Annotated in this window: 58 protein-coding genes, 1 tRNA gene and 2 pseudogenes (2 of these 61 only partly in view); 10 read left to right on the forward strand and 51 right to left on the reverse strand. The window is 58.8% G+C overall.

Going from position 1 to position 56,577, the window contains the following annotated elements; translation table 11 throughout:
* Positions 1-112, reverse strand: partial view of an arginine decarboxylase, pyruvoyl-dependent gene (locus HPY58_06090; GenBank protein ID NPV29225.1) — the 5' portion only. 347 nt of this gene lie to the left of the window's left edge; the window shows 112 of its 459 coding nt (coding positions 1-112); it begins with the start codon at positions 110-112; the stop codon falls past the left edge of the window.
* 155 nt (positions 113-267) lie between these two features.
* On the opposite strand from HPY58_06090, the gene HPY58_06095 reads away from it, so the two are divergent.
* The 3 genes from HPY58_06095 to HPY58_06105 all read left to right on the forward strand — a co-directional run bounded on the left by HPY58_06095 (position 268) and on the right by HPY58_06105 (position 3,414).
* Positions 268-825, forward strand: a complete 558-nt coding sequence (locus tag HPY58_06095) for a hypothetical protein (GenBank protein ID NPV29226.1) — start codon at positions 268-270, stop codon at positions 823-825.
* Positions 810-1,571 (forward strand): F420-0:Gamma-glutamyl ligase, encoded by a 762-nt coding sequence (locus tag HPY58_06100; GenBank protein NPV29227.1) that lies wholly within the window; start codon positions 810-812, stop codon positions 1,569-1,571. Before HPY58_06095 ends, HPY58_06100 begins: the two co-directional genes overlap by 16 nt.
* Before the next feature lie 277 nt (positions 1,572-1,848).
* Positions 1,849-3,414 (forward strand): AMP-binding protein, encoded by a 1,566-nt coding sequence (locus HPY58_06105; protein NPV29228.1) that lies wholly within the window; start codon positions 1,849-1,851, stop codon positions 3,412-3,414.
* 91 nt (positions 3,415-3,505) lie between these two features.
* On the opposite strand, the gene HPY58_06110 is transcribed toward HPY58_06105, so the two are convergent.
* A complete protein-coding gene (locus HPY58_06110) occupies positions 3,506-3,784 on the reverse strand; it encodes a hypothetical protein (protein ID NPV29229.1) in 279 nt (92 codons plus the stop codon).
* Here HPY58_06110 and HPY58_06115 point away from each other — a divergent pair.
* Positions 3,772-4,311: an NTPase gene (locus tag HPY58_06115; GenBank protein ID NPV29230.1), complete on the forward strand. Its 540-nt coding sequence runs from the start codon at positions 3,772-3,774 to the stop codon at positions 4,309-4,311. The genes HPY58_06110 and HPY58_06115 overlap by 13 nt on opposite strands.
* 37 nt (positions 4,312-4,348) lie before the next feature.
* On the opposite strand, the gene HPY58_06120 is transcribed toward HPY58_06115, so the two are convergent.
* The 15 genes from HPY58_06120 to HPY58_06190 all read right to left on the reverse strand — a co-directional run bounded on the left by HPY58_06120 (position 4,349) and on the right by HPY58_06190 (position 20,630).
* Positions 4,349-5,050, reverse strand: coding sequence for an endonuclease III domain-containing protein (locus tag HPY58_06120; protein NPV29231.1), 702 nt, complete (start codon positions 5,048-5,050; stop codon positions 4,349-4,351).
* A 94-nt stretch (positions 5,051-5,144) separates the two neighbouring features.
* Entirely contained in the window at positions 5,145-5,489 is a 345-nt protein-coding gene (locus HPY58_06125) for a histidine triad nucleotide-binding protein (GenBank protein NPV29232.1), read from the reverse strand.
* A gap of 72 nt (positions 5,490-5,561) precedes the next feature.
* Entirely contained in the window at positions 5,562-6,914 is a 1,353-nt protein-coding gene (gene mtaB / locus HPY58_06130; protein ID NPV29233.1) for a tRNA (N(6)-L-threonylcarbamoyladenosine(37)-C(2))-methylthiotransferase MtaB, read from the reverse strand.
* Positions 6,907-7,650, reverse strand: coding sequence for a 16S rRNA (uracil(1498)-N(3))-methyltransferase (locus HPY58_06135; protein NPV29234.1), 744 nt, complete (start codon positions 7,648-7,650; stop codon positions 6,907-6,909). Before HPY58_06135 ends, mtaB begins: the two co-directional genes overlap by 8 nt.
* Positions 7,651-7,667: 17 nt before the next feature.
* Positions 7,668-8,798, reverse strand: coding sequence for a molecular chaperone DnaJ (gene dnaJ / locus HPY58_06140; protein NPV29235.1), 1,131 nt, complete (start codon positions 8,796-8,798; stop codon positions 7,668-7,670).
* Positions 8,799-8,923: 125 nt separating this feature from the next.
* Entirely contained in the window at positions 8,924-10,759 is a 1,836-nt protein-coding gene (dnaK, locus tag HPY58_06145) for a molecular chaperone DnaK (GenBank protein ID NPV29236.1), read from the reverse strand.
* Positions 10,752-11,408 (reverse strand): nucleotide exchange factor GrpE, encoded by a 657-nt coding sequence (gene grpE, locus HPY58_06150; GenBank protein NPV29237.1) that lies wholly within the window; start codon positions 11,406-11,408, stop codon positions 10,752-10,754. The genes dnaK and grpE overlap by 8 nt, the downstream gene beginning before the upstream one ends.
* Complete coding sequence (locus tag HPY58_06155; GenBank protein ID NPV29238.1) at positions 11,405-12,922, reverse strand: chaperonin; 1,518 nt, start codon at positions 12,920-12,922, stop codon at positions 11,405-11,407. The genes grpE and HPY58_06155 overlap by 4 nt, the downstream gene beginning before the upstream one ends.
* Before the next feature lie 155 nt (positions 12,923-13,077).
* Positions 13,078-14,112 carry a heat-inducible transcription repressor HrcA gene (hrcA, locus tag HPY58_06160; protein ID NPV29239.1) on the reverse strand — a complete coding sequence of 345 codons (1,035 nt, stop codon included), beginning with the start codon at positions 14,110-14,112 and terminating at the stop codon, positions 13,078-13,080.
* Between the two features lie 134 nt (positions 14,113-14,246).
* On the reverse strand, positions 14,247-15,392 hold the full coding sequence (hemW, locus tag HPY58_06165; GenBank protein NPV29240.1) for a radical SAM family heme chaperone HemW: 1,146 nt from the start codon (positions 15,390-15,392) through the stop codon (positions 14,247-14,249).
* 6 nt (positions 15,393-15,398) lie between these two features.
* On the reverse strand, positions 15,399-17,201 hold the full coding sequence (lepA, locus tag HPY58_06170) for an elongation factor 4 (GenBank protein NPV29241.1): 1,803 nt from the start codon (positions 17,199-17,201) through the stop codon (positions 15,399-15,401).
* 4 nt (positions 17,202-17,205) lie between these two features.
* The gene (murJ, locus tag HPY58_06175) at positions 17,206-18,795 is read right to left on the reverse strand and encodes a murein biosynthesis integral membrane protein MurJ (GenBank protein ID NPV29242.1); all 1,590 of its coding nucleotides are present in this window, start codon (positions 18,793-18,795) and stop codon (positions 17,206-17,208) included.
* A gap of 89 nt (positions 18,796-18,884) precedes the next feature.
* Positions 18,885-19,130, reverse strand: a complete 246-nt coding sequence (locus HPY58_06180) for a hypothetical protein (GenBank protein NPV29243.1) — start codon at positions 19,128-19,130, stop codon at positions 18,885-18,887.
* 26 nt (positions 19,131-19,156) lie between these two features.
* Entirely contained in the window at positions 19,157-20,179 is a 1,023-nt protein-coding gene (locus HPY58_06185; GenBank protein ID NPV29244.1) for a stage II sporulation protein P, read from the reverse strand.
* A gap of 115 nt (positions 20,180-20,294) precedes the next feature.
* Positions 20,295-20,630, reverse strand: a complete 336-nt coding sequence (locus HPY58_06190) for a phage holin family protein (protein ID NPV29245.1) — start codon at positions 20,628-20,630, stop codon at positions 20,295-20,297.
* 167 nt (positions 20,631-20,797) lie between these two features.
* Between HPY58_06190 and rpsT the strand changes: the two genes are divergently transcribed.
* The gene (gene rpsT / locus HPY58_06195) at positions 20,798-21,088 is read left to right on the forward strand and encodes a 30S ribosomal protein S20 (protein ID NPV29246.1); all 291 of its coding nucleotides are present in this window, start codon (positions 20,798-20,800) and stop codon (positions 21,086-21,088) included.
* Between the two features lie 10 nt (positions 21,089-21,098).
* Here rpsT and holA read toward each other — a convergent pair whose 3' ends face one another.
* The 4 genes from holA to HPY58_06215 form a co-directional block, all read right to left on the reverse strand.
* Positions 21,099-22,106 (reverse strand): DNA polymerase III subunit delta, encoded by a 1,008-nt coding sequence (gene holA, locus HPY58_06200; protein ID NPV29247.1) that lies wholly within the window; start codon positions 22,104-22,106, stop codon positions 21,099-21,101.
* A gap of 4 nt (positions 22,107-22,110) precedes the next feature.
* The gene (locus HPY58_06205) at positions 22,111-22,986 is read right to left on the reverse strand and encodes a DUF89 family protein (GenBank protein ID NPV29248.1); all 876 of its coding nucleotides are present in this window, start codon (positions 22,984-22,986) and stop codon (positions 22,111-22,113) included.
* Between the two features lie 217 nt (positions 22,987-23,203).
* Positions 23,204-23,572 (reverse strand): hypothetical protein, encoded by a 369-nt coding sequence (locus HPY58_06210; GenBank protein ID NPV29249.1) that lies wholly within the window; start codon positions 23,570-23,572, stop codon positions 23,204-23,206.
* Positions 23,551-23,892: a hypothetical protein gene (locus tag HPY58_06215; GenBank protein NPV29250.1), complete on the reverse strand. Its 342-nt coding sequence runs from the start codon at positions 23,890-23,892 to the stop codon at positions 23,551-23,553. Before HPY58_06215 ends, HPY58_06210 begins: the two co-directional genes overlap by 22 nt.
* A gap of 183 nt (positions 23,893-24,075) precedes the next feature.
* Between HPY58_06215 and HPY58_06220 the strand changes: the two genes are divergently transcribed.
* Complete coding sequence (locus tag HPY58_06220; protein ID NPV29251.1) at positions 24,076-25,155, forward strand: ATP-dependent 6-phosphofructokinase; 1,080 nt, start codon at positions 24,076-24,078, stop codon at positions 25,153-25,155.
* A gap of 2,574 nt (positions 25,156-27,729) precedes the next feature.
* Here HPY58_06220 and HPY58_06225 read toward each other — a convergent pair.
* Positions 27,730-28,890, reverse strand: a complete 1,161-nt coding sequence (locus HPY58_06225) for a PDZ domain-containing protein (GenBank protein NPV29252.1) — start codon at positions 28,888-28,890, stop codon at positions 27,730-27,732.
* 31 nt (positions 28,891-28,921) lie between these two features.
* Positions 28,922-29,197: a twin-arginine translocase TatA/TatE family subunit gene (locus HPY58_06230; GenBank protein ID NPV29253.1), complete on the reverse strand. Its 276-nt coding sequence runs from the start codon at positions 29,195-29,197 to the stop codon at positions 28,922-28,924.
* Positions 29,198-29,444: 247 nt separating this feature from the next.
* Here HPY58_06230 and HPY58_06235 point away from each other — a divergent pair.
* Positions 29,445-29,662, forward strand: a pseudogene (locus HPY58_06235) (hypothetical protein).
* 1 nt (position 29,663) lies between these two features.
* Here the strand turns inward: HPY58_06235 and HPY58_06240 are convergent.
* From HPY58_06240 to HPY58_06300, 13 genes are all read right to left on the reverse strand, one after another.
* On the reverse strand, positions 29,664-30,080 hold the full coding sequence (locus tag HPY58_06240; protein NPV29254.1) for a transcriptional repressor: 417 nt from the start codon (positions 30,078-30,080) through the stop codon (positions 29,664-29,666).
* 265 nt (positions 30,081-30,345) lie between these two features.
* Positions 30,346-31,620, reverse strand: coding sequence for a group II intron reverse transcriptase/maturase (gene ltrA / locus HPY58_06245; protein NPV29255.1), 1,275 nt, complete (start codon positions 31,618-31,620; stop codon positions 30,346-30,348).
* A gap of 822 nt (positions 31,621-32,442) precedes the next feature.
* Positions 32,443-33,711, reverse strand: a complete 1,269-nt coding sequence (gene ltrA, locus HPY58_06250; GenBank protein NPV29256.1) for a group II intron reverse transcriptase/maturase — start codon at positions 33,709-33,711, stop codon at positions 32,443-32,445.
* Positions 33,712-34,498: 787 nt separating this feature from the next.
* Positions 34,499-34,849, reverse strand: coding sequence for a 4Fe-4S dicluster domain-containing protein (locus tag HPY58_06255; protein NPV29257.1), 351 nt, complete (start codon positions 34,847-34,849; stop codon positions 34,499-34,501).
* 33 nt (positions 34,850-34,882) lie between these two features.
* The gene (locus tag HPY58_06260; GenBank protein NPV29258.1) at positions 34,883-35,965 is read right to left on the reverse strand and encodes an NADH-quinone oxidoreductase subunit D; all 1,083 of its coding nucleotides are present in this window, start codon (positions 35,963-35,965) and stop codon (positions 34,883-34,885) included.
* The gene (locus HPY58_06265; GenBank protein NPV29259.1) at positions 35,966-36,349 is read right to left on the reverse strand and encodes an NADH-quinone oxidoreductase subunit C; all 384 of its coding nucleotides are present in this window, start codon (positions 36,347-36,349) and stop codon (positions 35,966-35,968) included.
* On the reverse strand, positions 36,346-36,783 hold the full coding sequence (locus HPY58_06270) for an NADH-quinone oxidoreductase subunit B family protein (GenBank protein NPV29260.1): 438 nt from the start codon (positions 36,781-36,783) through the stop codon (positions 36,346-36,348). The genes HPY58_06265 and HPY58_06270 overlap by 4 nt, the downstream gene beginning before the upstream one ends.
* Positions 36,784-37,644: an NADH-quinone oxidoreductase subunit H gene (locus HPY58_06275; GenBank protein NPV29261.1), complete on the reverse strand. Its 861-nt coding sequence runs from the start codon at positions 37,642-37,644 to the stop codon at positions 36,784-36,786. It lies immediately after the preceding gene.
* The gene (locus HPY58_06280; GenBank protein NPV29262.1) at positions 37,641-39,596 is read right to left on the reverse strand and encodes an NADH-quinone oxidoreductase subunit L; all 1,956 of its coding nucleotides are present in this window, start codon (positions 39,594-39,596) and stop codon (positions 37,641-37,643) included. Before HPY58_06280 ends, HPY58_06275 begins: the two co-directional genes overlap by 4 nt.
* A gap of 322 nt (positions 39,597-39,918) precedes the next feature.
* The gene (locus HPY58_06285) at positions 39,919-40,536 is read right to left on the reverse strand and encodes a ComEA family DNA-binding protein (protein NPV29263.1); all 618 of its coding nucleotides are present in this window, start codon (positions 40,534-40,536) and stop codon (positions 39,919-39,921) included.
* A gap of 6 nt (positions 40,537-40,542) precedes the next feature.
* Positions 40,543-41,091, reverse strand: coding sequence for a methylated-DNA--[protein]-cysteine S-methyltransferase (locus tag HPY58_06290; protein NPV29264.1), 549 nt, complete (start codon positions 41,089-41,091; stop codon positions 40,543-40,545).
* On the reverse strand, positions 41,088-43,598 hold the full coding sequence (locus HPY58_06295) for a leucine--tRNA ligase (protein ID NPV29265.1): 2,511 nt from the start codon (positions 43,596-43,598) through the stop codon (positions 41,088-41,090). Before HPY58_06295 ends, HPY58_06290 begins: the two co-directional genes overlap by 4 nt.
* A 110-nt stretch (positions 43,599-43,708) precedes the next feature.
* Positions 43,709-43,783, reverse strand: a tRNA-Ala gene (locus tag HPY58_06300).
* Between HPY58_06300 and HPY58_06305 the strand changes: the two genes are divergently transcribed.
* Complete coding sequence (locus HPY58_06305) at positions 43,747-43,908, forward strand: hypothetical protein (GenBank protein NPV29266.1); 162 nt, start codon at positions 43,747-43,749, stop codon at positions 43,906-43,908. The genes HPY58_06300 and HPY58_06305 overlap by 37 nt on opposite strands.
* Positions 43,909-44,038: 130 nt before the next feature.
* Here the strand turns inward: HPY58_06305 and HPY58_06310 are convergent, their stop codons facing one another.
* The 6 genes from HPY58_06310 to HPY58_06335 all read right to left on the reverse strand — a co-directional run bounded on the left by HPY58_06310 (position 44,039) and on the right by HPY58_06335 (position 47,398).
* Positions 44,039-44,215, reverse strand: coding sequence for a hypothetical protein (locus tag HPY58_06310; GenBank protein NPV29267.1), 177 nt, complete (start codon positions 44,213-44,215; stop codon positions 44,039-44,041).
* Between the two features lie 134 nt (positions 44,216-44,349).
* Positions 44,350-45,411, reverse strand: a complete 1,062-nt coding sequence (locus HPY58_06315) for an HD-GYP domain-containing protein (protein ID NPV29268.1) — start codon at positions 45,409-45,411, stop codon at positions 44,350-44,352.
* A 75-nt stretch (positions 45,412-45,486) separates the two neighbouring features.
* Positions 45,487-45,849 (reverse strand): ribosome silencing factor, encoded by a 363-nt coding sequence (rsfS, locus tag HPY58_06320; protein NPV29269.1) that lies wholly within the window; start codon positions 45,847-45,849, stop codon positions 45,487-45,489.
* Positions 45,839-46,432, reverse strand: a complete 594-nt coding sequence (locus HPY58_06325) for an HD domain-containing protein (GenBank protein ID NPV29270.1) — start codon at positions 46,430-46,432, stop codon at positions 45,839-45,841. Before HPY58_06325 ends, rsfS begins: the two co-directional genes overlap by 11 nt.
* The gene (locus tag HPY58_06330; GenBank protein ID NPV29271.1) at positions 46,432-46,704 is read right to left on the reverse strand and encodes an RNA-binding protein; all 273 of its coding nucleotides are present in this window, start codon (positions 46,702-46,704) and stop codon (positions 46,432-46,434) included. The genes HPY58_06325 and HPY58_06330 overlap by 1 nt, the downstream gene beginning before the upstream one ends.
* Before the next feature lie 70 nt (positions 46,705-46,774).
* Positions 46,775-47,398, reverse strand: coding sequence for a nicotinate-nucleotide adenylyltransferase (locus tag HPY58_06335; protein NPV29272.1), 624 nt, complete (start codon positions 47,396-47,398; stop codon positions 46,775-46,777).
* A gap of 109 nt (positions 47,399-47,507) precedes the next feature.
* On the opposite strand from HPY58_06335, the gene HPY58_06340 reads away from it, so the two are divergent.
* Positions 47,508-48,953 carry an amino acid permease gene (locus HPY58_06340; GenBank protein NPV29273.1) on the forward strand — a complete coding sequence of 482 codons (1,446 nt, stop codon included), beginning with the start codon at positions 47,508-47,510 and terminating at the stop codon, positions 48,951-48,953.
* Here HPY58_06340 and HPY58_06345 read toward each other — a convergent pair.
* The 8 genes from HPY58_06345 to rplU all read right to left on the reverse strand — a co-directional run bounded on the left by HPY58_06345 (position 48,950) and on the right by rplU (position 54,365).
* Positions 48,950-50,203 carry a glutamate-5-semialdehyde dehydrogenase gene (locus HPY58_06345; GenBank protein NPV29274.1) on the reverse strand — a complete coding sequence of 418 codons (1,254 nt, stop codon included), beginning with the start codon at positions 50,201-50,203 and terminating at the stop codon, positions 48,950-48,952. The genes HPY58_06340 and HPY58_06345 overlap by 4 nt on opposite strands.
* 29 nt (positions 50,204-50,232) lie before the next feature.
* Complete coding sequence (gene proB / locus HPY58_06350; protein NPV29275.1) at positions 50,233-51,390, reverse strand: glutamate 5-kinase; 1,158 nt, start codon at positions 51,388-51,390, stop codon at positions 50,233-50,235.
* Positions 51,391-51,414: 24 nt separating this feature from the next.
* Positions 51,415-51,702, reverse strand: a complete 288-nt coding sequence (gene yhbY, locus HPY58_06355; GenBank protein ID NPV29276.1) for a ribosome assembly RNA-binding protein YhbY — start codon at positions 51,700-51,702, stop codon at positions 51,415-51,417.
* A 32-nt stretch (positions 51,703-51,734) separates the two neighbouring features.
* Positions 51,735-51,923, reverse strand: a complete 189-nt coding sequence (locus HPY58_06360) for a hypothetical protein (GenBank protein ID NPV29277.1) — start codon at positions 51,921-51,923, stop codon at positions 51,735-51,737.
* Positions 51,924-51,968: 45 nt separating this feature from the next.
* On the reverse strand, positions 51,969-53,240 hold the full coding sequence (gene obgE / locus HPY58_06365; protein NPV29278.1) for a GTPase ObgE: 1,272 nt from the start codon (positions 53,238-53,240) through the stop codon (positions 51,969-51,971).
* Positions 53,241-53,324: 84 nt separating this feature from the next.
* On the reverse strand, positions 53,325-53,615 hold the full coding sequence (gene rpmA, locus HPY58_06370; protein NPV29279.1) for a 50S ribosomal protein L27: 291 nt from the start codon (positions 53,613-53,615) through the stop codon (positions 53,325-53,327).
* A complete protein-coding gene (locus HPY58_06375) occupies positions 53,602-54,030 on the reverse strand; it encodes a ribosomal-processing cysteine protease Prp (GenBank protein NPV29280.1) in 429 nt (142 codons plus the stop codon). The genes rpmA and HPY58_06375 overlap by 14 nt, the downstream gene beginning before the upstream one ends.
* Positions 54,027-54,365 carry a 50S ribosomal protein L21 gene (gene rplU / locus HPY58_06380; protein NPV29281.1) on the reverse strand — a complete coding sequence of 113 codons (339 nt, stop codon included), beginning with the start codon at positions 54,363-54,365 and terminating at the stop codon, positions 54,027-54,029. The genes HPY58_06375 and rplU overlap by 4 nt, the downstream gene beginning before the upstream one ends.
* A 384-nt stretch (positions 54,366-54,749) precedes the next feature.
* Here rplU and HPY58_06385 point away from each other — a divergent pair.
* A pseudogene (locus tag HPY58_06385) lies at positions 54,750-54,932 on the forward strand (DUF1640 domain-containing protein).
* Positions 54,933-55,448: 516 nt separating this feature from the next.
* On the opposite strand, the gene HPY58_06390 reads toward HPY58_06385, so the two are convergent.
* Positions 55,449-56,577, reverse strand: partial view of an Rne/Rng family ribonuclease gene (locus HPY58_06390; protein NPV29282.1) — the 3' portion only. It continues 578 nt past the right edge of the window; only the last 1,129 of its 1,707 coding nucleotides appear in the window; its start codon lies off the right edge, out of view; it ends in the stop codon at positions 55,449-55,451.

Consider the following 56,577-nt stretch of genomic DNA (forward strand, 5'->3'; position numbering starts at 1 on the left):
GATTCAAATTCCCCACTCCAGCGTCTAAAAGGGCGGCGTCAAAGGCATTTAGAGGAGTGTCTCCCTCGCCGTGGCCTGCCACTAAGGTAAATTTACCCGGAACTGGTAACACATGCTCCCCTCCCCACCTGTTTTTACGCTCTATATTATATGGAGAAGAGGAGCGATCGGTGCGGCGCGGATCGCGCCGGAGCCCCGGGAGGCGCCAGCCGGTTTCAGGTTTCAAGTCCGGCCCGCATATACATATTTAAAAAAGATTTGCGAAGGGTGGAGGTAAAAATTTTGCTCCTCCTTGCACTTTTTACCTTTGCCGGCAGCCTGACTGCCGCCCTGGCAATTTATTTCTGGCACCAGGGAGACAGCGACATCGTTTTTGAGGTAAAAGATGCCCACGCCTTTCAGGTGAAACACGAACCCTTTAACCGGGAAATTTACTGCCGCTGCCTGATTCCCCTCACCAACCGGGGGAGGCAGCACGGGATGGTGGTCAACGTTTTCTGCCAGCCCATGTACTGCGGGAAGGTGATGGAAAAGCTGGAGATCGTGCCGCGCCTCAGGCTCTGCCGGGAGCCCCTGCGCCAGAACGGATACTGGGAAGCAGTAATTATTAAAAAAAACACCACCCACCTCACCGAACTGGAGGTCAAGATCCGCGCCCGGATAGACTTAAGCTCCCTGGTCAGGGATGTTCCCCGCCTGACGATGCTGATCTACTACCAGACCGTGGGAAGAAACGGAATGCAGCTGCGCCTGGCCGAAATCCAGTTCGATCTCACCGGGGAGAAAGCAGGGGAGAAGGTGGGAGGCCCGTGCCCGTTGAGGTGATTCCCGTAAATACGAAGATTATCACCCCTGATGATGACCTGCTGGAGGTGATCGCCAGATATGCGGCGCCCTTTCTCAAACCGGGTGACACCCTGGTCGTGGCCGAAAGTGTTGTTGCGATCACCCAGGGGCGGATCATCCGCCCAGACCACGTGAAACCCGGGCTCTGGGCGCGGGTGCTGGCGCGCTTCATCCACCAGGACGGGAGCCTCTCCTCCCCCTACGCCATGCAGGTGATCATGCGGGAAGAAGGCACCCTGCGCACTCTTGCGGCTTTCTGCATTGCCGCCCTGACCCGCCTTTTGCTGGGCCGCCGGGGGGACTTTTACCGCCTGGCCGGGGAGCAGGCCTCGTTGATCGATGACATCACGGGGACGATGCCCCCCTTCGACAAGCACATTGTTCTCGGCCCCCGCGGCTCTGAAAAGGTCGTCGCCGAGATCAGGCGCCGGTTCGGTGTGGAGGCGGCAATTATTGACGCCAACGACCTGGGGAAGTCAAAGCTCCTGGCAGCTACTCCCGGCGCCGACCGGCCCCTCCTGATCAAGATCTTTCGAAAAAATCCCGCCGGCAACGCCGACCAGCAAACCCCCTTCGTGATCGTCAGGAAGGCCCGCCGGAAGGCCAGTTCGCCAGGCCCGGCTGCAGATCAGGCAGGCGATACCGGCTTGCCTGGAAGGGCAGCTCTGGGAACACGGCAAGACAAAAAAGGCTATATGCCGCGAGTGCATCAACATCGCAGGTGAAGTGAAAAAGGCGGTGCAGGGAGGAGAGGGAGCCACCGGCAGGAAATTATTGATCTGCGGCGAATATACTGTCAAACGGTCCGGGTATAGAAGTGATGCCTGAATGCCCGGCCTTTGACTAAAAGATTTGCATCTTCAAATTCAAAACAACTCAACAGATACCAGGAAGGGTGGTAGACGGTAGTATGGAAGGACGGTAGCTCTTATTTTTTTTGCATAAGAAAAATAAATTATAATTCTTTGACTCACGCAGCATGGAAGGAGTGCGCGACCCTTTATGCCGGTTACAGAAATGCTTTCCCGCAATGCGAGAATGTATCCCGACAAAGTCAGTTTAATAGAACGCGAGCCTGCCCTTAACAGGCGGAGAGAGATAACGTGGCTGGAATTTGAAAAAACGTCCAACAGGCTTGCCAACGCTTTGCTGGCACGAGGCATCACCCGGGGCGACAGGGTTGCCCTGATCATGACAAACTGCCTGGAATGGCTGCCTGTTTACTTTGGGATCCTGAAAACTGGAGCTCTGGCCGTCCCGCTGAACTTCCGTTTTACTGCCGAAGAAACCAGGAGGTGCGTCGAGACCGTAGGCGCAAAAGTGCTTATTTACGGCCCTGAGTTCACTCAGAGAATTGAAGAAATCAGGGATCAGATAAGCAGCGTTGAGTCTTTTATTTTTGTAGGAGAGCAATGTCCTGAAAAAGCCGAAAACTATTTTAACGTAATCGCGGATTCTCCCGACGGTGATCCCCAGGTGGCAATATGCGATCAGGATGATGCAGCTCTTTATTTTACATCTGGAACTACCGGCGCTCCCAAACCTATCCTTCTGACTCATGCAAACCTTGTTTCTGCGTGTATTACCGAAAACCGCCACCACCTCCAGCAGCACGAGGATAATTTTCTGTGCATTCCTCCTCTTTACCATACCGGGGCGAAAATGCACTGGTTTGGAAACCTGATCGTGGGCGCCAGGGCGGTTCTGCTGCGCGGTGTGGAGCCCCGCTGGATTCTGGAGGCAGTATCGGAGGAAAGGGTAACCATCGTCTGGCTTCTCGTCCCCTGGGCCCAGGATATCCTTGATGCCATTGAAAGCGGGGAAGTCAACCTGAAGGACTACCGGCTTGAGCAGTGGCGGTTGATGCACATCGGGGCCCAGCCTGTGCCTCCGAGCCTGATCATCAGGTGGAAGAAGTATTTCCCCCACCAGATGTACGACACCAACTACGGCCTCAGCGAGTCTACAGGCCCCGGCTGCGTGCACCTGGGAATAGAGAACATCCATAAAGTTGGGGCTATAGGGCGGCCTGGTTTCAACTGGGAGGCCAGGATCGTGGATGACGAGGGCAGACCTGTTCCAAGGGGCAGGGTCGGGGAGTTGATTATCAGAGGGCCAGGGGTAATGAAGGGTTACTACAACGACCCGGAGGCCACCAGCAAGGTCCTGAAGAACGGCTGGCTTTACACCGGCGACATGGCAAGGGAGGACGAGGACGGTTTTATTTACCTGGTGGACCGGAAGAAAGACATTATTATCACGGGTGGGGAGAATATCTTTCCGGTGGAAATAGAAGAATTCCTGCGCGCCCACGACGACATCAAAGATGCTGCCGTCATCGGCATGCCCGACAGGCGCCTCGGGGAGGTCCCCGTGGCCGTTGTCGAGGCAAAGCCCGGAAGAGTACTCACGGAGGAAATGGTGATGGACTTCTGTCAAGCCCTCCCCAGGTACAAAAGGCCGCGCCGGGTTTTCTTCGACAAGGTGCCCCGCAACCCGACCGGCAAGATTGAAAAGCCGAAATTGCGGGAGAAGTTTTGCGCCGGGAGGATCGCAAAAGTCATTTAGTCCGTAACAACTGGCGCTTTCAGCTTTTCCGCCTCCGACCGGCAGCCGGGAAGATGCTGCAGGGCTCTGCTTGTTTTGCATTACATCGCTGCTAAAATTTGTCAATTACTATTCCCAGAGTTGATGCTTTAATATAATTCCCGTCCTTCAACAGCTTCATGGAAGCAGTGTCGCCTGTAACAACCACTCCGATAATTCTAATATCGTCTTCGCTAATCTTTCCCTTGTTATTGCTCAGAGCGTCATAGAGCCCTTTGAATTGGGACTGGTAGCGACTTTTTCTCTTTAAGCCTGCATTAATGGCTTCAACAAAGGAGCGACGGGGGTCGTCTAGTATTTCGAGGGGGGAACGGCATGATGCAGGCCGCACAGAAAAACTTCCTGCTCACCGGCCTGCCGGGCTCGGGCAAAACCACGGTGCTCGTGAAGCTGGCACAGCTGCTGGGAGACAGGGCGGGCGGCTTTTACACCGCCGAAATCCGCGCCGGCGGAAAACGCCTGGGTTTTGAGGTGGTCACCCTGGGCGGAAAAAGGGCGACCCTGGCGCACGTGGACTTTTCCTCCGGGCGGCGCGTGGGAAGGTACGGTGTGAAGCCGGAAAATCTGGGGGAGGCCCTTGAGGAAATAAAACAGGCCCTCGCCCAAGGCGGGCAAAAGTGCCTGCTTATTGACGAGATCGGGAAGATGGAGCTCTCCGCCCCCGGCTTCCGGGAGACGGTTCTGGCGGCCCTGGACTCTCCGCTGCCAGTTGTGGCCACAATCCTGGCAAAGCCCCACCCCTTTTGCGATGGAATAAAAAGACGCCCCGATGTCCGCCTGATAGAAGTGAACCGGGAGAACCGGGAGGCCCTGCCCGGCAAGCTTTATTCTGCGGTAATCCGGCACCTGAAAACCTGAAAACGGGAAGGAGCCCCGCTCCGCGACATAATCTTTTTTAAAAAGGACGCTGGTATCCAGAGGAATTTTGCCTGTGGTTTCTGCAGAGATCGCTCAGGGGGCAGGGGCTGCAGCGGGGGCTCCGCTTGAGGCAGAGGTGGTGCCCCAGGGCGTCGATCTGGGCGTGGTACTCGTTGTAAAGGGGCACCTCCGGCGGGAGGTGCTCCATGAAGAAGCGCTGCATCTCCCGGTAAGAAATCTTCTCCGGGAAAAAGCCGAGCCGGTTGAAGATCCGGTGGGTGTAGGCGTCAATGACGAAGATCGGCTTCCCGGCCGCGTAAAGGATGATGGCATCTGCGGTTTCCGGCCCGATCCCGTAAATCCTGAGGAGGCGGCGGCGCAGGGGTTCCAGCTCCTGGGAGAGAAAGGCCTCCAGGTCGCCCCGGTATTCCTCCTGCACCACCCGGCAGAAGGCCTGCAGTTTCTTCGCCTTCTGAAAGTGGTACCTCGCAGGCCGCACCAGGGCCGCCAGCTCCGCCTCCCCGCAGGAGAGAATTCCGGGCAGGGAGAGAAGATCCGCCTCTTTAAGGTTTTTGATGGCTGCAGCCGCGCTCCGCCAGGAGACATTTTGGGTCAGGATCGCCCCGACGATTACCTCAAAGGGGGTCTCCGCGGGCCACCAGTGCCTGGGGCCGAAGTGCCGATAAAGCCTGTGGTAGATTTCCATCAACTGTTCCCGCACCCGCAACTCACCTGCCATGATCTTACAACATCCAGGCTCCCCGGGAAACCCCCTTCTTCTTGCAGGGAAAGGGTGCTCAAAAACCAGGGTGCCGCCAGGATACAGCAGCGGTTTAGCCGGGGGGCCATTCAAGGGCGCGCCCGCCGAGCAGGTGGAAGTGGAGGTGGTTCACGGTCTGGCCGCCCAGGGTTCCGGTGTTGATCACCACCCGGAACCCCTCCCGGGCGAGACCCAGCTCCTCTGCCAGCTGTGGCACCAGGGCCAGCATCCTCCCCGCGAGGGGGGCATCTCCGGCCTTTAAATCCAGCAGGGAGTCGAAATGCTTCTTAGGGATCAAGAGGACATGGGTCGGCGCCACCGGGCGGATGTCCCGGAACGCCAGAAAGTCGTCATCTTCGTAAACAACCTGGGCGCCGATTTCCTTTGCCGCAATCTTGCAGAAAATGCAATCCGCCAAACTTTCACTCCTTTCGCGTAATCACGAGTTCACCCGGAAAAGCCCGTTGACTTCTTTGCTGCTCGAACCTCCTCAGCGAAGACCGGCATCAACAGCCGGCTCTCCCAGTAAGGTGTCACCCCCTTCCACACCAAGCACCTGCACGGGGAAAAAGCTGCCGCGTACACTGCGCGCCCCCGGGGGAACCGGAAACACCACCCGCAGGTAGTTGTCCGAGAGGCCCTCCCAGCAGTCCGCCCTCCCGCGCGCCCGGCGCTCCGCCAGAACGGTGAGCACCTTCCCCAGAAAGCGCCTTGCATAGGCCGCAGCCAGCTCCCCGGCCAGGTTCCGGAGCCTTCTGCTCCGGAGATCCTTCACCTCAGGGGGAACCTGGTCCGGCATTTCCGCCGCCGCCGTTCCGGGGCGGGGGGAGTACTTGAAGACGTGGAGATCCCTGAAGGGAAGTGAGGCGATAAATTGATAGGAGTTTTCAAAGCGGCGGTCGGTCTCCCCCGGAAAGCCCGCGATCACATCGGTGGTGACGGCAACCCCCGGAATTCTCGCCTGAGTCCGGTAAAACAGCTCCCTGTACTGGGCCGCCGTGTAAGGGCGGCGCATCAGGCGGAGGATCTCGTCATCCCCCGACTGCAGGGGAATGTGGAGGTGGCGGCAGATCCGGGGCGATCCGGCCATGACCTCCAGCAGCTCCTCCGTAACCTCACCCGGCTCTACGGAGCTCAGGCGGAGGCGGAACTCCCCCGGCAGCCCGACGAGCTCCCGCAGCAGCCCCGCCAGGGTCACCCCCCCGGGCAGGTCCCTCCCGTAGGCGGAGGTGTGAACACCGGTCAGCACCACCTCCCGGTAGCCCGCCTCCAGGAGGCGTTCGAGCCTTTCCCGGACGAGTTCCGGCTTCAGGCTCCTGATGCCGCCCCGCGCCCGGGGGACGATGCAGTAGGAGCAGAACTGGTCGCACCCGTCCTGGATCTTTAAAAAGGCGCGGGTGCGGACCCCGGTACGGGGAAGGGGAAGCTCCTCGAAGCCGGGCGCTTCAAGGGGCCGGACGGCAACGATCCGGGGGGCGCCCCCCGCCTCCTTCTGCCGGGCGGCCTGCTCCACCAGCTCCACAAGCCGGCCCCGGTCCTGGGTCCCCACCACAACATCAACACCGGGCAGGGAGGCCACCTCCTCCGGGGCGACCTGGGCGTAGCACCCCACAACTGCCACAACAGGGCGGCTTGCTCGCGCTCCGGCGCGGCGGATCATCTGGCGCGCCTTGCGGTCTGCAAGGTGGGTTACGGTGCAGGTGTTAATTATGTAAACATCGGCAGGCGACTCAAAGGGGACGATTTCGTAGCCGTGCTGCCGGAAGAGCTCCTGCAAGGCGGCGGTCTCCTGCTGGTTCACCTTGCAGCCGAGGGTGTAAAAAGCGGCCTTCTTTCTACCCACCGCCCAGGTCCCCCCATTCGTAGAGGATCAAACTCAGACCGATCAGCCCTGCGGTTTCGGTGCGTAAAACCCGCGGGCCCAGGCTCACCGAAACACCCCCGCCTGCCAGCACCGCCTCCACTTCGCGGGGGCTGAAGCCGCCTTCCGGCCCTATAAACAAATAAACGGGAGAGGATGGCGCCGTACTCCGGAGGTACTCCTTCAATCCGTACCCCTCCCCCTCCCAGAAAATCAGCTTGCGCGCCCCGGGTTCAAGAGCTTCCCGCAGCCCCTCAAAAGGGGCGATCTCACCGACCACCGGGATAGATGCACGCCCGCACTGGCGGGCAGCCTCCGCGGCAATTGCCTGCCAGCGCTTCAACCGGGCCGCCCTGCGCTCTGGAGGAATCTGAACAACAGTGCGCTCCGTAACGACGGGGTGAATGCTCCAGACCCCCAACTCCGTTGCTTTTTGGATGATGAATTCGATTTTATCCCCTTTCGGAATTCCCTGAACGAGGGCAATCCGCAGGGGAGGCTCTCCGGCAGGTTCCTTTTCTTCGAGAACCTTTACGTAGACGCGGCGGCCCGCCGCCTTTGTGATCCGGGCCCGGTACTCCTTCCCCTTCTCGTCCCACAAAAAAATTTCATCCCCCGGGCCGAGCCTGAGCACGCGGCAGATCTTTCTTGCCGCTCCGGAATCAAGAGGAAACTCCTCCGGCCCGGGGGGGATGCTGGGGAGAAAAAAACGGTGCACTCCTGACTAGCTCCTTCCTATCCCATAAAGGCATCCTTCATTTTTTCAAAAAAACCTTTGCCCCGCGTCTGGTACTGTTCGGCCCTGGTTGTTTCCTCAAACTGGCGCAGGAGTTCTTTCTGCTTCTCGGTCAGCCTGGTGGGGATCACCACATTGATCCTGACAACCTGGTCCCCGCGCCCGTAGCCCCTGAGGTGGGGGATCCCCCTGCCCCGCAGGTGGAAAACCGCTCCCGGCTGGGTCCCCTCGGGAATTTTAAGGGTGGTTTTTCCATCCAGAGTGGGAACCTCGATCTCGTCTCCCAGGGCCGCCTGCACGAAGGAAATGGGGATCTCGCAGACGACGTTGTCCCCCTCGCGGCGGAAGATCTTGTGGGGACGGACCCTTACCGAAACAAAGAGGTCCCCCGGCGGGCCGCCGTGCGCTCCCAGGTCCCCCTCCCCGGCAAGGCGGAGCACCGAACCGGTATCGATGCCGGCGGGCACCCTGATCTTCACCTTCCGCGGCCGCCGGACCTTCCCCCGGCCCTGGCAGGCGCCGCACGGCTTCTCGATCACGCGCCCTTCACCGTGGCACCGGTCGCAGGTCCGGATGGTCTGGAAGCGCCCGAAGGCAATGGCCTGCGTCACCCGGATCTGCCCCGTCCCCCCGCAGGCCGGGCAGGTCACGGGCTTCGTTCCGGCGGCAGCGCCCGTGCCTCCGCACTCCTCGCAGTCCTCCCAGCGGTTGATCTTCACCTCCCGCTCCACTCCAAAGGCCGCTTCTTCGAAGCTCAGCTCGATCTCCATCTGGAGGTCGGCGCCCCGCTGGGGACCGCGCCGCTCCCGGGCAAAGGGGCCGCCAAAATTTTCAAACAGGACGTCGAAGAGGTCTCCAAAGCCCCCAAAACCGAAGTCGCCCCCGGCCCCAAAACCCGGGGACTCGGCGCCGGCGTGGCCGAACCGGTCGTAGCGCGCCCTCTTTTCGGGGTCGCTCAGAACCTCGTAGGCTTCATGGATCTCCTTGAATTTTTCCGCCGCCTCTTCCTTGCGGTCGGGGTTCATATCGGGGTGGTACTGGCGGGCCAGGCGCCGGTAGGCCTTTTTGATCTCCGCCTCCGTAGCGTCGCGGCTTACGCCCAATACCTCATAGTAATCCCTTTTCGCCATTTACCCCACCCTCTGTCCATCCAGCACTCAGTTTAGAGTTTCCCGCTGTTTGCGCTCACTTTACAGTCCTCAGTTCTCCAGGTCCAAAAGGGCTGCACCATTGCCTTTGCTGAGTGCCTGGAGCCTTACTGAGTGCTGGACTGGTCTTCGTCAACCACTCTGTAATCGGCGTCAACCGTCGTGCCGGAACCTTCCCCGCCTCCGGCTCCCGCCGCCGCCTGCTGACCGCCTGTCTGCTGGTAGACCCGCGATGTTACATCGTAGAGCACCTTGGTCAGGTCCTCGGTCTTTCTCTTGATTTCTTCAAGGTCCTGGCCTTCGAGCGCCCTGCGGAGTTCTTCCCGGGCCTGATTGACCCGGTCCTTTTCTGCGGCGCTCACTTTATCCCCGAGGTCCTTCAGGGTCTTCTCCGCCTGGTAGATGACGCTGTCCGCCTGGTTCCGGGTCTCGGCTGCAGCCTTGCGCCGCTTATCCTCCTCGGCGTACTTCTCGGCCTCCTTCACCATCCGCTGGATTTCCTCCTCGGTCAAATTGGTAGAGGCCGTAATCGTGATCTTCTGCTCCTTTCCGGTCCCCAGGTCCTTTGCCGAAACGTGCACAATCCCGTTCACGTCGATGTCGAACTTGACCTCGATCTGGGGCACCCCGCGCGGCGCCGGAGGGATTCCCACCAGCTGGAAGCGGCCCAGGGTCTTGTTGTCTGCGGCCATTGCCCGCTCGCCCTGGAGCACGTGAATATCGACGCTCGTCTGGAAGTCTGCTGCCGTTGTGAAAATCTGGCTCTTGGAGGTGGGAATCGTGGTGTTCCGCTCGATGATCCTGGTGAACACCCCGCCCAGGGTTTCAATTCCCAGGGAGAGCGGCGTCACATCAAGCAGAACGATATCCTTGACCTCCCCGGCCAGGACGCCCGCCTGGATGGCCGCCCCCAGCGCCACAACCTCATCCGGGTTGATCCCCTTATGGGGCTCCTTGCCGATCAGCCTCCGGATGGTCTCCTGCACCAGGGGGACGCGGGTCGAACCGCCCACCAGGATCACCTTGTCGATGTCCTTGGGCTCCAGACCGGCATCAGAAAGCGCCTGCTTTGTGGGGCCCACGGTCTTTTCAACCAGATCCATAATCAGCTCTTCGAACTTCGCCCGCGTCAGGGTCATCTCCAGGTGCTGCGGCCCCTCCGGGGTCGCGGTGATGAAGGGAAGGCTGATGGTCGTCTGGGTCACGCTCGAAAGCTCGTGCTTGGCCTTTTCCGCGGCCTCCTTCAAGCGCTGGAGCGCCATCCGGTCCCTGGAGAGGTCGATTCCGGTATTTTTCTTGAACTCGGCGATCAGGTAGTTCATGATCCGCTCGTCAAAGTCATCGCCCCCCAGGTAGTTGTTGCCGCTGGTGGCTTTAACCTCAAAGACGCCGTCCCCGAGCTCGAGAATAGAGACATCGAAGGTCCCACCCCCGAGGTCGAAAACGAGGATGGTATGGTCTTCGCCCTTATCCAGCCCGTAGGCCAGGGCCGCGGCCGTCGGCTCGTTGATGATGCGGAGCACCTCCAGGCCGGCAATCCGGCCCGCGTCCTTGGTCGCCTGGCGCTGGCTGTCGGTGAAGTAAGCCGGGACGGTGATGACCGCCTGCTTGACCGGTTCCCCCAGGTAGGCCTCGGCATCGGCTTTCAACTTCTGCAGAATCATCGCAGAAATTTCCTGAGGAGTATACTCTTTATCATCTATTTTAACCCTGTAGTCGCTCCCCATTTTCCTTTTGATGGAGCGAATCGTCCGCTCGGGGTTGGTGATCGCCTGCCTCTTGGCAAGCTCCCCAACAAGACGCTCCCCGGTTTTCGTAAAAGCTACCACAGAAGGAGTGATGCGGTTCCCTTCCGCATTGGGAATAACTACCGCCTGCCCTCCCTCCATAATTGCCACACAAGAGTTGGTTGTTCCCAGATCAATTCCGATCACTTTACCCATCTTTACCATCCTCCTTTTCGGTAGCATCTCCCACAGGTTGAGCTTCTAGAACGGAGGTGTTTTTAGCAACTTTCACCAGGGCCGGGCGCAGCACTTTGCCGCGCAGGAGGTAACCCTTCTGGATCTCGGAAATCACCGTGCCGTCAGGCCATTCATCAGTCTCCTCCTGTTCAAAGGCTTCGTGGTAGACCGGGTCGAAGGGCTGCCCCCTGGCTTCGAGAGGCTGGAGCCCTGCCTGGCCGAGCACCGACCAGAGCTGGCGGTGAATCATCTCGATTCCCGTAACCACATTTTCGGGAAAAAGAGCGCGCGCCGAAGCAAGGGCGCGTTCGAAATTGTCGAGCACCGGGAGGAGTTCCCGGAGGAGGTCCTCCGTTCCCCGCTGCCTGATTGCCTCAATTTCCTGCTGCGAACGGCGCCGGAAATTCTCAAAATCCGCCGCAAGGCGGAGGTAGCGCTGCCACATTTCCTCCAGTTCCTGCTGCTTCTCCTCAAGCTGCCGCGCAAGCCCGGCTGCCGGGTCCTCCCCTTCACCCTCCCCGGCATCGCAAGATTCAGTGCGTTCTTCTACTTCGAGCCGGGATGGCTCGCAGGCACGATCCTCCGGACCGCCGCTCTGATCCCGGGCCTGTTCTTTTTCCTGGTTCAAAATTCTTCCCTCCCTTGAGGTGCAGAATCCGGGGCCTTCTTCCCCTCTTTCTTCCTGACGATGGTGTCGATCCGCAAGATGGCCTCTGCCAGTTCCCCGGCGGCCTTCAAGGCGTGGATTTTCACCAGGGCGGGATCGACAATTCCTGCCTCCCAGAGATTGCACACAGAACCGGTATCGCAGTCAATCCCCAGGCAGTCGGTTTCCCGTTCCTGCTGGGCCGCAACCACATCACCCAGCTTCTCCAGGGCATTGAATCCCGCGTTGCTGACGATCTGGATAAAGGGGCGCTTCAGGGCTTCGATCACGCATTCCACCCCGTAGGCGGTCATGCCCCGCAGTTCCGCCCTCACCCCTTCAAGGGCGCGGGCAACAGCCAGCTCGAGGGCGCCGCCGCCCGGCACGACCCCGCCCCTCAGGGCAGCCTGAACCGCGCTGGCAGCATCCCGCGCGATTCTCTCCCTCTCACCCAGGACCTCGGCGGTTGCCGCCCCCACCAGCACCGTCGCGTAAGGCTTACCCGCTCCGCCTTCGATCCGCACGTGCTCCCGCCGCTCATCCTCCCGGGCGAACCGGGCAGAGCCCAGATACCGCTCCAGTTCCTCAGGAGCTTTCTTCAGGCCGGTGCGCTTGAGAGGCCACGCTCCCGTATGCTCTGCAACGCGGCGCCACTCCTTTGTGGAGACCCGCGCCAGCACCATCACGCCCGCCCCGGTCAGAACCTCCTCGGCGTAGTCGCTGACGCGCCGGTCTACCAGAACTAATTTTACTCCTAAATCTATAATTTTCAAAAGGTTGTTGTGGAATTCTTCCTGGAGGGCAAGATACCGGTTGAAGCCGGCCTCGGTTGCCAGTGCCCCCTCCTCCAGTTCTTCCGGGGCGAGGGCATCGTCGAGAATGAGAACCCGGGGCGCACTGACAGCAACAGGCATCTGCTTATTCAGGCGCCCCCGGTTCACCAGAACCCCTTCGAAAACCTGGTTGTCGACGCCCTCGGCGGCGAAAACACTGTCCCGCAATTTAAAGGTGGGGTCCCGCAGCTTCTCCTCCCCAACCATGCGCGCCGCCTGGACGATCAACCTGGCAATGTCGGCATATCCCCGGCCTGCAACCAGCGCCACCCGGTACAGCAGGGGGTCCTCCAGGCCCTGGACCGGCCGCGCCCGGTCCTCAAAAAGGGCAAGCGCCCGCCTGACTCCAACCCGCATCCCTTCAAGCACCCGCGCCACAGGAACCCCCTTCAAAACCTGGTTTAAACCCTCGCTTACCAGGCTTCCCGCCCAGAGGGTGGCCGTCGTTGTCCCATCCCCAATCTCCTCTTCCTGGGCCTTTGCCGTATTGATGACCATTTTTGCCGCAGGGTGTGTTGCCTCCATTTCCTCCAGAATCGTAACCCCGTCGTTGGTAATGGTCACCGTGCCGAACTGGTCAACCAGCATGGTGTCAAGGCCTTTGGGGCCAAGGGTGCCTTCCACCGCCGCGGCCACGGCGCGCACGGCATTCACGTTGGTCATCAGCGCGGCAAGGCGCTGGTCCACTTCTTTTTCTCCGTTTACCTGCTTGAAGCTCAATGCCCCGCCCCCTGCCTATAAACTTGAGAAAGGGACTTTTTAGTCCCTTCTTGCCTCACCCCGTCCAGGCTCAAGCGGCTTTCAGAGATCTTTACCGATCACAAAGAACACGACCGCGAGAGGAGTTCGGAGAGGGTTTGGGTAATATACTCCACAATGGCAATTGCCCGCGCGTAGTTCATCCTCATGGGGCCCATGAGGCCAAAGGCGCCAACCACGTTCCCCCCCAGTGTATAGGCGGCAGTGATGACGCTGTAATTCTGGACTTCGCTGTATTTGTTTTCCTTTCCGATCTTCACGTTGATCCCCGTCGGTTCGGTTTCCGTTAAAAGAGTCCGGAAAATGCTCTCTTCTTCAACAAGATCCAAAAGCTGCCGCACGTTCCTGATGTCTCTGTACTCGGGCTGCTTGAGGATATTGCGCGCTCCTCCCACATAGAGCCCCTCACCCGACTCCCGGTTCAGAACAGATTCGATGATCTCCAGGGTGAGGTCGATGATCTGGCGCTGTCTGGAAAGTTCGTCGTAAACGCTCTGCAAAACGGTCCGGGTAATCTGGGCAAAATTCATCCCCCGAAAGTAGGCATTGAAAACCTGCGTGATCCGCTCGAGCTCCCCGGAAGAAACCCCTACAGGGAGATCGACAATTTTGCTCTCAACCCACCCGGTTTCGGCAACGATGACGAGAAGAGCCTTTTCGGGAGCCAGCGGGATGAACTGAATCCGCTGCAAAGCAGCGTGGGCAAGCTGGGGACCCGACAAAAAGGCCAGGTAGTCCGTAAGCTGGGTCGCCAGCTTGATGGTCTTCTGCGTAATCATTGCGACCTCCCAGGCCTGCTGAGCAAAGAGCGCCCGGAACAGCGTCTCCTCCCGCGCCGTTAAACAGCTTTTTCGCATGAGCCGGTCCACGTAGTAGCGGTAGCCCTGCTGGGAAGGAATGCGGCCTGCTGAAGTATGAGGCTGTTCGATCAGCCCCATTTCCTCAAGGTCGGCCATCTCGTTGCGGATTGTTGCAGGGCTGACGCCGAGCTGGTACTTGCGTGCGATGGCGCGCGAACTCACAGGTTCCGCAGTCATGATATAATCTTCTACAATTGCTTCGAGCACCCGCTCCTTTCGCTCGTTCAGGATCACCGGCGCCACCACCTTTGCAAATTAGCACTCTGGAGACTTGAGTGCTAAAAATCCTAGCATCAAAATACCACCAGGCCGCGCTTTTGTCAATAGCAGCAGCCGGGGGCGAGCCGCCCGCATCCAGGGCTTTGCCCTTAAACGAAGTGGGCAAGGACGTAGTTGGCAAGCAGGCGCCCCCTGGGGGTGAGGAAAACCGACGTTTCGTCTGCTTCGATCAGCCCCGCCCGGGCGAGGCGGTCCAGCTCACAGCGATAAAGCTCCGTAAAGGCAACTCCAAAGCGCGCCTTGAAGGCGCGCAGGGACAGGCCCCGGGTGAGGCGCAGCCCCATAATAATGGTATCGATCCGCTCCTGTTCAGGCGTCTGGTTTTCCTCCCAGGCGCGCGGAAGCCTTTCCTCTGCCAGCGCCTGAAGATACCGTTCCACATCCGCATGGTTGGCATACCGGACCCCACCAAAATACCCGTGTGCTCCCGCCCCGATCCCCAGATAGGGCCGGTTCCTCCAGTAGGCCAGGTTGTGCCGGCACCTCCGGCCCGGGCGGGCAAAGCTGGCGATCTCGTACCTCTCGTACCCGGCTGCGGCAAGGAGTTCCGCTGTGGCCTCCCACATGGCAAGCTGATCCTCTTCGCTGCAGGGCTCGAGCCTCCCGGCGGCAACCTCCCCGGCAAGGGGGGTTCCCTCTTCCAGGATGAGGCCGTAGACCGAAAGGTGCTCCGGGCCGAGGGCGAGGGCCTGCTGCAGGCTTCTCCGCCAGGCAGCGGGCGTCTGGCCCGGGATTCCGTAGATCAGGTCGAGGCTGAGATTCTCGAAACCGGCAGCGCGGGCATCCCGGCAGGAGGCGTAAATCTCCCTCACCCCGTGAACCCTGCCGAGCAGCCGCAGCTCTCCGGGGTTAAAGGACTGGGCGCCGAGCGAGATCCGGTTGACCCCGGCCTCCCGGAGGGGCCTGAGTTTGGCCCGGGAAACGGTGCCGGGGTTGGCCTCTACCGTTATTTCTATTGCCGGAGACCAGTTAAAATACCTGGTGGTTTGCTCCAAAATATGGATCAGATCCGGGGCCGCAAGAAGGGTGGGGGTACCTCCTCCGAAGTAAATCGACCTTAAAGTCTGCTTCCCCGTAAAAGCGGCGGCAAGGCGGAGTTCTGCTTCGAGAGCGCCCAGATAGCGCCGGAGCAGGTCCTCCCCGGCTCCCCCGGGCGGGAGGGGTCTGGAGTTAAAGGCGCAGTAGGTGCACTTTCTCACGCAGAAGGGGAGGTGAAGATAAAGGGCGAGCTGCACTGCTCTCTACTCCCCGTCAATCCGCAGGACGGCAAGAAAGGCCGCCTGGGGAATTTCCACCCTTCCGATCTGCTTCATCCGGCGCTTGCCCTCCTTCTGCTTCTCCAGGAGCTTCCGCTTTCTCGTGACATCCCCGCCGTAGCACTTTTCCAGCACATTTTTCCGCAGGGCCTTGACCGTTTCCCGGGCGACAACCCTCCCCCCCACCGCAGCCTGAATCGGAACGTCGAACAGCTGCCGGGGGATCAGCTCTTTCAGCTTTTCCACCAGGGCGCGCGCCCGGGTGTATGCCCGATCCCTGTGAACGATCACAGAAAGGGCATCGACAACCTCGCCGTGCACCAGGCAGTCGAGTTTTACCAGGTCCGCCGGGCGGTAGCCGGTCAGCTCGTAGTCAAGCGAGGCATAGCCGCGCGTCCGGGACTTGAGGCGGTCGAAGAAGTCAAAGATGATTTCGGCAAGGGGGAGTTCATAGCACACCTGGACCCGCGCCGGAGAGAGGTAGTTCATTTCTTTGAACTCCCCGCGCCTTTCCTGGAGAAGATCCAGGACCGCGCCCAGGCAGTCCGCCGGGGTGATCACCGTCGCCCGGACGTAGGGCTCCTCGATGAGGGAAATGTCGCCGGGGCCCGGCCAGCAGGCGGGGTTGTCCACAAGCACAACCTCTCCGCTTCGCCTGGTGATCCTGTAAACCACGTTGGGGGCGGTTGTGACGAGATCCAGCCCGTACTCCCGCTCCAGCCTCTCCTGAACGATTTCCATGTGGAGCAGACCGAGAAACCCGCAGCGGAAGCCGAAGCCCAGGGCGGCCGAGGTCTCCGGCTCGTACTGCAAGGCGGCGTCGTTCAACTTCAATTTGCCCAGGGCGTTTCGGAGCGACTCGTAATCCCCGGGGTCAACCGGGTACAGCCCGCAGAAGACAACAGGAGGAACCCTCCGGTAGCCCGGGAGCGGCCGGTCTGCCGGCCGGTCGGCCCCGGTGATGGTATCTCCGACCCTGGTGTCCTCGACATTCTTGATCCCGGCCGCCAGGTAGCCGACCTCTCCGGGGCCCAGCTCTTCTTGCGGCATGAGGTCGGGCGTAAAGATCCCCACCTCAGAAACCTCGAAAACCTTTCCGGTGGACATCATCTGAATCTTCATGCCCCGCCGGACGCATCCCGCGAAAACGCGGATGTAGGAAATCGCCCCCTTGTACGGATCAAAATGAGAATCGAAAATCAGAGCCTTCAGGGGCGCCTCCCTTTCCCCGCGCGGGGGAGGAACCCGCCGGATCAGGGCCTCCAGGACTTCCCGGATGCCCCAACCCTCCTTCGCCGAAACATGCAGGGCGCCCTCCGCCTCCAATCCCAGCACGTCCTCAACCTCGCGCCCAACCCGCTCCGGCTCCGCACCGGGGAGGTCGATCTTGTTGATCACAGGGATGATCTCGAGACCGGCCTCGAGGGCCAGGTAAGCGTTGGCAACGGTCTGGGCCTCGACCCCCTGAGTGGCGTCAACCACCAGGAGCGCCCCTTCGCAGGCCGCTAGGCTCCTGGATACCTCGTAGCTGAAGTCGACGTGTCCCGGTGTATCAATCAGGTTCAAGAGATACTCCTTCCCGTCCCGCGCCCGGTAGCGCAGGCGGACGGGCTGGAGCTTAATCGTGATCCCCCGCTCCCGCTCCAGCTCCATCTGGTCCAAAACCTGGTCCACCATCTCGCGGGGGTCGATCGCCCCTGTGATCTCGAGAAGCCGGTCTGCCAGGGTGGATTTTCCGTGGTCGATATGGGCAATGATGCAGAAGTTCCTGATCAGATTCTGATCCATGCTCTCACCTTCTTTCGGCAAGGGCGCGGGCGGCCCTGAACGAGCTCAGGCGCCTCCCGATCATCTCCAGTGCCAGCCTCAACTCCTCCAGGCGCAGGAGAAAGGCAAACACAAGATAAAGCGCAACTCCCGCCCCTATTCCTGCCCCTACCGCAGCCGCTTGGGAAAGCTTCGAAACCGTACCGAGGATCTCCTCCAGGCGCCCCACCAGCAGCCAGGCCGCTCCCCCCATTGCCAGAGCCGAAACCAGGGCGCCGGCGCCGGAAAGGAGGATCCGCCTCCCGTCGACATGCCCGATCTTAACCCGCAGGAGCAGGATCAGGACAACCATGTTGACGATTCCCACAACCGAGTAGGCGAGGGCGAGCCCGCCATGCCCCAAGACCCTCACCAGCAGAAGATTCAAAATCAGGTTCAGAAAAACCGTGGCAACCCCCACAAGGACCGGGGTCCTCGTATCCTTCAGGGCATAATAGACCCTGTTTAAAATCAGGGCGCCGGAGTACCCGACGATCCCGAAAGAATAGTAGAACAGGGCGGTTGCGGTAGCCTGCGTGTTTTCCGGCGTAAATTTTCCGGCTTCGAAAAGGAGCCGGATGACAGGCAGGCCGAGCGCAATCAAACCGGCAGCCGCAGGGATCGTCAAAAAATTGACGGTCCTGATCCCGAGGGAGGCGGTGCGGCGGAATTGCGCCCACTCCCGGCGCGCCGCCTGTCCTGTTAAGGTGGGGAAGATTGCCGTTCCGATTGCTGCCGCAAAAATCCCCAGGGGCAGCTGCATGAGGCGCTGGGCGGTCTTGAGGGCCGCGAGGAGCCCGCCCGGCAGCCCGGAGGCCAGGTTCTGGCTGACAAAGAGGTTGAACTGGGAGACCGAGAGCCCGACCAGGACGGGAACGACAAGAGCCCCGATCTGCCTGACCCCGGGGTGTTTCAGCTCAAGCACAGGACGGTAGCGGAGGCCGAGCCTGAAGAGGGGGGGAAGCTGAACAGCAAAGTTCAGGACCGCTCCCAGGACGACCCCAAGAGAATACGCCGCAATTCCCAGGTAGGGGGCCAGCGTCCAGCCCACCAGGACTACGGCCAGGTTGTAGAGAACCGAGCCCAGGGCGGGTGTCGCAAAATGCTTGTAAGAATTCAGAATCCCAACCGTAACCCCGCTCAAACCCATGAAAAAGGTCTGGAAGAGCATGATCCTGGTGAGGCGCACGGTAAGGCCGATTTCTCCGGCATCGAAGCCGGGCACCAGGATGCGGACGAGTTGGGGAGTGAAAACAAGACCCAGGGCGATCCCCAGCAGGAGCAGCAGGATCACCAGATTGGCCAGGCTGCTCGCAACGCGCCACCCCTCCTCCTCCCGCCCGGTGGCCACATAGCCCCCGAAAACAGGGATAAAGGCGGAACTCAAGGCCCCTCCCACCAGGATCATATAGAGAAAATCGGGAATTGAAAAGGCCGCGTTGTAGGCATCGGTGATTCTGTTTTGCCCAAACTGGGCGTAGAGTGCGAGGTCCCGAACGTAACCGAGGACCCGGGAGAGAATCATGGCTACAGTGATGATCCCCGCAGCCCGGGCGACCTGCTCGCGTTCCGACATTGCTCTCCTCTCTTCCTGTTAAAAAAAATTCAGGGCACCTAAAGTAGATATTACCACTTTGTGCCCTTTAAAAAAAGCCCCGGCTGCGGCTACTTCAGTTCGGGGAGAGGGACCGCCTCCAGCAGGCGGGCAAGGCTGCTTCTCCCCCGGTCCAGCAGCGCCCCGACCCGGTAAGGATGCCCGAAGACCACGATCTCCCGTTTTTTCAGGTCGAGGGCAAGGAACTTCTTTTCCCCGCCCTCGACCTGCTGGATCGCGCGCGCCGTAAGGTTGAGCCCACCCACCAGCAGCAAAGCGAGGGCGAGGACCACCGTCAGGCGCTGCAACCTCTCCAATTCAACCACCTCCTGTGCTTTTTTAACTAAGATTCCCCCTCTGCACCGAAGTATTCACCGGCCCTGTCTTCCCGGATCAGTTCTGCAAGAACGGCGGCAAAACAGCGGGCCGCCCCCAGGGCCTCCTCCAGCGTATTCCGGTCGCTCCCCACTTCCACGAGAAGGGCCCTCGGGGAAAGGTGCTGGTTGTAGCGCCCCGGCTTAAGCCTCACCCCCTTCAAGATGCCGGGGTATTTTTCCTCAAGCCGGTGGGCAATCTCCTGGGCAAAAGCGTAATTCTCCCGCCAGTGCGGGTTCGGCAGCCGCTCCCCGTTCCCTACAATCAGCAGAATCCGGGCAACTTCCCGGCCCCCAACGCTGACGGTCTCCTTTTTGCTCAGCCCCGCATCCCGGTGCACATCCACGAGGGCCTTCAGGGCAGGGTTTTCCCGCACCAGGCGCCGGGCCGTCGCTTCAGACTTGATGTAGGAGGTGGGAAAGTCGGGGTGGTCGTGAACGGTCAGGTCGTGGATCGACCTGATCCCCGCCTCCTCTAAAACCTTTGCCATTTCCCCGGCAACCAGGCTCACCCCTCCGTTTTCTCCCTGGAGCTTGCTCTTGCCGTGGAGCGGAAGATAGGTTTCTGCGTTGTGGGTGTGATAGAAGGCAGCTTCCACAGGCCGGTTTGCGAAATCTACGGGGTTCCCGGCAGACTCCTCATCCTGGAGCGGGTGTTCCCCCTCCCGGCCGGCGGTGCCTCCGGCAAAGGCAGGAGCGGTTCCGGCCTCTTTTGCAGGCACGGCAGGAAGCCCCTTTTCCAGGATTCCCGGCAGGTACCCGGGGTTCACCCCGGTTATGGAAAACACAGCCGAGAGTGCCGCCTGCTCCCAAACCTGGCCCGGGTGATTTCCCAGCCCCCGGGCCAGCAGGACGGCGCAGGGGAGGTTCGGCTTTAAAAACCCCCAGAAGACCCCTGCCGCCCCCCACCCGAACAGGAAGAGGAGGAAAACCAGGAAAAATTTCAGCCTCCGGCCCGGGGCCTCCCGGGCAACCGAAAACTGCTCCAGCATCTTTCTGCCTCCCCGTCCCACCTGCTCCCAACGATCTTATTCCAGCTTGTGGCAAAATATGCACAAAAAAGCTCCACCCCTCACGGTGGAGAAAGAAAAGATTTCGGGCCCGTTTTCAAGGGGAGCGGAGCGGAGTGGGGACAAAAACATCGAGCACCCCGATCACCACGGCAGCCAGAAGCGCTCCCAAAACCGAAACCGTAAGGTAATGGGGGATGATAAACTGGGCAAAATAGATAACCGCCGCCGAGACGAAAAAACCGACGATCCCCCGGTTGCGGTGAGAAATTCTTCTTCCCAAAACAGCTTCCACCGCATACCCCAGCACCGCGATGATCAATGCCGCCACCAGCGCCCCCCGGAATCCCGCCACGGAAAAACCGGGCAGGAGCCAGCTCACCAGGAGAAGGACAAGCGCCGCAACAATAAAACGGACAACCGCGCCAACGATCATGTAATACCCCCCTTAAAGATTTCGTCCCTGATTTACTTTGCCTGATCCCGGAGGCAATTATACATGGCCGCCGGAAGGGAAAGAATGCTTGCAATTTTGACGCGGCCATGTTAGGATTAATGGTGCTCGGGCAAGTTCAACCCTGGGATGAAGGAGGTGAAACGGTGGCAAAAAACCGCTCTGCAATGAAGAAAGCCCGGATCGCCAGGATCCGCACGCTCCGGAATGCCTCCCGAAAATCGGCCATGAAAACCGCCATTAAAAGGTTCGAAGAGGCGCTCGCATCAGGAGAAGAGACCAGAGTCGAAGCTGCTTTCAAAAATGCGATCCGCCTGATCGACAAGACCGCATCCAAGGGGATCATTCACCCCAACCTGAGGGACCGCAAAAAGGCGCAGCTTGCAAGAAAATTAAAGGCCTTTTTCCGGCAGGGTGAAAGGGAAATGCCGGCCTAAGCCCTCAAAATTACCTCTTGCGCCCCAGGGCAAGGGGTTTTTTCATGCAGATTTCGCCCAACCCTGCCTCCAGCAGCAGCCGGGGGGCGCCCCTTCCCTCCTTAATTGCCCGGTCGAGAAGGAGGAGGGAGGCAAGGATCTCTTCGATCTCCTCGATCCGGTAGTAATTAGCCTGCTTCAGCAGCTTCTTTGCGGCGTAGGGGTGAATCTCCATGACCTCCGGGATCCGGGAGGGAGGAACCCCCTCCTTCTGAAGACAGGCCGCCTCCAGAAGCTGCAGGAAGTGGCGAGACAAAAGGGAAACCAGGAGCGCCGGGGGATGCCCCTGGCCCAAAAGATCGGCGAGCACCTCCCTGGCTGCTTCCGCCTTGCGCTCTGCAAGGGAATCAACCAGTTCAAAAACGCTTCGCCCTGCAGTGCGGCTCCCAACCTTTTCGAGCACAGCAACAGTAATTGCCCTTCGTCCGGGGCCGAGGAAAAGGGAGGCTTTTTCAATTTCCTGGCGGATCTGCGCCAGGTTGTCCCCGCACAAGAAGCGCAGGTACTCCCCGGCGGCAGGGGGAAGCTCTTTGCCGCGGGAGCGGGCCTCCTCCTGCATCCACCGCAGCAGCTCTTTTCCCCGGAGCGGAGCACACTCCACAACCCAGCCCTTCTCCTCCCCAATACGGTAAACCTGCTCGGCCGGCTTAATCTTTGTTTTAAAAAGCAAAACCAGAACCAGAGAGGGATTGCTTGCCTCTAAATAGCGTGCTATTACGGAAAGAGGGGGATCTCCGGCCACCACAAGGCGCCTGGTATGACCAAAGGAAGGGGTTGCGAGAGCTGCAGCAAGCTCCCTTTCTCCCGCCTCCCCCTCCCACTCCAGCCAGTCAAGGGACTCCCCCTGGGCTTCAAGCCGGGCCCGGAGCCTCCAGATCAGTTCCCGTGCCAGGAACTCCTCCCCGTGCAGCAGGAGAAGGTGGGGGAAATCCCCCCGCGCCAGCCTTTCCCCGGCCTCCTGATAAGATAAAACGGGCATTCCTTCATCCCCCTTCCCGGACCCGGTTCTGGACGAGGACCGATTCTCCCAGCTTTACACCCAGGCAACCGGCAACAACAGGGCACTTCGCCCGGAGCAGAAAGAAGGTCTTCGTTCCGGCAAAAGAGGTCCCCTCCAGGGTTTCGTAGTTGGCCTGTCCTTTCGAAAGGACAAGATGCGCCCTTCTTACCAGGGAAACAAAATCATCACTGCACAGCTCCGGAATGATCCCCAGGTAGTTGTTTCCGGTCGGAACCACCCGGGCCAGCAGCGGTATCCCCGCCTCTTCGGCATCGGCAAGGGTGGCGTCATTGAGGATGGGGCCGCCTTTTACAACGTAGTAGAGATCCTTCGTAAACTCCCGGAGCCGGGCAAGAAGCAGATAGTCAAAATAGATTTCCCCGCTGTTATCCCCGATCACGACCAGGGTGCCCCCTTCCTGGAGAGAAGCGCGCAAAAGGCCGTAATCGCAGCGGCTGAAACTGCGGGCAAGCTCCTCCTCAATGCTCGCTCCCACATCAAAACCGGGCATGATCCCCATATCGATCACGTTTCCGGCAACGGCCACCCTGCAGGCGGTGAGGAGCGGGTCCTCGCTGAAGCCGATAACCCGCTCCAGGGCGGGAAGGAAGCTGCGGGCGAGCCGGTTCGAAGCAGCTTTCGCTTCTGAAAAAGGGTCGCTTTCTCCCAGGAGGCGGTAGGCTTCAAACAAAACAAGAGAAGAGTTTTCCGCCGGGCTCTTCTCCGGATCAAGCCGCGAAATTAAAGGAAACAGGGAGTAGAGAATCCGGCGCTGCTCGGATTCGTTGGCCCCGGCGGCTCTCAAAGTAGAGAGCACCTGTTTTAAATAGCACGGAATGCAGTCTGGTGCAGCCTTCATTAAAATGCCCACTCCTTTTTTATTTTAAGTCCCTCCAAATGGAACCCCTTCCCAACCTGCTTCATATATTAGAAAAGCAGGTGGAGCTTCTTGATTCCCGACAGGAAGGGAGCTCTCAAACGGCACAGGTGGATTGTCTTCCTCTTGATCATTATCATTGTACCAATCTTTCTCCTCTTCTTCACCATCGCCGTTGAGAGCAGGCTTGAAAAAAGGTTCAGAAAGGGAGGGTTACCGTATGCCAAAAATGGAAAGTCCGGATCCCGGTTTCTTCTGGTGGATCATCCTGATCATCATTATCATCTTCTTCTTTTTCTTTCTCTTCTTCTTGTTTTAAGTAAGCCCATTTAAAAAGGAGGTCTCCCTTATGGCGAAATTTGAAAGCCCGGATCCCGGTTTCTTCTGGTGGATTATCATCATTATTATTATCATTATCATCTTCTTCTGCTGCTTCTGCTTCTTCCCCATCAGGGCATCGACTCCTGCCGAAGCATAATGGTGGCCCCAAAGAAGAAACACAAAAAGGCCCTGGCGTTTGCCAGGGCCGCATATCTTTATTCGGCTTTATTCGGCAGGCCCTTTCCAATGTTCGAGGAACTCCGCAAGATCCTGAGGGAGTTCCTCGCATCCCAGCTGCTGGAGAGTCTGCTCGACAACCTGAGACATTTGCCGGCGCGTTTCACCGCTCAAACCGGCTGTCATCCGGTTGATTAAAGAAATGATGTTTTTCTTCTCCTGAATTTCCTGCTCGCCGAGACCCGCCTGTTCCAGCAGTTTTTTGGCCGCTTCCGGATTCTCCGGAGAAACTCCCATGCCGCGGAGAAACTCTCCGATATGAGAGGCATCCGGCGGCAACCCGGAGGCCTGAAGCTGCCGGAACATTTCCGCGAAATTGATTTTGCCCAACTCATCCCCTCCCTGCAACCAGACTGGTGGGGCCAGCGGCCCCCTTCCTGCACCTCCCTTTAACTTATGCCTTTCCCCTCTAAATTGGAACCGGCCAGGGTGCGGGAGGAGGAAAGGCAATTATTTCCGCCTGATGTGGTATAATTGAATCCCAGGAAAAATGCAGCTTCAGGAGGATGATCGATGCGGGTCGGAATTTTAACAGGCGGGGGAGACTGCCCGGGGCTCAATGCCGTGATCCGGGCTGCAGCCAAAACCCTGCTGGCGCGGGGTGTAGAGGTAATCGGCTTTAAGGACGGCTACCGGGGAGTCATCAGGCGGGACTGGATCCCCCTGGAAAGGGCCGCGATTTCCGGCCTTCTGCACCGGGGGGGAACGATCCTGGGCACCAACAACAGGGACAACCCCTTTCGCTACCCCGTCGCGACTTCCGGGGGAAAAACCACCTACCGGGATGCAACCCCAACCCTGCTGGAAAACCTGCGGTCGCTGAACCTGGACGCGGTCATCGTGATCGGCGGAGACGGCACCCTTTCCATCGCCCGGGAACTGACGGAAAAGGGGGCTCCTCTTGTCGGGGTCCCCAAGACCATCGACAACGACCTTGCCGCAACCGACCGGACCTTCGGCTTTGACACCGCCGTCGCGACCGCCACCGAGGCCCTGGACAGGCTCCACACAACAGCAGAGTCGCACCACCGGGTAATGGTGCTGGAGGTGATGGGGCGCTACGCCGGCTGGATCGCCCTGTGGAGCGGGATCGCCGGCGGGGCGGATGTGATTCTCATCCCCGAAATCCCCTGGCGCCTGGAGAAAATCGTCGCCAAGATCAAAGAGAGGCAGGAGGAGGGGAAAATGTTCAGCATCATCGTGGTTGCCGAGGGCACCCCTGCCCCCGGCGGCCGGCGCGTGGTGCGGGAGAGAATCAAAGGGAGTGGAGATCCCGTGCGCCTGGGCGGGATCGGGCAGGTGGTGGGGGAAATGATCGAAAGGGAAACGGGGATCGAAACCAGGGTGACGGTTTTGGGCCACATCCAGCGGGGGGGTTCACCCTCCCCCCTCGACCGGGTGCTTGCCACCCGCTTCGGTGTTGCCGCAGCAGAGCTTGCCCTGGAAAGGCGCACCGGCTTCATGGTGGCCCTGAAGGGGGAGGAGATCGCCGCCGTACCCCTTGCGGAAGCCACCAGGCAGCTCCGGCGCGTCCCCCCGGAGAGCCAGCTGGTCCAGGCGGCGCGGGCCATCGGAATCAGCTTCGGCGACTGATTGCCGGGGCGAAAAACCGGCCCGAAAAAGAAGCCTCTTTCCGTCTGTCTCAAAGGTGAGCGCGCCGTGAAGGTCGGTGCGCATCACCTTTGCTTTTTGCTTCTCCCAGAACCTTAAGGCTTCGGGTGCAGGGTGGCCGAAGGGGTTGGGGCCCACGCAGACCACCACCACCTCCGGCCTGACGAGGCCGGCAAACTCCTGGGAGATACTGGTGGCGCTCCCGTGGTGGGGGGCCTTCAGGACCACGGCCTGAAGGAGCTCCCGGTTCAGAGAGCCGCGCCGCACCGCCTCCTCAAGGGCTGCCATCCCCTCCTGCTCAATATCCCCCGGCAGTAAAAAGGCAATGCTCCCGTATTTAACGTGCAGAACAAGAGAGTTGTTGTTCAGGTCGCTCCGCGTCCCCGCAAGAAGCCGGGAGGGGGGATGGATGACGGCGATTTCTACTCTCGGGTCGAGATGGAAAACTGCTCCCGCCCTCACCCGGTGCAGGGGGATCTGCTTCTCTTCCAGCAGGGCCTCGAATTCCAACCATAAAGGAGTGGGATGGGCGACGGGGGGAGCAGCCGCCTCCTTCACCTGAAGATTTTCAAGAACCGCCAGCAGGCCCCCCAGGTGGTCCTCGTGAGGGTGGGAGTTAACCACAAGGTCAAGCCGGCGGATCCCCTGCCTGGTGAGGTAGGGAACGACAACATGCCGCCCCGGGTCGAAAGAGGACCGGCTGAAGGCCGGCTTCCCCCCGCCGTCCACCAGCAGCCTGCGCCCGTTGGGCATCTCCAGCAGGACGGCGTCCCCCTGCCCGACATTTATAAAGGTAACCCGGAGCCGGCCCGGGGCGCCGCCCAGGCCCGGCCCCCAGTACAGCCAGAACGCCGTCAGGACAAGCCCCAGCAGGGAGAGAGGCAGCCAGCGGCGCGCAGGAGAACGGAAGCGGAAATGGGGGAAGGAGACCTCGCTCCCGGCGCGGAGGCTCCAGCCGAAAAGCGCCAGCAGGGCAAACCAGGCAGCCGTAAGGCACCAGGGGGGAGCCGGGACGGCCAGGGCTCCCCCGGGGGCGCCGGCAAGAACTCCAAGCAGGCCCTGCACGGGGAGGGCAAGGGCGCCGGCGGCGGTAAAAAAGGGGCCTCCCAAAGACCCGTGAAGGAGGGAGAGGAGCATCCCGGCCAGCCCCAGGTTGACCACGAGGCCGGCAAGGGGAACCACCAGGATATTCGCCACCAACCCTAATAAGGAAATTTGCTGGAAATAGAAGGCCGTCAGGGGAAGCACCGCCAGCTGGGCCGCCAGGGGAATGGCAACAGCCTCTTTCCACCCCCGGGGAAGGGGAAGAAACGCACCCAGGGGCGCGGTGAGCGAAAATATTCCCCAGGTCGCGGCAAAGGAGAGCTGGAAACCGGGGTCGAGGAGCGCCCCGGGATTGCAGAGCAAAATAACGAAGGCGGCGAGGGCAAGGGAGGCCAGCATGTCTTTGCGCCGGTGCCACAGGTGGGCCGCCGTTCCGGTGAGGCCCATCACCGCCGCCCTGTTCACCGAGGAGGGAAATCCCACCAGAGCGGCATAACCCAAAAGTCCAGAAGCCGTTAAGAGAAAGGTGAAGCCGCGCCCGAGACGCAGCAGCCCGGCCAGGGCGAGGAAAAAGAAGAGGACGAAACCTAAATGGAGCCCCGAAACGGCAAAGAGGTGCATCACCCCGGTGCGCCGGTAAACCTCCTGGTCTTCAGGTGTGATCTCCTCCTTCGCCCCGAGCAGCACCCCCTTCAAGAACGAGGCCTGGCCGTCCGGCAGCCCTTCCTCGATTCCCCTCTCAATCCGGAGGCGGGCCCGGGCGGCAAGACGGAGCAGAAGACACCTGAAATCCTTCTCCCCCGACCCGAGGACGAGCGGCAAATCCCGGGCCTCCAGCCGGCAAAGAACGCCGCGGCGCGCCAGGTATTCCCGGTAATCGAAATCCCCCGGGTTTGCCGCCCCGGCAGGGAAATCGAGCCGTCCCCGGAACATCACCCTGTCCCCCGGCAGCAGCTTTTTGGCCAGGCTTGCGGGGCGCGCCGCCTCCGGCGTCCCTTCCCTGCCGGAGGAAGCAGGAGGGTAAAAAACGGCCTGAATTTTTATCGGGGGCCGCCGGACCTCCCCGCCGAGTTCGACAACCGGGTCCCGGAGGATGAAGACCGCCCGGTCCGGGTAAACTACAGGCCTCCCTGCAACGGTCCCTTGGAGTTCGACATAGTGGCCCAGGAAGGATTTCAGATCGGGGGGAAGAACAACCCGGTTGAGCTCCGCCCAGGCGCAGCCTGCAGAACAGAAGCAGCAGAGAAGAAAAAGCGGAGTTTCCCGCCTTCCCCGCCAGAAGCTCCAGGCCGCGGCGATTAAAAAGAAGAAGCTTCCCCCCAGCGCAACCGGGCGGGGAATACCGGCCCCGGCATAAGCGAGGGCAATCCCTGCCCCCCAAGCCAGGGTTATCAAAACAAGCGGAGGCACCGGCCTTCCCTCCGGCTTAATATTTCTCTTTCTCCGTTAAAAAGAAAGGCCCGGGCTTGCTCTGAAGAGCCGGGCAGGAAGGGTGAAGACAGGGAAACCGGATCAGCGTTCCCCCAGGACAGCCGAAACCTGAACGGTGCGGCGGTCGCGCCAGACCGTGATCTGGACCTTTTTGCCCGGCCCTGCCCGGTAGATTTTTTCGAGCAGGTCATCGGTATTCTTTACCTTTTCTCCGTTCCAGGCGATGATAATGTCTCCCCGGCGGATGCCGGCCTGAGCCGCCGGCCCCCCAGAAACAACGTTCCTGACAAAAACCCCCTCCGGAAGGGGCAAACCGAAGTACTCGGCGATTGCCGGAGTTACCTCCTGGATCTCGACGCCCAGCCAGCCCCTGCTGATCTTTCCCTTCTTGATCAGGTCATCCAGCACCGACTGCACCGTGTTGCTGGGAATGGCAAAACCGATCCCCTGGGCCTGGGCGCTGACTGCGGTGTTGATCCCGATCACCTCTCCCTGGAGGTTCAAAAGGGGCCCCCCGCTGTTCCCCGGGTTGATCGAGGCATCGGTCTGGAGGAGGTTCCGGTAGCTGCGGTCCTCAACCGTGATAGGGCGCCCCTTGGCGCTGATCACACCCACCGTAACGGTGTGGTCAAGGCCATAGGGGTTGCCGATGGCAATCACCCAGTTCCCCACCGCAATCCGGTCGGAGTTTCCCAGCTTCAAAGTGGGTAAATTCGAACCTGCATCAACCTTCAGGACCGCGAGATCAAGCTCCCGGTCTGACCCAACAATCCGCGCCTGAACCGGCTTCGATCTTCCGGTAATCGTCACCATGATCTGCTGAGCGCCGCTGACCACGTGCTCGTTGGTCAGGATGTAGCCGTCGCGGGAAATGATAAAACCCGAGCCCAGCCCCTGCCGGACCCTGGTTTCGGGCAAAAGAAACTGGCGCCCGAAGAACTCCCGGAAGAAGGGATCGTTAAAAAACGGGTCGAACTCCCGGGTAGAAGCAACGGTTTCGATCATCACAACCGCAGGCCCCGCCCTGGCAACGATCTCGGCGATGGCATTCGGCCCCACCCCGGGCAGGCTCACCCCCTGGTTTTCTCCGGAGCCGCCTTCCAGGGGGGCTTTCAGGGCCGCCCCGACCGGGTTCAACCAGAGCTTGCCTGAAGCAAACAGGATCCCTCCGGTGAAGGCAATGCCGGCGACAAAAGCCAGCAGAATCACGCCTACCAGCAGCCGGTTGCGTTTCAGGTTCATCCTCTTCCCTCCAAAGTCATTGTTCTTTGCATCAAGAGGCCTTTTCTCCCGGGGCGCCTCCCGCCTCGCCCCCCTCCTCCGCGCCGGTTTGCGCAGCCTGCGAGGGCGCTGCAGGGGCCTGGGGTTTGACCTGGGAGGCTTCCCGGGCGACCTCGTCCCAAACCCGCTGGACGCTTGAGGACGCCTTCCGGAACTCGCTGACCGCCTTTCCCAGGGAGCGCGCCACTTCAGGCAGGCGGCCGGGGCCAAACACAATGAGAACAACCACCAGAATTAATATCAGTTCCCACGGCCCGATATTGAACATTTAATCACCCCCACTAATTATACTCCTTATCCTTTTCCCGGACAACAGCCCGCGCGATCGCTCATTTAAAATTCTTGCTTAAAGGGAAATGGCTCACTCACGGATAACGTGGGGTAGGATAGGGGCAGTTGCCGTTAGAGGGCAATTATTATGTACCAAACAAATGCTCTAATGGTATAATTAGGCCATGGTAGGGAAAACAAAACGAGGTTCACGCTTTTCATTATGTATTAAGGAGGGAAAGTTTATGTCCATTGAGCGTTTGGCCGATGAGATAAAAAAATTTTCGCCAAATGAAAGAAAGCAGCTTTTCAAATTGCTGGGTATTACATTGCCAGAGAAAGATCAGCTACGGGGAGGACCAGATGATCCTCTTGAAAATTAATTGGAATGGTTAAAAACGGACCTTCAGAAGGCTCCCGGAAATATGAGGAGGATCTGTATGGAGGCGAAAGACCTCTCTAGACTATTCATTGATACGGGTGCCTCTCTCCTGGCGGGCGCAGGCCGCGCACCTGCCGTAGAATTCCAGGCGGTGGGCATCCACCTCGGCCCCCTCCATGGCGGCAGCAGCCTCGGCCTCCAGGCTTTCCTTGAGGGGAAGGGGGACGTCGAAGACGCGGCCGCATTCCAGGCAGCTGAAATGGTAGTGGTTCAGGGGGTTTCCGTCAAAACGGCTGTAGGTGCTGCCGTAGTCCAGCTCCATGATTTCTCCCATTTCCTTTAGGACCTTGAGGTTCCGGTAAACCGTTCCCAGGCTAATATTGGGAATCTGCCGCTTCGCCTGCTCGTAGATCCAGTCTGCGGTAGGATGTGTTTTCGTGCTTCTCAAAATGTCCAGGATCAGCCTCTTCTGTCTGGTCATTCTTGTTTGTTTCTCCATTTCTTACACCGCCCGCCCTTTTGAAATCCCAAGTTTAGATCCAGGGAGCCTGAACTTTTCCTCTTCGGTTAAAAGGTATCTCTGCAGCTTACTTATAAATATAAACCATCACAAAAATCCCTGTCAAATTTTAATAATAATTATCTTTCTTTTTGGAGCTCTTTCTGCCGGATGCATCGAGTAGGGCAGCGCTAGGTAATCAGTCTAGCGCTGTCCCTCTCACAGAACCGTGCGTACGGGCCACGTACACGGCTCCTGGCAAACCTCAGTCGTTAGCTTTCATAATAACGATGCAAGATGCAACCTCATATCTCTCGAGGTTAACTAAACCGATTTCGTCAAACCAGGTGTTTGGAAGAGCCATCGAAACGAGAGGACTGGCTGAGTTTCTCCATCTTCGCATGGATATCTTCTCAAATTCCCCTTTGTAACCTCGACGGCGAAGGGCTTTATGAAACGCCTTCCAGGTCTTCCACTCCAGCATCTTCTTCATTCGGAGCCGTCGACGTATCCATCCCATGAGCTCGCGAAGTACTCTCTTGCAGTTCGCTATGCGGAAGTAGTTAATCCACCCCCGCAGGATGGGGTTAAGCCTCCTGACCATTTCCTCCACATTCATGCCATGGTTCCGGGGCGTCAGCTGGCGGATAGCCTCTTTGAAGGCCTTTATTTTCTTGGGGTGAATGCCCACATTCTTGGGGTAGATGATAAACCCAAGATAGGCTACACCCTCATAGACGCTGGTTATACGCGTCTTTTCCTTGTTGACAACGAGTTTGAGCTCGCCTTCAAGGATTTCATAGGCAGTCTTCATGTACCTTTCCGCCTGCCGGGGTGTCCTGGCAAAGATGAGAATATCGTCCGCATAGCGAACTATGCGAATACCCCTCTCTTTCATCGCCCGGTCAAAATAGTCCAGATAGATGTTGGTGAGAAGGGGTGATATTACACCACCTTGTGGACTCCCTACTTCAGTCCCTTCAAAGACCCCGTCCCTCATGACGCCAGCCTCCAGGAACAACCGGATTAATCGCAGCACAGAACCATCGCTGACTTTCCGGTTCACTCCCTGAAGAATTAGGTCATGGTCAAGACGGTCAAAGCACTTGGAGAGGTCCATGTCTACTACATGTGTAAGTCCATACCGGTTCATGAACCTCTCGGCTTTGGCTACTGCCTGCTGGCAGGAACGCCCCGGTCGGTATCCATAGCTTGACGGGTGAAAGTCTTGGTCAAAGATTGGCTGAAGTACGTTTAACAGTGCTTGCTGGACTACCCTGTCCCTAACGGTAGGTATCCCAAGCAGCCTCTTCCCTCCATCCGGCTTGGGTATCTCCACCCTCAGGACTGGGCTTGGTCTGTACGTCCCGGTCTTGAGTTCAAGATGAAGTTTGGCTATTTCATCGTCTAGATTCTCGCCGAAGGCTCGCACGGTCTCCCCGTCTACCCCGGGAGCACCATTGTTCGCCTTGACGGCACCGTATGCCTTCTTCAGGTTCTCAATACGGTATACTTTGTCTATTAGGCTGTAGTACTTCATCTCTTCTCCCGCATCTCGCCGTACTCCCTGCGTCTCTCCCTCGCATGGTTGCAGTTCCTTCTCAAAGTTCGCACGGCGTCTCTAGCTCTAAGGCAATCTACCGCGCTCTGCTCCGATAATCTGCTGAGCGGACGAAAGCTCCAGCCGGCTCGTCACCCCCGGATGCCCCGTTCCCCTTGGCATCTCAGCCTCAGTTGTCTTCTCCCATGTTCGTTCGATCCGCGGTCGCACGCTTTGGTTTGCCTTCGTCCCTTCGCAACCAGAGGAACTTTTGGCTCCTTTGGCCCAGCATCTCTCGGATGCTGTCCCTTCAGTTTTACCCTCCAGTCCGTTACCGGCTTTCATTGGCTGAAGGTTCATCACTACTACGGACTCATCTGCCACCCTGCACCACTTCTTCTCTCCCTTGCCTCCCGGCTTGTTCGAGCTTACCAGGTCTGGCCTGGATGATACAGGGCTTCCCCAATTAAGCCTGCCTGCCTGAACATGAACCCGTCCGTCCAAACTCCTCAGGTCATCCAGCCTTCGGGCTTTCCCACTTTTCGCAAGGTTACCCACCTGAGAAGCCAACCCCGGTTCGCTTGCGCTACGTTCCATGTTCTTCCTTCGGCTTCCTTCAGATCCCGCCGTTACCGGCGACACCCTTGCCTACGGATTGTCTTCCCGCTGGTTAGGCGACAGGGTTTCTTTCAACCCATCGGCTCAGCAGACATGTTGGGCGAACAATCGAGTAGGGCAGCGCTAGGTAATCAGTCTAGCGCTGTCCCTCTCACAGAACCGTGCGTACGGGCCACGTACACGGCTCCTGGCAAACCTCAGTCGTTAGCTTTCATAATAACGATGCAAGATGCCAACCTCATATCTCTCGAGGTTAACTAAACCGATTTCGTCAAACCAGGTGTTTGGAAGAGCCATCGAAACGAGAGGACTGGCTGAGTTTCTCCATCTTCGCATGGATATCTTCTCAAATTCCCCTTTGTAACCTCGACGGCGAAGGGCTTTATGAAACGCCTTCCAGGTCTTCCACTCCAGCATCTTCTTCATTCGGAGCCGTCGACGTATCCATCCCATGAGCTCGCGAAGTACTCTCTTGCAGTTCGCTATGCGGAAGTAGTTAATCCACCCCCGCAGGATGGGGTTAAGCCTCCTGACCATTTCCTCCACATTCATGCCATGGTTCCGGGGCGTCAGCTGGCGGATAGCCTCTTTGAAGGCCTTTATTTTCTTGGGGTGAATGCCCACATTCTTGGGGTAGATGATAAACCCAAGATAGGCTACACCCTCATAGACGCTGGTTATACGCGTCTTTTCCTTGTTGACAACGAGTTTGAGCTCGCCTTCAAGGATTTCATAGGCAGTCTTCATGTACCTTTCCGCCTGCCGGGGTGTCCTGGCAAAGATGAGAATATCGTCCGCATAGCGAACTATGCGAATACCCCTCTCTTTCATCGCCCGGTCAAAATAGTCCAGATAGATGTTGGTGAGAAGGGGTGATATTACACCACCTTGTGGACTCCCTACTTCAGTCCCTTCAAAGACCCCGTCCCTCATGACGCCAGCCTCCAGGAACAACCGGATTAATCGCAGCACAGAACCATCGCTGACTTTCCGGTTCACTCCCTGAAGAATTAGGTCATGGTCAAGACGGTCAAAGCACTTGGAGAGGTCCATGTCTACTACATGTGTAAGTCCATACCGGTTCATGAACCTCTCGGCTTTGGCTACTGCCTGCTGGCAGGAACGCCCCGGTCGGTATCCATAGCTTGACGGGTGAAAGTCTTGGTCAAAGATTGGCTGAAGTACGTTTAACAGTGCTTGCTGGACTACCCTGTCCCTAACGGTAGGTATCCCAAGCAGCCTCTTCCCTCCATCCGGCTTGGGTATCTCCACCCTCAGGACTGGGCTTGGTCTGTACGTCCCGGTCTTGAGTTCAAGATGAAGTTTGGCTATTTCATCGTCTAGATTCTCGCCGAAGGCTCGCACGGTCTCCCCGTCTACCCCGGGAGCACCATTGTTCGCCTTGACGGCACCGTATGCCTTCTTCAGGTTCTCAATACGGTATACTTTGTCTATTAGGCTGTAGTACTTCATCTCTTCTCCCGCATCTCGCCGTACTCCCTGCGTCTCTCCCTCGCATGGTTGCAGTTCCTTCTCAAAGTTCGCACGGCGTCTCTAGCTCTAAGGCAATCTACCGCGCTCTGCTCCGATAATCTGCTGAGCGGACGAAAGCTCCAGCCGGCTCGTCACCCCCGGATGCCCCGTTCCCCTTGGCATCTCAGCCTCAGTTGTCTTCTCCCATGTTCGTTCGATCCGCGGTCGCACGCTTTGGTTTGCCTTCGTCCCTTCGCAACCAGAGGAACTTTTGGCTCCTTTGGCCCAGCATCTCTCGGATGCTGTCCCTTCAGTTTTACCCTCCAGTCCGTTACCGGCTTTCATTGGCTGAAGGTTCATCACTACTACGGACTCATCTGCCACCCTGCACCACTTCTTCTCTCCCTTGCCTCCCGGCTTGTTCGAGCTTACCAGGTCTGGCCTGGATGATACAGGGCTTCCCCAATTAAGCCTGCCTGCCTGAACATGAACCCGTCCGTCCAAACTCCTCAGGTCATCCAGCCTTCGGGCTTTCCCACTTTTCGCAAGGTTACCCACCTGAGAAGCCAACCCCGGTTCGCTTGCGCTACGTTCCATTTCTTCCTTCGGCTTCCTTCAGATCCCGCCGTTACCGGCGACACCCTTGCCTACGGATTGTCTTCCCGCTGGTTAGGCGACAGGGTTTCTTTCAACCCATCGGCTCAGCAGACATGTTGGGCGAACGAAAAAGTGGGCCCCTTTTCACAGGGGCCCACTCTCCTCTTCCCGGGAAGCAACCTGGTTTCTGCTACGACGCCTTCTCTTTCCCCTTCGGCTGGTGCACCTCAACGGGCTTGGTGTAGAAAGGGCTCCGCCACTTCGCTTCCACGGTGATGGCATCTTTGTTGCAGGCCTCGGCGCAAACCTCGCAGATAATGCAGCGGGCCGGGTAGAAGATCAGCTCCTTTTTCTCCTTGTTGATCTCGATTGCTGCAGCCGGGCAGCGCCGGGCGCAGTTGCCGCACAAAATGCACTTGTTGTCGTCAAACACGATATGCCCCCGCGCCCGGGTGAAAGGCTCCCTCACCTGGAAGGGGTAAAGCCTGGTGGCAGGCCCCCCCAGAAGGTTGCGTACAACAGTCGGCAGCATCAACGGCATTGTGCTCCACCTCCTTTGAGATTCGCCCTTTTCCTAGCGCTCAGTGCAGCTGATGCACGGGTCAATGGAGAGAACGATCACTGGTACGTCCGCGAGCTCGCATCCGGGCAACATGACAAGCAGGGACGGAATGTTGGCATAGGTCGGTGTCCGCACACGCAGGCGCTCCAGGTTCCGGGTGCCGTTCCCTTTTGCGTAATAGAAGACTTCGCCCCGCGGCTGTTCGCTTCTGAAAATTGCCTCGTTTGCCGGCGGGTTCCCCTTCGGCCTGACGCTGATCTCGCCTTCAGGCATCTTGCCAAGAGCCTCCAGCTGCAGGTCGATGGCCTGGAGCGTTTCCCTTGCCCTCACCATCGCCCGGGCGTAGCTGTCGCCGCCGGTTTCCACAATGGGCTCGAATTCCAGTTCACCGTAAGCCTGGTACTTCTGCATCCGGCAGTCCTCCGCCACACCGCTGCCGCGCAGCGTCGGGCCGGCACAACCTAAAGCAATGGCTTGCTCTTTCGAGAGCACGCCCTTTCCGACAGTGCGCGCCTTCACGGTATAATCGTTGGCCAGAACGTTGATGAGGGCCTCCGCTTCTTTTCGCACCTCTTTCAAGACTTCGATGCACTTCTTCTTCTGGTCGTCGTTGATGTCCCGGCGCACGCCGCCGACAACGGAAACGGACTGCGTCACACGCTGCCCTGTTGTCATCTCCAGAAGATCGAGAACCTTTTCCCGGATCCGCCAGAACTGCATGAACATGCTCTCAAACCCGAAGGCATCGGCCAGGAGTCCGAGCCACAGGAGGTGGCTGTGGGTCCGGCTCATCTCCGACCAGATGGTGCGCAGGTACCTGGCGCGGGGCGGGATCTCCAGGGGCCACAGCCTCTCTACTACCTCGCAGTAGGTAATGCCGTGAATGCAGCTGCAAATCCCGCAAATCCGCTCGCAGAGGTAAATGTTTTTGGGATATTCGTTCAGCTCGCACGCCTTTTCAATTCCCCGGTGCCCGTACCCGATGGCGGGAACAACCTCAACCACTTTTTCATCTTCACAGGTGATTTTCAACTGCACAGGTTCCGGGAGAACCGGGTGCTGCGGGCCAAACGGCGCTATTGTACGCGGTGCCATTTATTCCCCCCCCTTCCCGCCGGCGGCCTCTTTTCCGGTTTTCAGCATGGGCAGGACCGGGCTGTCCTGGGCGAGCAGCATGTGGCCGCCGAAGTCAATGGCGATGTCCTTCACTTTGAGGCCAAACAACTCTTTCATCTCGTTTTCGATCAAAACTGCAGTCAGGTAAATGCCGGTAATGCTGGGCACTTCTTCATCCTTCCCGACAGTGATCCGCAGAGAACTCATCTCCATGCCCGGGCTGTAGTTGAAGCAGTAGGTGACCTCCAGCCTGTCGCCCAGGTCGTTGCAGACCGCCGTCACGAACCTTGCCTTCGCATCTGCGAACTTTTTAACTTCGGAAAGCAGCTGGTCTTTTTTAATCTCCTTCAAATTCTCGATCATTTCGCCACCCCCTGCGCCTTCGCAAGTTTTTGCAGGGCCAGTACAACACCGTCAATAATCGCCTCGGGGCGGGCGGCGCAACCCGGCACGTAGACGTCAACCGGAACCACCTTATCAACGCCGCCCAGGATGTTGTAGCAGTTGTGGAAAACCCCGCCGCTGCAGGCACAGGTGCCGACAGCGATCACCATCTTGGGGTCGGGAACCTGGGCATAGAGATTTTTCAAAACCCGGGCCGTCCGGTAGTTCACAGGTCCTGTGATGACAAGCACGTCGGCGTGTTTCGGGTTCCCCATGTTCACAATCCCGAAGCGCTCCACATCATAGAGGGGTGTTAAACAGGCCAGAACCTCGATGTCGCAGCCGTTGCAGGAGCTGTTGTCAAAATGCATAATCCACGGCGATTTAATCCGGGAAGTATGGATAATTCCCATTTAGGACACCCCCTTCATCAGGTAAAGGTAAGCGATGTTCAAGATGCACAGCACCAGACCGATCGCCCAGCTGAACCGCACCATCCAGCCCGCGGTCATACGGGCGGCGATGTTGTCGATGAAAAGCTCGAGGACAAATGCCGCAAGGGCGATCAGAATTCCCACCCAGAGCGGATTTGCCCAGAACAGAGCGATGATTCCGAGCAGGAGCACGATCTCGTACCACTCGGTAAGCTGGATCAGGGCGTAGTACGGGCCCGAGTACTCGGTCATGATTCCCTTGACCAGCTCCTGGTGGGCATGGTGCGAAGTCGAAATGTCAAAGGGAGACTTCCGCAGCTTAATCGTCAGGATCACCAGCAGGGCGATGAAGATCGGCCACAGGGAAGCAAGCAGGGGTTCGGGACGGTTGAAAATCTCGCTGATCATGAAGCTTCCGTTCTGGGCGTAAATCCCCAGGGCCGTCAGCAGCAGAACCGGCTCGTAGGAAAGCATCTGCAAAAGCTCGCGGTTTGCCCCGAAGTGGCTGTAGGGAGACTTGCAGCTGAAGCCGCCCAGCACGAAGCAGACCCCCGCAAACCCGAGCAGGAAGACAAGCAGCAGAATGTCCAGCTTCAAAACCAGGAAGACGAGACAGGTAATCATGAAAACAAGGTAACCGTAAATCCATACCAGCTGCATCCTGCTTGTCGCGATCCTGCTCTTCCCGAACAGCTTAAAGAGATCGTAGAACGGCTGGATGATCGGAGGGCCCCACCGCCCCTGGAGCCGGGCCGTAATCTTCCGGTCGATTCCGGCCAGGAGCCCACCGATGATCGGAGCCACGATAATGGCGATCACAGCAATCCAGAACTGGTTCATTTTAAGACCACCCCCAATACAACGCCGAAGAGGATCAGGAGGAGGGCAATGGCAATGGTGTTCACCCAGGGATTCAATGCCGCTTCTCCCAGTACGTTCTGGAAGTAGTAGCCTCCCAGCTGGATCTTTGCCTTCTGGTCGGCTGCAGTCAGCCACTCATCGGTATCGGTGTCTCCCACCTGCTCCCCGCACATGTAAACAGGGCGCAGCTCATGGGGCTTCAAGGCCAGGAAGAGGAAGGGAAGCAAAAGCGCCACCGCAAATACGATGAAAAGCGGCCAGACCGGGTAGGCGCCAGCTGCAGGAGCAGGAGCAGCCGTTACGGCAGAGACGCCGGGCACCAGGATGTTCCATCCCTCGGCAAACACCTTTTCGGCGGCGACGACGTTGTTCACGGCAAAGTGGACGAACTTCTGGTAAACCGGAGCAACCCCGATCCCGATGACGAAAATCCCGATCACAAGCAGCCACAGGGGCACGGAGTAGCTGAAGGAAAGGGACTCAAGCTTCCGCCCCAACCGCGGCAGGACCTGAAGCAGCCGGCCGAGCCACTTCGCCCAGAAGACAATGGTAGCAGCGCTGGCCAAGATAAAAAGAAACGCCGCCAGAGGAATAACGTAGGCTGCTTCGAGGGCCATCCACTTCGCGAGGAGCATTCCGAAGGGCGGCAGGAACATGGAAAGGATCCCGATTGCCGTAATGAAAGTAGTAACCGGAGCCTTCTCGGCAAGAGCCTCCATGTCCTCGATCTCCCGGCTCCAGATGATGTGCTCAATGGTGCCGGCACAGAGAAAGAGGAGGCCCTTCGAAATGGCGTGGAAGATAATGAGGAGGATCGAAGCGGCAATCGCCAGCGGTGTGTTGATTCCCGCACACGCAATAATCAGGCCGAGGTTTGCAATCGTAGAGTAAGCCAGCACACGCTTTCCTGTGGTCTGGCTGATGGCCAACCCTGAGGCCCCCAGGAAGGTAAAGGCTCCCACAAGCGCAACCATAATGCCGAGGTAGGTCTCGGAGAAGGCGGGCGCCAGCCGGACTACCAGGTAGACCCCGGCCTTCACCATCGTACTGGAGTGGAGCAGAGCGGAAACCGGCGTCGGCGCCACCATTGCTCCCAGCAGCCAGCTCTGGAAGGGAAGCTGGGCTGCCTTAGTGAATCCTGTGAAGCAGAGAAGAGCTACAGGCAGCAAGGCGGCGGCCTGAGAAATGCCTCCTCCGATGATGTTCTGGACGGAGAGGGCGTCTGCTCCCCCGTGGTTCACGTAAAGGTAGATCATTGCGAGGACGAAAGCAGTGCCACCCAGCGAGTTCATCCAGAGGGCGCGGGCGGCGTTGTTGATCGCCTCTTTGGTCAGGTCGTGGGCGATCAACTGGAAGCAGCAAAGGGTAGTCACTTCCCAGAAGAAGTAGAGCCAGTAGAGGTTGTTCGCGAAAACGAGCCCGTTCATCGCGCCGAGGAACATCACCAGCCAGAAGAGGAACCGCGACTGCCGCGATTTCTCCAGGTGCAGGTGGTGTTCGTGGTCGTACATGTAGCGGATGGCGTAAACACAGATAAGCGATCCGATGATGGAGATGATCAGGGTCATTACGACGGCAAGATGGTCAACAACAAAGGCAGGCTCCAGTTCGACGTGTGCTCCCATTCCGAATTCCCAGTAAGCAAGCGGGACGATCTGGGTGAGAGCAAAGATCAGGACGAGCCAGTTGCGTAAACTGAGACCTGCGTAGATATAAAACAAAAGAATAACATAATCAAGCACCGTAATGGCAAGACCCCAGTTGAAGCCTTCGGGTGTATACTCAAAGGGGCCCCGCTTTAAGAACAGGATGGAGTTGATGATCAGTGCGATTGCCGTCAGTACTACGATCAGGCCGCGGATCTGGTACTGGCGAATGAGGAAGACCAGGATTCCGGATATGAGCGGAAGCAGAACCGCAACTGCCATCATCCAGTTGAGATCCATAATTGTTTGTCCCCCCTTAAGACATTAATTGACAGGACTCACGACACAACCTGAGCTTGTCTCCGGCCGCTTTTTCTTTCCTCTGATTCGAAGCCCTTTTCGACCGGCATTTCAGCAGAATTTCCCGGCCTCGAAAAGGCCCGACCTCATCTCACCCCCCCGCATTGAACTCCAAAAACAACCTGTCTCCCCTTCTGATGAAGGGTCCCCCCCGAAGGCATGAAACAAAACAAATTCCAGTAAAATACTATTCTAGGTTTTCGGCAAAATTCCTGCCGGTCCCCATAAAAATTCCTGGCCCCCCGGTTCAGATCGTCACAAGATCTTTAATTTGCTCGAAACGACGCGGGCCGATTCCGGAAACGTTCTGGAGGTCTTCAATGGAGCGGAAGGGGCCGTGGCTGGCGCGGTAGTCAACGATGCGCTGGGCGAGGGTGGGACCGATTCCCGGAAGGCGGGCATCCAGTTCTGCAGCGGAGGCCGTATTGAGATTAACCTTGCCCTGCGGCCCGGAGGTGCCGCCGGAGCCGGCAAATCCCGCTTGAGAGGGAGGAGGCATTTCTCCCTGGCGCGGGACATAAATCTGCTCTCCATCGGCCAGGAGGCGCGCCAGATTCAGGCTGTTGAGATCGGCCTGCGGCAGGGGCCCCGCTTTCTCAACAGCAGCAACAACCCGCGTCCCCCGGGGAAAATAATAGACACCAGGCTTGCCGACCGCACCCGTTACATGAACCCCGACCTGCTCGGGCGGGGATTCCGTCGCTCCCCCGGAATTTTCGCCTGCCTCCTTTTTTTCGTCAATCAAGACGGCACTGCCCGGAGAATGAGCAGCCTGCCACCGCGCGTACTTTACACCTCCGGCAAAAATCAGAGCAGCCGCCAGGATTACGAGCAGCCCCTGCACCCTGCGATCCCAAGACCACACTCCACCTCACCCCCTTTCCCTCCGTTCTAAGGAAAGAAGGCATTCTTTCAGACCCGGCCCCCCGCACCCGTAGCCGCCAAGACGTCCGTCTCCGTAAACAACCCGGTGGCAGGGGATGAAAAGAGGAAGAGGATTGGCGGCAAGAGCCTGTCCAACGGCGCGGGCGCCCCCGGGCTTTCCGCACTCCTCCGCAACCCGACCGTAGGAGCGGGTTTCCCCTGGAGGAATGGCGCGCACGACACCGTACACCCTTCTCTGCCAGGGCGTAAAGCGCCCGGCCTCAAGGGGAACCTCCTCCAGCTGCTGCGGAAAGCCCTGAAAAAAAGCAAGCAGTGCTTCCGCTGCCTGCTCGAGAATCCGGTTCTTTTCAAAGCCCGGGCTGCAGGGTCCGTTTTTTAAGGCGCGTTCGAGGCCGGCAGCAGCCTCCTCCCTGCTTCCCCAGGGCCAGCTGAAGGCCCAGAGCCCCCGGGGAGAGGCAAGAAGCCACCCCCAGCCCCAGGGTGTAAAAACATAACGGGCATTGAGGCGCTCCGGGGTGAAAGGCCTCCGGCTCACTTAACCTTCCCCGCCGCCTTCTCGCGCACCACGAGGTTAACCAGCTTGCCGGGCACGGAAATCACCCGGAGGAGCTCTTTGTCCTGGATCAGGGCGCGAACCCTCGGCTGGGCAAGGACGATCTCCTCCATTTCCCGGAGACTCACGCCAGCCGGAACCCGAAGCCGGTCCCGGACGCGCCCGTTGACCTGGACAACGATCGTAATTTCTTCCTCGGCCAGGGCCTGAGGATCAAAAGCGGGCCACCTCTCCCTGTGCACGCTCCCGGAGTTTCCTACAACCTCCCACAGCTCTTCGGCAAGGTGGGGTGTGAAGGGAGCCAGGAGTAAGATGAGATTCACGATGCTCTCCCTCAAAACCCCTCTGTTTCTCCGCTCCGGCGGAACCTGATCTACGTAGTGATAGAGGGCATTTACGAGCTCCATCAAAGCGCTCACTGCAGTATTGAAATTGAAACGCGTCCTGATGTCCTCGGTGACTTTCTGGATTGTCCGGTGGGTGGCCCGCCGCAGGTCCCGGTCCGCGGGGCTCAACTCCGCGCCCTCAAAGTTTGAACCGCCCGCGCCCCTGATTTCCGGCGCGGCACCGGTCACCAGCCGCCAGACCCTGTTGATGAACCGGAAGGATCCTTCAACCCCCTGGTCGCTCCAGTCCAGGTCCCGCTCCGGGGGCGCCGCGAAAAGGATGAAGAGGCGGGCGGTGTCGGCGCCGTAAGCCTCGATGATCTCTTCAGGGCTCACCACATTCCCCCGCGACTTGGACATCTTCGCCCCGTCCTTTAAAACCATCCCCTGGGTGAGGAGGTTGGTAAAGGGTTCGTCAACCGGAACAAGCCCCAGGTCGTAAAGCACCTTGGTGAAGAAGCGGGCGTACATGAGGTGCAGAATGGCGTGCTCCACCCCGCCGATGTACTGGTCCACCGGCATCCAGTAGCGCAGCTTTTCCGGATCAAATGCCCTTTCCCTTTCATGGGGGCTGCAGTAGCGCAAAAAATACCAGGAGGAGCAGACAAAGGTATCCATCGTATCGGTTTCCCGCCTGGCAGGCCCCCCGCAGGCCGGGCAGGTGGCGCGGAGGAATTCCGGCGCCTTCAGGAGCGGCGACTCCCCGGTCGGCTCAAATTCCACGTCGAGGGGGAGGAGCACAGGAAGATCTTTTTCGGGAACGGGAACAGTTCCGCACTCCTCGCAGTAGATGATCGGAATCGGCGCCCCCCAGTAGCGCTGCCGGGAAATAAGCCAGTCCCGCAGCCGGTAGTTGACCTGCTCCCGGCCGTATCCCTTTTCTTCAATAAAGGCGGTGATCTTCAGCCTGGCAACCTCGCTGTCGATGCCGCTGAAGGGCCCGGAGTTAACCATCAGGCCCGGCTCGACATAAGCCTCTTCCATCGTCTGGGGATCCAGGTTGCGCCCCAGGGGCTGGATCACGACCTTCACCGGCAGCCCGTACTTCCGGGCAAATTCGAGGTCGCGCTGGTCGTGGGCGGGAACGCCCATCACCGCCCCGGTCCCGTACTCCATCAGAACGTAGTTCGCAATCCAGATGGGGACCCGCTCGCCGCTCAGAGGGTTGTATGCGCAGGCTCCGGTAAAGATCCCCTCTTTTTCCGTCTCGGCCGAGGTCCTGTCGATTTCGCTCTGCAGCCGCACCCTTTCGATGAAATTCCTGATCCGGCCGGCCTCGGGCCGGCCTTTCACGAGCTCCTCCACCAGGGGGTGCTCCGGCGCAAGGACAAGGTAGGTTACGCCGTAAATCGTATCGGGCCTGGTTGTGAAAACGGGGATTTCGCTCCCGTTCTCGGCCCGGAACCTGATTTCGACTCCCCTGCTCTTCCCGATCCAGTTTTCCTGCATCGTTTTAACCTTTTCGGGCCATCCCGCGAGCTTCTCCAGGTCCTGCAAAAGGCGCTCTGCATAGGCCGTAATCCTGAAAAACCACTGCTCCAGGTCCTTCTTTACAACACCGGTTTCGCACCGCTCGCACCTGCCGCCAACCACCTGCTCGTTGGCCAGAACTGTTGCGCAGGCAGGGCACCAGTTGACGGCAGCCTTCTTCCGGTACGCCAGCCCTTTGTGATAGAGCTGCAAAAAGAGCCACTGCGTCCAGCGGTAGTAGTCGGGGTGGCAGGTGGCAACCTCCCGCGACCAGTCGTAGCTCACACCGAGAGACTTCAGCTGGCGGCGCATGTTGTTGATGTTGTCCCAGGTCCACCTGGCAGGATGAATACCGTGCTTGATTGCGGCATTTTCCGCCGGGAGGCCGAAGGCATCCCAGCCCATCGGATGCAGGACCCGGTAGCCCTGCATTGTATAAAAGCGCGCCACCACGTCTCCGATGGCGTAATTGCGCACATGGCCCATGTGCAGGTTTCCCGAAGGGTAGGGGAACATCTCCAGGCAGTAAAATTTCGGAGCAGAAGGGTCTTCGGCCACGCGAAAGGCGTCTTCCTGCTCCCAGCGCTCCTGCCATTTCTTTTCAACGAAGCGGAAATTGTACCTGCCTTCCACAACCAATCCTCCTGTAGATGCTGACGCTTCTATAAAAATTAAGCTCTCCCGCCCCCTGAAGGGACGGGAGAGAGAACTTCCCGCGGTACCACCCAGCTTGGTAAATAAACTGGTGGAGCTGGCGGGAGTCGAACCCGCGACCTCTTCCATGCCAAGGAAGCGCGCTCCCACTGCGCCACAGCCCCACGTATTTACCCACTTTCGCGAGTTAACGCCGTCTTACGTTGCCGGCTCGCCGCCGGCACTGCTCCCGGGCGAGTTCGGCCCCCGGCAGGCCCCCGGCTCGCACCCCGTCACACCGGTTCTCTGAAGGCTCCGGGTTGACCTACTACTCCCGTTCCTTGCATTTATCGAAAGCCGCAGCTTATTTGAACCTTTCCAAACCGACTCTATTATACGTGATCCTCCGCCCGCCTGTCAACAGTTGAAAATACCTCAAATCATTTCTCCGCGTCCCGGAGCTTCTCTTCCAGAGCAAGCCTTTGCCGCGCCAGGGTCTCGCTCGCCTGGCGGCAGAAATCGGCAAGCGCCGGATCCTCTTCGCCGAGAATCTCGACAATGCGCTCCAGCTCTTTCTGGAGTTCGGCGCGCCTTTTTTTGCTCTGCTTCTCCTCCATGCTTCTCCTCCCCGCTTTCTTTTATAGAGACCCCGGTTGCTCGCTGCCACATGGTTCTCGCTTCTCCCCGGATATTGCGGGACCGAAAGCCAGACTCCGACAGACTGCCTGGTGAAGCTGCCAGGCAGAACCCGTTAATGAACGAGCCTAGAGGAAGGTGGAGGCGAAAAAAACGGAACGGACTGCAGCTGAAGCTTTGGGCGAGGCTTTTTCTTAAGTATTTCCAGAAAAAGGTCTACAAGAAAGGGGTCGAACTGGGTGCCGGTGCACCGCTTCAGCTCGGCAATGGCGTCGGCCTGGGAAAAGGCGGGACGGTAAGGCCGGTCCGAGGTCATGGCATCATATGCATCGGCAATCGCAATAATCCGGGCGCCCAAAGGAATTTCCTCCCGCGCCAGCCCCATCGGGTAACCCGTTCCATCATAGCGCTCGTGGTGGTGCAGGATCAGGGGGAGCAAATTTTTCGTAAAGGTCAAAGACTGCAGGATTCCGGTTCCGATCTCGGGGTGCCTGCGAATCTCGGCGTACTCCTCGCGGGTGAGCCTGTCCGGCTTGTTCAAGATGACCTCGGAAATTCCAATCTTCCCGAGATCGTGGAGCACCGAGGCGTAATAAATCTCGGTCAGCTCTTCTGAAGAGAGTCCAAGTTCCCGACCCAGGGCAACCGCGTAGGAGGCCACCCGTTCGAGATGCCCGAGCGAACCCTCATCCCGCGCCTCCAGGGTTGCCGCAAGAGAATTAACTGCCGCAAAATAAAGCTCTCTGAGCTCATCCTTTGAGTTCTCAAAATTCTGCAGGATCTCGCGGTACTCCATCCACAGGGACCGGTACTGGCCTTTCAGGCTGCGGATCTGGCAACATCCCCACCCGAGAAACAGACAGACAACAAGAAAAACGCCCTGGACCAGGACGTTTGCAATTGAAGCAGGAACCACCGAAGCAGGAATTAAGAGGCCCCCCGGCCGAACTCCTAAACTGAAAAGCCACCCCAGCCCGGCAAAAGCCAGGCCGGACCAGAAGGCTCCCTTCATCCCCGCCGCAAAGGCAAGAACTGCATAGAGAACAAGAAAAATCTGCTGCCAGATTTCCGCGGTCTGGTATCTGAGAAAGGTCAGCAGGCCAAAAGCCAGCCATAAAACTACAAAGTCCTGGTTCCGGGAAAATTTTAAGAACGGCTTCTGCGAAAAATCCGGCAAATTCATCCCGCCTTCAATCTGGCAGATTGCCTGGCTTTATTTCGACATAAAATCCAGTTTTTCCTGCCGAATTTTTTAAGAATTGTTTAAGAATTTTGACGAAATTTCAGGGGCGTCGCCCCACAAACGTTCCAGGGCGTAGAAGGCGCGGGCCTCCCCGCTGAAAATATGAACAACAACGTCCCCGTAATCCAGCAGCACCCACTCCGATTCCGGAGTTCCCTGACGCCGGAAAAACCGGTGCCCCAGCTTCCCCAGGCGGTCCTGGATCTCCTGGGCGATCGCGGCAATCTGGGTCGCGCTCCGCCCGCTGCAGATTACAAAATAGTCGGCAACCGGAAAAATACCCCGCAGGTCGAGAATCCGGATGTCGCTCGCCTTTTTCTCTGCAGCTGCCTTTGCCGCGCAGATGGCCACTTCCCGGCCGCTAAGCAAAATCTGCTTCCCTCCCCTCTCGCACAAGGAAAAAATTCCACGCCGCAATGGTTTGCGGGTGGATTAACCTCTCCCTTTCCAAACAGTAGCGGATTGAAAAGGCAAATCCCAGCAGGAGCGCCCGATCGAGATCCCTTTCTGCAAGCTCCCGCAGGCAATCGACCCCGGGATAGCTTCTTCCCGGGGCTATTAAATCGGCAACATAAATAACTTTCTCGAGGAGGCCCATCCCCGGCGCGCCGAGGGTGTGATTGGAAATCGCACGCAGAACTTCCGGGTTATCGATCCCCAGCTCCTCCCGGACGAGGAGGGCCCCCACAGGGCCGTGCAGCAAAACCGGAACGCGGCGTTCAACCTCGTTCCTGACCAGCCCCCGCTCCACTCCGAGGCGCAGCAGTTCTTCTTCAGGAAGATCCCGCGCGTAGTCGTGCAGCAGTCCGGCCAGTTCGGCCTCCTCACGCGATCCCCCATTTTTTTCCGCAAGCTTTCCGGCGCAGTCGCGCACCGCGCAGACGTGCAGAAACCTGGCAGGCGTTAAACGAGCGCGCACCAGACCTTCGTAAACCCTTAATTTTCTTTCTCCCATCAATCCTGTTCCCGGCTGCTCTTCCCTTCCCCGCGAGGTCTCGCCTCGTTGACCGTGAGAATCCGCCCCTGAAATTCGACCCCGTTGAGAGCCTTGATCATTTTCGGGGCATCCTCATCACTTACCTCCACAAAACCGAACCCGCGGGAGCGTCCTGTCTCCCGGTCGACGATCACGCGGCTCCCGATCACTTCCCCGTAATTGCTGAAAAAGGAAGCCAGTTCCTCAGCCTTCGTCCGCCACGGAAGATTTCCCACATAGAGAGTTCGCACCACAGGCCCCGCCACCCCCGAAAATTTTGTTCCGAAGGGTAGTATGCGGTGACGGCGCGCGGAATATACTTCACAACCCCTGCTGGCGCTTCTCCCGGTAAAGCCCGTTTTGGAAGATGTAAAACTCCACGGGTTCGGGCACCAGGTATTTGATGGAAAGCCCCGTTTTTACCCGGCGCCGGAGATCGCTCGAAGAAATGCTCAACATCGGGATCTCGAGCACCGAAACCGCGCCCTGGTAGAATTCCCCCAGCAGGCTGTTCAACTGCCGGAGGTCATAGCCGGGCCTTGTTGCCGCAATAAACCGGCACATGGCAAGAAGCTCTTCAGGCTGTTTCCAGGTCAAAATCTCGAGAATCGCGTCCGCTCCCGTAATAAAAAACAGTTCCGTGCCCGCCCCGTAGAGCCGGCGAAATTCACGCACCGTATCAATCGTATAGGTAACCCCACCCCGGTCGTATTCCATCCGCGAAACCTCAAAGTAGGGATTTGAAACAACTGCAAGCAGCACCATCAGGTACCGGTGCCAGAAATCTGTTACCTCCCGCGCATCCTTGTGGGGGGGGTGTCCTGAAGGAACAAAAATCACGCGCTCAAGCCCGTATTTTTCCCTGGCCGCCTCGGCAGTCACCAGGTGGCCGTAATGAATGGGATCGAACGTCCCCCCCATGATCCCTATGCGTTGTCCCTTCACTAAAGATGCTTCTGCTCCTTTCTTCACTATTCGGGTTTTTTTCTTAAAACCCTGCTCTGATAAACCCGGAAACTCCCGGGCAAAATAAATCAAAAAGGTTGAAGAAAGAATGGATGAGGCAAAAAGAATTTTTCGGACGAAACTTCCCGCGCGGGCGCTTGGGGAGCAGCCTTCCGGCGGTTTGAAAAGAGTGCTGGGTGCAAAGGACCTCGTTGCCCTGGGGCTCGGCGCCATCATCGGCACAGGCATCTTTGTCCTGAGCGGCGTGGCTGCAGCCCGCTACGCGGGCCCCGGGATCGTCATCTCCTTTTTAGTTGCCGGGATTGCCAGCGCCCTCGCCGCCCTTGTCTATGCGGAACTGGCTGCCATGTTCCCCGCTGCAGGAAGCGCTTATACCTATACGTATGCCGCCCTGGGTGAAATCGCCGCCTGGTTCATCGGGTGGAACCTGATCCTCGAGTACACGGTTGCCTCGGCTGCCGTGGCTCTGGGCTGGAGCGGCTACTTCCTCGATCTGCTCCGCCCTCTGGGGTTGCAGCTTCCCGCCTCCTTTACAACCTCCCCCTTTGCCGGCGGAATCATCAACCTCCCCCCTGTCATTATCGTCGGAATCATTGCTTGCCTTATCAGCACGGGAACAAAAGAAAGCAGCCAGGTGAACAAAATCGTCGTTGCCCTCAAACTGGGTGCAATTCTCCTCTTCCTGGCCCTGGGATTATCCAGGTTTGACCCTGCCAACTGGCGGCCCTTTCTCCCTTTCGGGGTGCAGGGAATTTTGCGGGGGGCAGGCATCATCTTTTTTGCGTACATCGGGTTCGACGCGGTCGCCACCGCCGCCGAGGAGGTCAGGAACCCCCAGCGCAACCTCCCGCTTGGCATCATCGGAGCCCTGCTGATCTCGACCGTCCTCTATCTCGGGGTGGCAGCAGCCCTCACAGGGATGGTTAAATATGCGATTTTAGACACCCCTTCTCCGGTAAGCACTGCCCTCCTGCGCCGGGGGCTTACCTGGGCCGTGGCCTTCGTCTCGGCAGGGGCGCTGGCAGGACTGACAAGCGTTCTCCTGGTGAACTTCTTCGCCCAGAGCCGGATCCTTTTTGCCATGTCCCGTGACGGCCTTCTGCCGCCGGTTTTCGCCCGGCTTCACCCCCGCTTCGGGACGCCTGCCTTCAGCATCATGACAACCGGGGTGACCGCAGCTGCTTTGAGCAGCCTTCTCCCCATCCACCTGATTGCCGAACTCGCCAATATCGGCACCCTCTCTGCCTTCGCAGTCGTCTCGCTTGGTGTGATCATCCTCCGCTACACCCGGCCGCAGCAGCACCGCCCCTTCCGGGTTCCTCTGGCGCCCTACCTCCCCCTCCTGAGCCTCGCCGCATCCCTCTACCTCATCTTCAACCTGCCGGTCCTCACCTGGTACCGCTTCTTCGGGTGGCTCGCCCTGGGGCTCCTGATCTACTTTGCCTACGGCATCCACCACAGCACGGCGGGACCGGAGAAGGAAAACCTACCCCTCCCCCAGCCTGCAGCAAAGCCGGAGAAAAGGAAGCCCTAGGTCCGGATCTGGCCGTCCCCAAAAACAATGTACTTGACCGAGGTGAGCTCCTCCAGGCCCATGGGGCCCCGGGCGTGAAGCTTCTGCGTGCTGATCCCGATTTCCGCCCCAAAGCCGAACTGGTAGCCGTCAGTAAAGCGGGTGGAGGCATTGACAAAAACGGCGGCGGCATCCACCCTCTGCAAGAACTGCCGTGCCTTCTGGTAACTGCTTGTAACAATCGCCTCTGTGTGCTTTGTGCCGTAGGTGTTGATGTGCTCCAAAGCCTCCTCCAGATCGCCCACCACCTTGACGGCAAGAATAAGGTCCAGGTACTCCGTCTTCCAGTCCTCTTCAGTGGCAGGGATGCAGTCGGGCAGGATCTCCCGGGTTCGCGGGCAACCCCGCAGTTCCACACCTTTCGCCCGCAGCGCTTCGGCGACCGCAGGCAAAAAGGCAGGCGCCACCTTCTCGTGCACGAGAAGCGTCTCCATCGCATTGCAGACACCGGGGCGCTGGGTTTTGGCGTTCACCACAATGCGCTGGGCCATCTCCAGATCGGCGTCCTCCTCCACATAGACGTGGCAGTTGCCAACCCCCGTCTCGAGAACGGGAACCGTGGCATTCTGGACAACGGTCTGGATCAGCCCGGCGCCCCCGCGGGGAATCAGGACGTCAATGTAGGCGTTCATCTTCATCATGATGTTGACGGCTTCCCGGTCTGTTGTTTCCACGAGCTGAATCGCCCCGGCAGGGATTCCGGCGCTGGCCGCGGCGGCGCTGATCACCTGAGTGATGGCGCGGTTGGAATTAATTGCCTCGGAACCTCCCCGCAGGATGACGGCATTCCCCGCCTTGAGGCAGAGGCCCGCCGCGTCTACGGTTACGTTGGGGCGGGCTTCGTAGATGATTCCGACCACCCCCAGGGGCACCCGCATTTTCCCGATCTGGAGGCCGTTCGGCCTCGTCCACATTCTGATCACTTCCCCGACCGGATCAGGAAGAGCAATAAGGGCGCGCAAACCTTCGGCCATTTCCCGAATCCGATCTGGCGTAAGCAGCAAACGGTCGAGCAGAGCCTTGCTGAGCCCTTTCGCCCGCCCCGCCTCCATGTCAACCTCATTGGCAGCCAGGATCATTTCGGCCCGCTCTTCCAGGGCCCTCGCCATCACCTGCAGGGCGTCGTTTTTCGTCTTTGTGGAAAGCCCGGCGAGTTTATAGGCCGCCTCCTTCGCCCTTCTTCCCATTGCTTCCAACTCTGCCTGATACATGAAACCTTCCCCAACCTCCTCAAATTTCGTTAAACTTCTGGGCAACATCCCGTCCCCGAAATAACGGTCAGGTTATCCCGGTGAATCACCTCGTCGTAATCTTTGTATCCCAGAATCCCTTCGATCTCCCCGGTGTTCCTCCCTTTGATTAAATCCACAGCCTTTGAAGAGTAGTTGCTGATCCCCCGCGCCAGCTCCTTACCCTCAGGATCAACCACACTCACCACACTGCCCGCCTCAAAGGAGCCCTCCACCCTGAGAATGCCGCTGGGCAAAAGGCTTTTTCCTTTTTTAACGAGGGCATTCACCGCACCCCGGTCGACGTAAACCTTTCCCTGGATGAGGGAACCGTAAGCAATCCAGCGCTTCCGGGCCTGCATCCGGTCCTCGCGGGGAACAAAAAAAGTCCCCACCTTTTCGCCGGCAACGATCCTCTTTAAAGTGCCGGCGCGCATCCCGTTGCCGATGACAAGGGGGATCCCTGCGCCCATGGTGATCTTTGCCGCCTGGAGCTTCGTTTCCATGCCTCCCGTTGTGAAGGCAGAACCCCTTCCCCCGGCCAGGGTCTCGACCTCCGGGGTGATTTCGGAGATCTCCGGGATCAGCTCCCCCGCCCCCTCCCTGTGGGGATCGGCTGTATACAACCCGTCAAGGTCTGTCAGCAGGACCAGCAGGTCGGCGTCAACAAGGCAGGCCACCAGCGCTGCAAGCGTGTCGTTGTCACCAAAGCGGATCTCTTCCACGGCAACCGTGTCATTCTCGTTCACGATGGGAATCACCCGGTACTGAAGAAGGGTTTGAAAGGTGTGCCGGGCATTGAGGTACCGCTCCCGGTTCTTGATGTCATCCCTGGTCAAAAGCACCTGCGCCACGATGATTCCTCTGGGTGTAAAAAAATTTTCGTAGAGGTGCATTAAAACTCCCTGGCCGACGGCAGCGGCCGCCTGCTTCTCGGGAAGGGTGCGGGGAAGGCGCGTAAAACCCAGTCTTCCCAAGCCGGCTCCAATCGCACCTGAACTCACCACAATGATCTCGCGGCTTTCCTGCCACAAACCGGCCAGATCGTGGACCAGATTCTCCATTCTTTTGAGATTAAGCTGGCCCTTTTTATTGCAGAGGAGGCTCGTTCCTATTTTTACCACAATCCGCCGCGCGCGCGGCAGCATCTCTCGCGCTGAACCGTTCATCCCAAGTCGCGCATCCCTCCTGAGCTAGGGTAACTGGATCACTCCCTTCTCCCCCTGCCGGTAGAGAACCAGGTTGTGACCGATAATCTGGACGATTTCGGCACCGGTTTTTTCTTTGAGCGACCGGGCAACCTCCCTCACATCCTCAGGAGACTGGGAAAGCACACGGAGCTTGATCAGCTCGCGCGCTTTGAGAGCTTCTTCTACCTGGTGCACCAGATTTTCGCTCACTCCACCCTTCCCGATCTGAAAAAGAGGATCAAGGCTTGTTGCAAAGGCCCGGAGGAGTCTTTTCTGCTTTCCTGTCAGCATCCCTCCACCCCACTTCACCGGCCAAAAAGTGGCTAGCCCGTTTTTTCTTCCCGGCTCCGGCGGCGCCGCGATTCATAGTGAGGATTTCCCTTTTTCCACCCCCGCTCCCGCCTTTCCCTTTCCCTCACAAGCTGGCCCTCTCTGATTACAAATTCGTTGCGCGCCGTGCAGTAGTAAGTGGCCGTCCCCTGCCGGCAATTTCCGCAATCAAGGCATTCCACCATAAACCCTGCCTCTGACCTCCCAAGAATTTCTAAACCCTGACCTCAATCCTCCCACATAAACTCTATTCCCTTAATCTTTACGACATCCCCCCGCCTGATTCCTCTCCGGCGCAGCGCCTCCTCGAGCCCCATCCGGCGCAGGGCATGCTGAAGAAACCTCAACGCGCCGGGATTTTCCAGATCAAACCTGCTCACGAGGCGCTCCACCCTTTTTCCCGAAACCGTAAAAACTCCGTCTTCTTCCCGGATTTCAAAGGGAGGTTCAGCTTCCCTCATCATGACAACGCGGCCGCTTCTCTGAATCTGCGACAGAACACTCTTTTCCTCCGCCTCTTCCAGGATATTGGAGACCGCAAGCAAAAGTTCATCAATTCCTGCTCCGGTAAGTGCAGAAATGGGATAAATCTTAAATTCGGGAAATTCCTGCTCAAGCAAAAAAAACTTCTCCCGGGCCCCCGGCAGGTCCATTTTGTTTGCGGCAATTACCATCGGGCGCCTCGCGAGTTCGGGGTTGTAGAGCTCCAGCTCCCGGTTGATGACGCGGACATCCTCCCGCGGGTCACGGCCTTCGGTGCCCGCAGCATCCACAACATGAATCAGGACCCGGGTGCGCTCGATGTGCCTCAGGAAGCGATCACCCAGACCGGCGCCCGCATGCGCCCCCGCAATCAGACCCGGGAGGTCCGCAGCCACAAAGCTCTTTTCTTCGCCAATCCGGACAAGCCCCAGGCAGGGCTCAAGGGTGGTAAAGGGATAGGGGGCGACCTTTGGCCGGGCGCTGGAGATCCGGCGGAGCAAACTGGACTTTCCCGCGTTCGGAAAGCCGACCAGTCCCACGTCGGCCATGAGTTTCAGCTCCAGTTCCAGCCAGCGCTCTTCCCCCGGGTCGCCGCGCTCGGCAAAGCGGGGCGCCCGCGCCTGGGGAGTCGCGAACCGGGCGTTCCCCCGGCCCCCGCGCCCCCCGCGGGCCACCACCACCTGCTGGCCAGGCGCAACCATGTCAACGCAGAACGCCCCCCCGAGGTCACGTACCACCGTACCGACGGGAACGCGCAAAATAAGATCCGCCCCGTTTTTTCCGTGCTGATTTTTCCCTCTGCCGTGTTCGCCCCGCTCCGCCCGGTAGTGCTTCTGGTAGTGAAAATCGATCAGCGTCCGCAGGTTCGGGTCGGCGATTAAAACAACGTTCCCGCCGCGCCCCCCGTCTCCACCATTGGGCCCTCCGGCAGGAACGTATTTTTCGCGCCGGAAGGAAACCGCCCCGTTTCCTCCGTCACCTGCTTTAACGTAGATTTTTACGTAATCGTAAAACATCCTTCGACCCCGTCTTCATAACCAGACCTGAAACCGGCCTAAATGACAACAAACCCTGGTCCTTGGACCAGGGAAGTTTTTTTCTTACATGACCGCGGCTTCCGGGTAAACGCTTACCTGCTTTCGGTTTTTTCCTTTTGCCTCAAACCGCACGTACCCATCGATCAAAGCAAAAAGAGTGTCGTCCTTCCCGCGGCCGACGTTCCAGCCAGGATGGATCTTCGTTCCCCGCTGGCGGACGATGATGTTGCCCGCGTTCACGTACTGGCCCGCATACTTTTTCACTCCAAGCCGTTTTGCCTCGCTGTCCCGGCCGTTCCGGGAGCTGCCCACACCTTTTTTATGGGCAAACAACTGCAAATCAAACCTCATCATGACCACGACACCTCCTTACCTCAACATACTTGCGGTATCCAAGCGCAATCCCTCGCAGTCCCATTTCGAGGGTTTCCAGAATGATCTTCGCCGCCTCCCGGTCCCTTTCCCCTAGAGAGTCGGGAAGCATCACCTTTAAAAAAACATTCCCTCCTTTTCCCCGGGGGGACTTCGGAGCAATCTTCGGGGCCCTGCTTTTTCCGGTTTTGAAGAGAAGGTTTGCCTCTTCTGGCCCCGCCTCCACCTGGGGCGGCCGGGTGAGAAACTCCCTCAAACCCAGAACCGCCGCCTGCACCAGGGCCGAAACTCCTGCACAGACAATATCCTGACCTCTGGGGGCATAACCCGCGTGCCCCTCCACCAGAAACCCCTTGATTTCTCCTGCTTCATTCTCAAAAATTCTGATGCGGATCATGAGCCCGGCGCCTGCTGCGGTCCCGGTGCTGTAATTTCATCTATTACCAGTTCTGTGTAAAGCTGGCGGTGGCCCCTTTTCCTCCGGTAATTCTTCTTCGGCTTGTACTTGAAGACGACGATTTTTCTGGCCTTCCCCTGGCTTCGAACGGTTGCCGCAACCTGAGCCCCTGGTACAAGGGGATTTCCTACCAGCAGCTCTCCATCGCGGGAAACAGCCAGAACACGGTCGAGAACCACCTTCTCCCCGGGGGAGAGATCCAGCTTTTCGACCCGGATGACATCCCCCGCCTGAACCCTGTACTGCTTGCCTCCGGTCTCAACGATTGCGTACACTTGCCTTCCTCCTTCCGCCGGAGCCCGGGCGGCACCGCCCTCCGGTGCGCTTGAACCCGCCCCGCGCGCTCGAAAGATGCTGCTACAAGCGCATTTTAGCACCTCTCCTCCTTCCTGTCAAGCAAAGCAAAGAGCTAAAAGCCGGTTCCTTGATTGCCTTTCCCATCTTTTGGTGTTATAATGGGAGCGGAGGGGAAAGAGGTGAGCGCCATGCCTGAAGAAATCGCCAGGGAAACCGCCGCAGGAAGCGAGCAGCCGCCCCGCGGCCTGGCTTCTCCTGAATTTTTCTTCCTGCTTCAGCGTATCGACCGGCTCGACGAGAAATTGAGCGCCCGGATTGACCACCTGGAAGAGAAGCTGGACCGGGAAGTGAAGGCGCTGAGCGGGGAGATAAGGGCCCTGGACGAAAAGCTGTGCGGGGAAACAAAGGCTCTGGATGAAAAGCTGAGCGGGGAGATAAGGGCACTCAGAGGAGAAACAAAGGCTCTGGATGAAAAGCTGAGCGGGGAGATAAGGGCGCTCAGAGGAGAAACAAAGGCTCTGGATGAAAAGCTGAGCGGGGAGATAAGGGCGCTCAGAGGAGAAACAAAGGCTCTGGATGAAAAGCTGAGCGGGGAGATAAGGGCGCTCAGAGGAGAAACAAAGGCTCTGGATGAAAAGCTGAGCGGGGAGATAAGGGCGCTCAGAGGAGAAACAAAGGCTCTGGATGAAAAGCTGAGCGGGGAGATAAGGGCGCTGAGCGAAAAAGTAAACTCCCGGATCGGGAGTTTAATGCTCTGGGTGGTCGGTGCGGTAATCACCCTGATTGCCGGATTTGCCGGGGTGATCGTGACGCTGGCGATAAAGTAGAGATAAAGCAGACCTGTAGAGCAGGGCGGAGGGAGAAAACCTCCGCCTCGCATTTTTCACAGGGCCAGCTTTCGGCCCCCTCTCCCGGATTTCCGATGACAGGTCGCCGGGGCATGTTATCATTCAGGTAAGGGCCGGGTTCTCGCGGGCCTGATGGAAAAGCTCAAAAAAGCGGGCACTTCCTCAGATGAGGAAGTGCTCCCAGCTCTGCTTTTTCAAAAAGTTTCCCCCCGGCTAGCGGGACCGGTTCCCGGGGTTCCGCAAAATCCGCGCCCTGGCATAGGTGCGGAAGACCTTGACGATTTCCAGGAAAGCCTCCTCCCCCACCAAGTCCCGCCCCTCCTCCACATCGATAATATACCCGTCGAGCCGGGCAATCCCGTCCCTGGGGTTTGTGGCGTGGGGCTCCTCAATCCTGGCCTCGAGAATCTGGCCGACCTTTACAGGCGCAGAAAGGAGGGCCGCCTCCCGCCGGTTTGCAATGCTCTTGATATGGGTTTCTTCGAGATGGAGGGACTCCACCCCCTTGACAACGATCTGCTTGCCCGTTTCTTTTTCCAGCTCCCGCAGGCGGCTTCCCCCTCCCCCGATGAGAAAGGCGGCTACACTGGGGTGCACCTCTACCAAAAAGGCGGGATCCGGGCTTTTCTGCGCAAGCATCCTCAGTTCTTTCGCGGCCTTCAAACTTACCGTTTCCTCGGAGAGCACCCTCCCCTTTCCCTCGCAGTAGGGGCAGGGCTTTTCCAGCAGGCTGCTCAGGCTTGGCCTGACCTTTTGCCTGGTCAGCTCAACCAGCCCCAGCTGGGTCAGCCCCAAAACGTAGGTGCGGGTTTTATCTTTTTTCAGCTCCTCCTCGAGCCGCCTGAGAACCTCCGCCTGGTGCTCCGGAGACTCCATGTCGATGAAATCGATGATGACGATGCCCCCCAGGTTCCGGAGGCGCAGCTGGCGGACAATTTCCTGGACCGCCTCCAGATTCGTCCGGAAAACGGTCTCCGCAAAGCTCCGGCTCCCCGTATACTTCCCGGTATTGACATCGATCACCGTGAGCGCCTCGGCCTCGTCAATCACCAGGTAGCCTCCGCTCCGCAGCCAGACCTTGGGGCGCAGGGCGCGCGTAATCTCCTGCTCCAGCCCGTACTCCTCCCAGAGGTCCGTTTCCACCAAAAAAACCCTGCTCCGGAGGTGGGGAGCGACCACCTCGAGCAGCTCCAGGACCTTTTCGTAAGCCTCCTGCTCGTTGATGAGCAGCCGGTCCACATCGTCGCCGAAGAGGTCCCGCAGGACCCAGGAGACGAGTTCAAGCTCCTGGTGAATCAGGGCAGGAGCCGGGCTCCGGCGGGCCTTTTCCTGAATCCGGTTC

This window comes from Bacillota bacterium (assembly GCA_013177945.1).
GTDB lineage: Bacteria > Bacillota > DSM-12270 > Thermacetogeniales > Thermacetogeniaceae > Ch130.

What these genes read in the sequence shown, in the direction of transcription:
- proB (NPV29275.1), bottom strand. Translation starts at nt 51,390, where the DNA reads ATGAACGGTTCAGCGCGAGAGATGCTGCCGCGCGCGCGGCGGATTGTG.
- HPY58_06325 (NPV29270.1), bottom strand. Translation starts at nt 46,432, where the DNA reads ATGGGAGAAAGAAAATTAAGGGTTTACGAAGGTCTGGTGCGCGCTCGT.
- dnaJ (NPV29235.1), bottom strand. Translation starts at nt 8,798, where the DNA reads ATGGCGAAAAGGGATTACTATGAGGTATTGGGCGTAAGCCGCGACGCT.
- HPY58_06240 (NPV29254.1), bottom strand. Translation starts at nt 30,080, where the DNA reads ATGGAGAAACAAACAAGAATGACCAGACAGAAGAGGCTGATCCTGGAC.
- HPY58_06340 (NPV29273.1), top strand. Translation starts at nt 47,508, where the DNA reads ATGGATGAGGCAAAAAGAATTTTTCGGACGAAACTTCCCGCGCGGGCG.
- HPY58_06265 (NPV29259.1), bottom strand. Translation starts at nt 36,349, where the DNA reads ATGATCGAGAATTTGAAGGAGATTAAAAAAGACCAGCTGCTTTCCGAA.
- HPY58_06280 (NPV29262.1), bottom strand. Translation starts at nt 39,596, where the DNA reads ATGATGGCAGTTGCGGTTCTGCTTCCGCTCATATCCGGAATCCTGGTC.
- lepA (NPV29241.1), bottom strand. Translation starts at nt 17,201, where the DNA reads ATGGATCAGAATCTGATCAGGAACTTCTGCATCATTGCCCATATCGAC.
- rpmA (NPV29279.1), bottom strand. Translation starts at nt 53,615, where the DNA reads ATGATGAGGTTTGATTTGCAGTTGTTTGCCCATAAAAAAGGTGTGGGC.
- HPY58_06155 (NPV29238.1), bottom strand. Translation starts at nt 12,922, where the DNA reads ATGACCAACGTGAATGCCGTGCGCGCCGTGGCCGCGGCGGTGGAAGGC.
- HPY58_06225 (NPV29252.1), bottom strand. Translation starts at nt 28,890, where the DNA reads ATGAACCTGAAACGCAACCGGCTGCTGGTAGGCGTGATTCTGCTGGCT.
- holA (NPV29247.1), bottom strand. Translation starts at nt 22,106, where the DNA reads ATGCCCGTTTTATCTTATCAGGAGGCCGGGGAAAGGCTGGCGCGGGGG.
- ltrA (NPV29255.1), bottom strand. Translation starts at nt 31,620, where the DNA reads ATGAAGTACTACAGCCTAATAGACAAAGTATACCGTATTGAGAACCTG.
- HPY58_06120 (NPV29231.1), bottom strand. Translation starts at nt 5,050, where the DNA reads ATGGCAGGTGAGTTGCGGGTGCGGGAACAGTTGATGGAAATCTACCAC.
- HPY58_06305 (NPV29266.1), top strand. Translation starts at nt 43,747, where the DNA reads ATGCCAAGGAAGCGCGCTCCCACTGCGCCACAGCCCCACGTATTTACC.
- HPY58_06310 (NPV29267.1), bottom strand. Translation starts at nt 44,215, where the DNA reads ATGGAGGAGAAGCAGAGCAAAAAAAGGCGCGCCGAACTCCAGAAAGAG.
- HPY58_06105 (NPV29228.1), top strand. Translation starts at nt 1,849, where the DNA reads ATGCCGGTTACAGAAATGCTTTCCCGCAATGCGAGAATGTATCCCGAC.
- HPY58_06115 (NPV29230.1), top strand. Translation starts at nt 3,772, where the DNA reads ATGCAGGCCGCACAGAAAAACTTCCTGCTCACCGGCCTGCCGGGCTCG.
- murJ (NPV29242.1), bottom strand. Translation starts at nt 18,795, where the DNA reads ATGTCGGAACGCGAGCAGGTCGCCCGGGCTGCGGGGATCATCACTGTA.
- HPY58_06255 (NPV29257.1), bottom strand. Translation starts at nt 34,849, where the DNA reads ATGCCGTTGATGCTGCCGACTGTTGTACGCAACCTTCTGGGGGGGCCT.
- ltrA (NPV29256.1), bottom strand. Translation starts at nt 33,711, where the DNA reads ATGAAGTACTACAGCCTAATAGACAAAGTATACCGTATTGAGAACCTG.
- HPY58_06205 (NPV29248.1), bottom strand. Translation starts at nt 22,986, where the DNA reads ATGAAGGCTGCACCAGACTGCATTCCGTGCTATTTAAAACAGGTGCTC.
- HPY58_06275 (NPV29261.1), bottom strand. Translation starts at nt 37,644, where the DNA reads ATGAACCAGTTCTGGATTGCTGTGATCGCCATTATCGTGGCTCCGATC.
- HPY58_06345 (NPV29274.1), bottom strand. Translation starts at nt 50,203, where the DNA reads ATGTATCAGGCAGAGTTGGAAGCAATGGGAAGAAGGGCGAAGGAGGCG.
- obgE (NPV29278.1), bottom strand. Translation starts at nt 53,240, where the DNA reads ATGTTTTACGATTACGTAAAAATCTACGTTAAAGCAGGTGACGGAGGA.
- HPY58_06270 (NPV29260.1), bottom strand. Translation starts at nt 36,783, where the DNA reads ATGGGAATTATCCATACTTCCCGGATTAAATCGCCGTGGATTATGCAT.
- HPY58_06185 (NPV29244.1), bottom strand. Translation starts at nt 20,179, where the DNA reads ATGCTGGAGCAGTTTTCGGTTGCCCGGGAGGCCCCGGGCCGGAGGCTG.
- HPY58_06230 (NPV29253.1), bottom strand. Translation starts at nt 29,197, where the DNA reads ATGTTCAATATCGGGCCGTGGGAACTGATATTAATTCTGGTGGTTGTT.
- yhbY (NPV29276.1), bottom strand. Translation starts at nt 51,702, where the DNA reads ATGCTGACAGGAAAGCAGAAAAGACTCCTCCGGGCCTTTGCAACAAGC.
- HPY58_06260 (NPV29258.1), bottom strand. Translation starts at nt 35,965, where the DNA reads ATGGCACCGCGTACAATAGCGCCGTTTGGCCCGCAGCACCCGGTTCTC.
- dnaK (NPV29236.1), bottom strand. Translation starts at nt 10,759, where the DNA reads ATGGGTAAAGTGATCGGAATTGATCTGGGAACAACCAACTCTTGTGTG.
- HPY58_06375 (NPV29280.1), bottom strand. Translation starts at nt 54,030, where the DNA reads ATGATCCGCATCAGAATTTTTGAGAATGAAGCAGGAGAAATCAAGGGG.
- HPY58_06220 (NPV29251.1), top strand. Translation starts at nt 24,076, where the DNA reads ATGCGGGTCGGAATTTTAACAGGCGGGGGAGACTGCCCGGGGCTCAAT.